This window comes from Amycolatopsis sp. NPDC058340 (genome assembly GCF_042723975.1).
In the GTDB taxonomy this organism is placed as follows: domain Bacteria; phylum Actinomycetota; class Actinomycetes; order Mycobacteriales; family Pseudonocardiaceae; genus Amycolatopsis.
The window spans coordinates 1-54,020 of sequence record NZ_JBHXIB010000051.1 but is presented as its reverse complement, the minus strand read 5'-3'; the positions used below and the strand labels follow the sequence as shown (position 1 = coordinate 54,020).

Below are 54,020 nucleotides of genomic sequence, written 5' to 3'. Positions count from 1 at the left end.
GTTGCGAAAGCCACTTTCCCAACCTTCAACGTTGCGAAAGTGGCTTTCGCAACACGCCGGCCGCCTTCGCCCGACATCGCGAACGCCGCTCACGTCACCGCTCACGTCACCGCGCAGGTGGTCGCGTTCAGCACGAAGGTGCTCGGCGACGGATTACCGCCCGTCCAAGAGCCGGTGAAACCGATCGTGACCGAGCCGCCCGCCGGGATGCGTGCGTTGTACGAAGCGTTGGCCGCGACGACGTCCGCACCCGTCTGCGACGGCACCGCGTGCCACATGTTCGTGACCCGTTGTCCCGCCGGGAAGGTCCACCGGACCCGCCAGCCGTCGATCGCGGTGGCCTGGCGGTTGGTCACCGTCATCTCGGCCTGGAAGCCGTCCTGCCACTGGCCGATCACGCGGTAGCCGACGGTGCACGCGCCGGGATCGGTGCCGCCGTACACGGTCGCCTCGCGGGACGTCGCCTTGATTCCGTCGGCGCCGTTGAAGATCCGTTCGCCCCAGCCGGTGAGCTGCGCCGGGTCGAAACCGGTGACCATGTCCAGGTACTCGACGCCACCGCCGTTTCCGCTCCAGCTCCAGCCAAGGTAGCCGATGCCTTGGGCTCGTGTGGTCGCCAGGATGGTGTCCTCGTCGGGGTTTCCGTCGGAGTGGTCGTGCCCGAACTCGCCCACCACGATCGGGAGTCCCGCGGCGCGGAAACGGCCGAGGTAGTCGTCGATCTCGGCGGCCGTGTCGAAGACGCCGTACATGTGGATGGAGAACACCGTGTTGCGGTCCGGGTCCGACTCGAACACCGCGGCGGCGTTGTCGCGCATGGTGAACGTCCAGTCCTGGCCCCAGTTCGGCGCGTCCACCATGAGCGTGTGGCCGAAGCCCGCCGCGCGCAGCCGCTGGACGGCGGCGGAGGTGTCCGGCGCCCAGGTCTGGTAGCCGCTGTTGCCGTACGGTTCGTTGCCGATGTTGACGATCACGTACTTCTCTTGCCCGGCAAGCGCGCTCTGCACCGAAAGCCAATAGTCCACGGCCTGCGCGAGGGTCGCCGCGCCGGATTGTTCGCCGTGACCGGTGGTGTCGTGTACTTCCAGGACGCAGATCAGCCGGTTCTGTTTGCACGACGACACCACGGCGGCGACGTCCGCGGTGTCGTTCTTCGCCCACCGTTGGCCGGACGCGAGCACCACCCGCACCGTGTTGGCGCCCAGGGCCTTGATATCCGCCAAAGAGCTGGTCCTTTGTGGATACCAGGTGTGGGCGTGGTTGACGCCGCGCATCACGAACTCGGCGCCGTTCGACTCGTACAGTTTTCCGCCCGACACGTGGAACCCGGCCGGTGCGGCGGACGCGGACACCGGTGGGCATACAACGGCCAGCAGGGCGGCCACGACGGCCAGCGTTCTCCTCATCGCCATCCTCGTGTGTGGGAGGCCAGGCCCCGCCGGCGGCGGCCGGCGGGGCCTGGGGCTCAGCCGAACAGTTGCACGTGCAGGGAGAACGCGGTCGCGATCTCCGCCTGCGCCCAGAACCGGTGGTAGGTGAACGTCGGCGCCGCCCCACCGTCCAGATAGGACTGGACCTTCGGCCACTGTGGATCATCCCGGTAGAACGACCGGATGGACAGGAAGTCCGCGCCCGCGGCGATGGGATCACCGTTGGGCATGGTCCCGGTCCAGCCCGGCGGCACGTACACACCTTCGCCGGTGGACGAGTCGTATTCGTCGTCGAACCGGTTGTAGTCCGTACGTGTTTCCGGGACCGCGATGCCGATCGAGTCGGTGTGCGCGAGCATCGCGTCGAGGAGACCTTCGCCGACCGTCCGCGCCTGCGCGTTCCCGGACCGGGCGGCGTAGTTCAGCAGGATCTTCGAGTACGACGCCGCGACGCCGACGTCCTGGCTGTGGTTCAGCACCCGGACCCGCAGATTCGCGTTGCTCCCCGGCGCGGCCGGGTTCCACGTGTCGGGTTTGCCGGTCCATTCCAGGTCGGACGGGATCCGGAAGTCCCCGCCGGAGCCGACCGTCGTGTTCGCGATGGCCCACGGCACCCACTTGTCGAGGATGCGTTTCGCCCGCTCGTCCCCGGTCAGCTGGTACAGCGCGGCGACCCGCTCCAGGCCCCACGCCTGGAACCCGAACCACCGGTTGGACGGCGGGTCGTGCCACACGGGCTGATGGTCGTAGTACATCCCGTAGAACGTCGGCGAACCGGCGGGCGGAGTGGCGTACTGGCCGTCCCAGCTGTTCGTCGCGCCGCCCGCGATGCCGCCGTCGGCGGACTGCAGCCACTGCAGGAATTCCAGCTGCCGGTCCAGGCTTTCCGCCCAGTCCGTCGCGCCGGTCGCCGAGAGCGGCTTGAGCGCCGGGTCGTTGGCGAGCGCGTGCGCGGCGAGCGGGTTCTGGTAGCCCTGGTGCGCCGCGCCGTCACCGATACGCCACGCCCAGCCCGCCGACGTGTCGGTGGCGCCACCCCACGCGTAGTACCACGACATGAGGTAGTGCGAGCTGTTCTTGCCGCTGCCCGCCGGGCACGTGCTGGGGCCGACGCAGTCACCGATCTTCTTGAAGTACTTGTCGAACATGGCGTACCGCAGATAGTCGCCCATCTTCGACGCCTTCTTCACCACGTCGGCCACCTGGGCGCCCTTGCCCTGCGCGGTCGCCCACTGGCTGGCGAGGTACGCCACCTGGACGGCACGCGCGTCGGCGTCGGGCGCGTTGGTGTACTTCCATTGCTTGGCGTAGCTCGCGTCCTTGGTGAACAGGTCGAGGTACCCGTTCGGCCCGCCGTGCGCGAACGTGTCGCAGGAAGGCTGCGGGATGGTCTCCCACACCGATTCGCTGGACCCGCGCTGGTAGGTGTTGAGGTACGCGGGCGCGGTGGTGCCGTCGCCGCACCGGCCGAATCCGTACGTGTTGTCGACGTCCAGCAGCCAGTGCATGCCGTAGACGTCCGAGGTGCCGTAGGCCTGGCGCAATTCGCCGGCGATCGGGTCGGACCCGACGGGGACGCCGCCGTCCAGGACCGCCGGATACCGGTCCATCCTCGGATGCTCCGGCGCGTAGGTCGCCGGGTCGGCGGCGTTGTACTTGTCGTTGGTCGGCTGGTCGGCGTGCGCGGGGATGATGAACTTCTCCATCGACGCCCACGCCTGGTTGAACGGCGTCCAGTCACCCTCCAGCTGTCCGTACGCGGCTTCCAGCCACAGGTAGTAGCTGAACGCCTCGGACGTGGTCTGGTGCCCGTGGTCCGGCGCCTCGACCAGCAGCGTCTCCACCGAGTGGTACGGCACGAGCAGGCCGCCGAAGTTCCGGAAGTAACCGCTGTCCGCGTCCTTGATCTTGTGGTACTGCTCCAGGAAAGCGGCCCGGTAGTCCGAGGCGGAGGCGTCGATCTCCGCCACGTCGAGGGTGGCCGCGGTGAGGCCGGGCCCGGTGATCGAGAAGGCGGCGGTGGCGAGCGCGCCGCCGTTCGCCGCGGAAGCGATCGTCACGGTTTTCGCCGTGTTCCAGGTGTTCTGGTCGAACGTGAGCGTCGCGGGCGCCGCCGTGAGGTCGGTGCTGCCAGCCGTGCGTGCCACGTTCAGCGTGACCGGACCCGTCGGCCGGGTCGCGAGTTTCACATCCGCTCTCGCCGATCCGCCCTGTTTGACGCGGACCGTCGACGGGGTGGCGACGACCGACGGCGCGGCCAGCACTCGCACCGCGACCGGTGCGGAAACCGTTGCCGCGCCGAGGTCGTCGATCGCCCGCGCGGTGACCGAATACTCGCCTGCCGTCGCGCCGGTCCAGGTGTACTCGAACGGGGCGGTGGTATCGGAGCCGAGCCGCGTGGTGCCCGCGTAGAACTCCACCGCCGACACCGAACCGTCGCTGTCCGCGGCGGACGCCGCCAGTTCGATCGGTGACGACACGGCGAACGCCGCGTTGTTCTCCGGCTTCGTGAGCCGCACCGCCGGTGCCGCGTTCGGACCGGCGCAGCTGACGCCGTTGACCTTGAAGTCGGTCGGCACCCGGTTCACGGCACCGGACTTCGCCGCGTTGAAGCCGAATTGGACGGACGCGCCGGGGCCGATGCCGCGCTGCCAGTCCGCGCCGCGGACGCTCACCGCGCCACCGGACTGCGTGTACGTACCGTTCCACAGCTGGGTGATCCGCTGTCCGTCCGCGAAGCTCCAGGTCAGGTTCCAGTCGGGGATGGCGTCGCCGCCTTCGTTTCGGATCGAAACCGTCGCACCGAAACCGTTGTCCCATTCGCTGCTGATCTTGTACGTCGTCGTGCAGGACACCGCGGCCGCCGTGGCCGCCGGCGCGACACCGGCGGTGGCCGCCGCCGCGAGGGCGACGGTGGCGGCCAGCGCCGTGACGGGACGTGCTCTCGTCGAGCGCGCCAGTGGTCGTGATCTCACAGGACCTCCTCGTCCGAGCGGATTACCGGCAACCTCAAAGAGGTGGAACCGGCCCAGGGCCACGTGGGCAGGCAATGGCCCTGGGCCGGAGTAGCGGGAGCGGGTGAGTCTGAGAGCGCTCTCATGAGCGTAGCGGCGGACCGTCCGATTTGTAAGGGCGTGTTCGGGAAGATGTTGTGATCCGGCGATTTTCGGAGTAGAGCAGAAAGGCATGAGGCGACTCGTCACCACATTGTTGATCTCCGCCGGAATACTCGCCGGCTGTTCCGCGCCCGCGCCGACGGCCACCGCCGGCGCCGAGGCACTCGGCACCCGACTGACCACAATGGACGATCTGATCGATTGGATCGACGACACGGCGGGGAATTGCGCGGAGGTCTCCCGCCGGGAGATCGGCGAGCTGCGCACGTTCGCCGGGCCGGACATCGCCGCGCGCTTTCAGCCGCATGTGGCCGAATGGGCCACCTGCCGGGTGTCCCCGGAATTCCCGGTCGTCGGCCTTCTCCTCTTCGCGGGCGACGAGCAGCGAAGATTTCAGGAATCCTGGCACAAGGCGATGACGGCGGGCGAGGTCGCCGACGGACCGGCCTTCGCCTTCGGGAACGGGTTCGCGGTCTCCGCGGGATTTCTGGGGGTGAGCAAGCTGGGGCTGTACTACTTCCGGTGTGGCACACCCGATCCTCGGGTGCGTCAGGTGCCTTCGGACGTGCCGGGATGCGTGTTCGCCAACCCGGAGCACGGACATGGGCACCACTGAAGCCGCCGTCGGGTGCTCGCGGGCGGCGGGGGCTGAAGGACGCTTTCCCCGCATGCGATGCGGGGAAAGCGTCCTTCGCCGCGTGAGACGGGGGGAAGGTCCCCCTTCGGCCACCGGTGCTACGGGCTCGAGCAGGTGAGCTCCGGCGCGGCGACGCTCCCCGTCGCGTTGGCGCTCAACCCGAACGAGCGGGTGGTGCCCGCCGGTAGTGATCCGTTCCAGCCCGCGTTGCCCACGGTGGCCCGCGCGCCGTCCAGGGTGAGGGTGCCGTTCCAGACGCTGTTGATCGTCTGCCCCGCCGGAACGGTCCAGCCGACCCGCCAGCCGGACAGCGTCGCCGTGCCCGGGTTCGTGACGGTCACTTCCGCTTGGTACCCGCCGTTCCAGTTACCGGTCGTCGTCCATTTCGCCGTGCACGCGCCGTTGGGCGGCTCGCCGGGATCGGGGGGATCGTCGACGACGCCGATACCGGTGACCTCGCCGTTGCCGCCGTCGAACACGACGTCGGAGCAGCCGTAGAACGTCTCGGCGCTGTCGGATCGCTTCCAGACCGAGTAGACGACATGCTTGCCCGACTTGGCCGACGGGAAGTTGCCGGTCCACTTGTACTGGCCGTCCACACTGCCGACGTTGCCGCTCACCTGCGGGTGATCGACGGTGAGGAAGGGCTGTTCCTCGAGGTCGTCCCAGCGCAGTGCCCGGCTCGGGTCGTAGCCGTCCTTGGTCACGTACAGGTAGAACCAGCCGGGATGGGCGGCCCACGCGTTGTAGGAGAAACCGAACGACGCGCCCGCCGTCAAATGGGTCACCGGCCAGTTCCCCGTGCGGTCGTAACCCGCGAAGTTCGGATTCCCGCCCGAGCAGAGCTGCCCGTCCGGGATGAATCCCTCGGTGCGGCCCGCGCCGTCCGAGCGGAGCACGGAGAACCAGTTGTAGAGCGAGTTCTCCCCGCTTTGCGCGACGGCCGCCTTGCACGCCGAGTTCTTCGGGACGATGTTTCCCTGTGGTGTCAGTCCGTCCTGCCAGCAGAAGAAGGTTCTGCTGCCGGGTTTCATCAGCGCGCCGTGTGCCGACGCCGATGGAGCGTTCAGTGTCGCGGTCACGAGGCAGGCCGCCATCGTGGTGACGGCGGCCAGTATCGCGGTCATTGCCTTTCTGCGTCTCATAGCGCCTTCTTTCCGGCAAGGGACTGGGAGCGCTCCCAGTGTCGGCACCTTAGCGTGGGCGCGGCGTCGGGGGAACAGGGCCGAACGAGTGAGAATAGTCCGGTATCGGCGAATTCGCGTAACGGTCTTCCCTGCCGGGCGGCGCCGGGTTAACTTGTGGGAGCGCTCCCAAGAATTCGGCCTTCCGAAAGGATCACGACGTGGTGATCGACAATTGGCGTGTGCTGCTCCCCGCTGTTCTCATCGCGGCCGTCACCGTCGCTCCGGGGGCATCATCCTCGGCGGCGGAGTACGAGCGGATTGTGAACGGCGACTTCTCGGCAGGTATCGCCGACCCTTGGTGGACCGGGGCGAACACCCGTGGCTCCGTGACGGATGGCGAATATTGCGTCGATGTCACCGGTGGCACGGCCAACGGATACGACGCCTTGTCCGGACAGAACGGCGTGCCGTACGAGGCGGGCCGGTCCTACACGCTGAAATTCGACGCGCGGGCGACCGTGGCGCAACCGCTTTCCGCGGTCGCGGGAGAGGCCGTCGATCCGTACCGGCAGATCGCGCGGACCGACGTGACCGTCACACCCGTCAAACAGACCTTCACACTGACCTTCGTGTCCACATTGGACTTCCCGGCGGCGGGCAACGGCCAGTTCGCGTTCTGGTTCGGCGGCCAATCGTTCGGCAACACCGTCTGTGTCGACAACGTTTCGCTCGTCGGTGGCGTGCTGCCGCCACCGGGCGTGGAACCCGCCGGGCCGCTGCGGGTGAACCAGGTCGGTTACGTGCCGGGCCTGCCCAAACAGGCGAGCCTCGCGACCGGCTCGGCCACCCCGTTGACCTGGACGCTGCGGGACGGCGCGGGTGCGTCCGTCGCCACCGGCCAGACCATTCCGAAGGGCCACGACGCGGCGTCGGACGAGAACGTCCACACCATCGACTTCTCGTCCTACGACCGGCAGGGCAGCGGCTACACGCTGAGCGTCGGCGAAGACGTGAGCCGCCCGTTCGACATCTCCCCGACGGTCATGAACCGGCTGCGGTACGACTCGCTCGCGTTCTTCTACCACCAGCGCAGCGGCACACCGATCGAAGCGCGGTACGTGGGGGAGGAATACGCGCGGCCCGCCGGACATGTGAACGTGGCGCCGAACCGGGGGGACGACGACGTACCTTGCCGGGCGGACCTGGATTGCGGGTACACCCTCGACGTACGCGGCGGCTGGTACGACGCCGGCGACCACGGCAAGTACGTGGTGAACGGCGGCATCGCCGCGTGGCAGCTGCAGAACGCCTACGAGCGGGCGGCTCTGTTCGGCGACAAAGCTGCGCTCGGTGACGGCACCCTCGCCGTTCCCGAGCGGTCGAACGGCGTGCCGGACGTGCTCGACGAGGCGCGGTGGGAACTCGAATTCCTGCTGAGCATGCAGGTTCCCGACGGACGGCCGTTGTCCGGGATGGCCCACCACAAGATCCACGACGAGCAGTGGACCGGCCTGCCGACGTTGCCGCATCAGGACGCCCAGCCGCGCAGGCTGTCCGCGCCGAGTACCGCGGCGACCCTGAACCTCGCGGCGGTGGCGGCACAGGCGTCGCGACTGTGGGCTCCCTACGACGCCGAGTTCGCGGTCCGCGCGCTGTCCGCCGCCGAAAAGGCCTACGCGGCGGCGAAGGCGCACCCCGGCATGATCGCCGACCCGGACGACGGCGTCGGCGGCGGCTCCTACAGCGATCCCACGGTGACCGACGAGTTCTACTGGGCCGCGGCCGAACTGTACGTGACCACCGGGCGGTACCGCGCCGATGTGACGGATTCCCCGCTGTTCGGCGGAAAGAGCTTCAACGCGCGCGGCTTCGACTGGGGCGCGACGGGCGCGCTCGGCGACATTTCCCTCGTGCTGGCACCGCGCGGGGTGTCCACCGAGAACATCCGGTCCGCGATCGTCACGACCGCGGACGCGCACCTCGCGGACATGGCGTCCGCCGGACATCCGGCGCCGTACCGGACCGGCGACGGCGGATACGAGTGGGGATCGAACGGTTTGGTCGCCAACAACGGCATGCTGCTGGGCCTCGCCCACGACCTGACCCACGCGGTGAAATACCGGAACGGCGCCTTCGTCGCGATGGACTATCTGCTGGGCCGCAACCCGGTCGACTTCTCCTACGTCTCCGGCTGGGGTGACCGGCCGGTGCGCAACGTGCACCACCGGCACTGGGCGAACCAGAAGGACGCGTCGCTGCCGATCGCGCCGCCCGGTGTGCTGTCCGGCGGGCCCAACAGCGCGTTGCAGGACCCGGTCGCGCAGCGGCTGCTGCCCGGCTGCGCGCCGCAGCGGTGCTGGGTCGACCACATCGAGGCGTACTCGCTCAACGAGGTGACGGTCAACTGGAACTCGGCGTTCGCGTGGCTGTCGAACTGGGTGGCGGAACACTCCGCCACGGCGCCGGCGGCGGGCTGCCAGGTGACGTACACGGCGTCGACCTGGCAGACCGGGCTGTCCGCGGCGCTCACCGTGAAGAACACCGGCACGACCGCGTGGGACGGCTGGGCGCTGACTTTCGCCTTCGGCGGTGAGGAGCGGCTCACGCACGGCTGGAGCGCCGCGTGGAGCCAGACGGGCGCCGCCGTCCGTGCGGGCAACGCGTCGTGGAACGCCGTGGTCGCGCCTGGCGCGTCGGTGTCGATCGGCTTCAACGCGAACAACACCGGCACCCACCGGTCGCCGACGGAGTTCAGCGTCGACGGCGACCGGTGTGCTCCCGCCTGAGTTTCCCGACGATCCTCCGGAGGTAGTGATGACACTCAAGACAGTCACCGCGGTGATCGCCGCGCTCGCGGTGGTCCCCTTGACCGCGGGGACCGCGCAGGCCGCGCCGTCCGGGTTCTACGTCGACCCGCAGACCAGCGCCGCCCGGTGGGTCGCCGCGAACCCGAACGACGGCCGGGCCGCGGTCATCCGCGACCGGATCGCGAACGTGGCACAGGCGCGCTGGTTCACCACGACGAACACCGGCACGGTGCGCGCGCAGGTCGACGCCTTCGTCGGCGCCGCCGCGGCCGCGAACCAGATCCCGATCATGGTGGTCTACAACATCCCGAACCGCGACTGCGGTGGCGCCAGCTCCGGCGGCGCGCCGTCGCACGCCGCCTACCGCGCCTGGGTGGACGAAGTGGCGGCCGGTCTCGCCGGGCGGCCGGCGTCCATCGTGCTCGAACCGGACGTCCTGCCCTTGATGACAAATTGCCAGAACGCCGGGCAGCAGGCCGAGACCAGTGCGTCCATGGCGTACGCGGGCAAACGGCTCAAGGCCGGGTCGGCGGCGGCGAAGGTGTACTTCGACATCGGGCATTCCGCTTGGCTGTCGCCGGGTGAAGCCGCCGCGCGGCTGCGGGCGGCCCAGATCTCCGCCGCCGCGGATGGCATCTCCACCAACGTTTCCAACTACCGGAGGACCGCCGACGAGGTGGCCTTCGCGGGAGCGGTGCTCGCCGGGATCGGCGACGGCAGGCTGCGCGCGGTCGTGGACACCAGCCGCAACGGCAACGGACCCGCGGGTTCGGAGTGGTGTGATCCGCCGGGCCGCCGGATCGGGACGGCCAGCACCACGAACACCGGGGACTGGCGGATCGACGCTTTCCTGTGGGTGAAGCCGCCCGGCGAGGCCGACGGCTGTATCGCGGCGGCGGGCCAGTTCGTCCCGCAACGCGCCTACGAACTCGCGACTTCCTGACTCAGGCGCGCCTCCCAGGGCGGGGCCGGGTGGTGGGGTGAAGGCTCCCTTCGCCGCGTCTAATGCGGTGAAGGGAGCCTTCGGCACTGGCGGCTCAGGGCGGATCAGGCCTCCGAGACGGCCGCCTCGGCCGCTTCCCGCGCCGGGCGGATCCGGCTCAGCTGCACGAGGCTGAAGCCGAACAGCAGGACACCGAGCGGGACGTGGACCGCCGTCACGTGCGCGATCCCGAGGAACACCTGCAGCAGCGTGAGGCCGAGGAACACGGCCGCGGGCAGGATCGGCTTGGCGGAGCCGCCGCCCGGCCGCCAAACGAGGACCGCCGTCAGCACGTGCAGCATCGAGACGACGAACAGCGTGTAGGCCGTGGCGCTGTGCAGGGTGTGGCCACTCGGCATGGTCAGCAGGAGACCGGCGGAGATCGGGGTGAGGAAGACGGCCAGGGTCTGCACGGCGATCGCGACGCGCAACGGGGTCGGCATGTGAACTCCTTCGAGTGGACGTGTCACCACCTGGACGAGGGAGCCACCGGAAACGTGACAAGGGCGTTCGCGGGCCCCCATGCCCACGGCTCGTGAGTGGTAAGGACGGTTCTAACCGTCCTTGCCACTCACGAGGTTGTCGTGGGCTTGACATGCAGCCGCACGGCTGCCTAACCTGAAAAGGCAGCCAAGAGGCTGCATATCAGGGAGAGCGGCATGGACGAGGTCTTCAAGGCGCTGGCCGACGCGAGCAGGCGGCGGTTGCTCGACGACCTGAACGCCCGCAACGGGCAGACCCTGCGAGAGCTGTGCGCGGGGCTGGACATGGCGCGGCAGTCGGTCAGCAAGCATCTGGCCGTGCTGGAAGCGGCCAATCTGGTGACCACGGTGCGCCGTGGCCGCGAGAAGTTGCACTACGTGAACGCGGAGCCGATCAACGCGATCGCCGAGCGCTGGATCGACCGCTACCACCAGGGCCGCGTCGACGCGCTCGCCGACCTCAAGAAGGCATTGGAGCAGGAACCCATGAGCACCGACGAATTCGTGTACACCAGCTACATCAGGACGACACCGGAGCGGCTTTGGCAGGCGCTCACCGATCCCGTCTTCACCAAGCGGTACTGGGGATGTGAGTTCACTTCGGACTGGAAACCCGGCTCCACGATGGCCTGGGAGCAGCTCGGCGTGAAGCTGGAGGACCCCGAACAGGTCATCCTCGAAGCCGACCCGTACCGGCGGCTCTCCTACACCTGGCACACCTTCACGCCGGAGTTCGCCAAGTCCGTCGGCCTCGACGACGACGTTTCGGCGAAACTCCAGGCGGAATCGCGGTCGAAGGTCACCTTCGACCTCGAACCCGTCGGCGACACGGTGAAACTGACCGTGGTGCACGACGGTTTCGACCAGGGCAGCACCGCGCTGGAGATGGTCAAGGGCGGCTGGCCGTCGATCCTGTCGAGCCTCAAGACGCTGCTCGAGACCGGTGAGCCGCTGCCCGAACCCGCGTAACCCGGTCGACGCCGCCGGGGTGATCGGGCACGATGCGGGGCGTGCCCCTGGAGATCGCCTGCGACGAGTCCGGGTCCGAGGGCGGGAAACTGATCGGCGGGGAGACCGACGTGTTCGCGCACGCGGGGGTCCGGCTGAGTCTCGAAGAGGCCGCCGCCTGCCTGGTCGAACTGCGGCGAAGGATCCGTTCGCCCGCCGTCGAGTACAAGGCGAACCATCTGCTCCGCACGAAGCACCGGCGGGTCCTCGAATGGTTCCTCGGGCCGATCGGCCCGGTCCACGGGCGAGCGCACGTGTACCTCGTGGACAAGAAACGGCTGCTGGCGAACGAACTCCGCGCGCTCGCCGGTGCGGAGATCCGGCCGGACGACGAACTCCTCGCCGCGTTCAACGACGTGCTGCGGACCAGGAACCGCCGGGATCCGGCGGCGGGATCGTTCTTCGCGATGGCCGGGGACACCGCGGAATTGAGGGCGAAGGTCGCGGAGGCACGTGACGGCAAAGTCCTCGATCCGCTGGTGCCCGCGATCCTCCGCGCCATCGAGTACTGGAGTGCGGGAGGAGAGCCGGTCTTCCTCGTCCACGACGAACAACCGTCGCTGAAAGGCGACCGGCTCGCCCGTATCGAGTCGAGCCCCGGACTGGCCGGGGTGAAGTTCGTGGATTCGCGGACGGATCCGCGGGTGCAGGTCGCCGATTTCCTGGTCGGTGCCGCCCGCCGGATAGCCGAGGACGCCTTGAACGGGAACGGTGACGGGATATTGACCGGATTGCTCGCGCCGTATGTCGATCCGGCGTCCCTCTGGGACTGATTCACTCCATGGCACGCCGAATCGCTCGGCTGGACGGTTGCCCGGCGCGGCGGCGGGCTGGAAACGTCGGAACGGATCCGACACCGGCCCGGGAGGCAGTCGCAGATGCAGGCTTTCACCTTGCCCGAGTTCTACGTGCCGCATCCGGCCAGGATGAATCCGCATCTCGAAGCGGCGCGGGCGCACAGTATGGCCTGGGCGAGGGAAATGGGGATGCTCGATTCTCCGTCGCCGTCCGGTGATGTCGTCTGGACCGAGCAGGCGCTGGCGAAAATGGATTACGCGCTGCTCTGCGCGCACACCCATCCGGACTGTGACGGGCCGTCCCTCGATCTGGTCACGGACTGGTACGTGTGGGTGTTCTTCTTCGATGACGATTTCCTCGCGCAATTCAAGTACACCCGGGACACCGAAGGCGCGAAGGCGTATTTGAACCGCTTGGAACTGTTCATGACCGGGCCCGGGGAAAGGCCGCCGGAACCGGGGAATCCCGCCGAAGCCGGGCTTGAGAACCTTTGGGCGCGCACCATTCCTTCGATGTCCGAGGCCTGGCGGCGGCGGTTCGTCACCAGTACGCACAACCTGATGGTCGAATCGCTCTGGGAACTGGACAACATCGACCGCGGCCGGATCGCGAACCCGATCGAATACGTCCAGATGCGCCGCCGGGTCGGCGGGGCACCGTGGTCGGCGAACCTCATCGAGTACGCCGTCGGCGCCGAGGTGCCGGACAGGATCGCGGCGACCAGGCCGATGGAGGTGCTGCGCGACACGTTCGCCGACGCCGTCCACCTTCGCAACGATCTCTTTTCCTACCAGCGCGAAGTGCGTGAGGAGGGGGAGAACTCGAACGCGGTCCTCGTCTTCGAGAAGTTCCTCGATCGCCCGACGCAGGAGGCCGCCGATCTCACCAACGACCTGCTGACCTCGCGGCTGCAGCAGTTCGAGAACACCGCGCTCGTCGAGGTGCCCGCGCTGCTGGCCGAACGAGACGTCTCGCTGTCCGAGCAGATCGCGGTCGGCCTTTACGTCAAGGGCCTGCAGGACTGGCAGTCCGGCGGACACGAATGGCACGTGCGGTCGAGCCGGTACATGAACGAGGGCGCGGCCTCCGGCGCCCAAGGGACCGGCCTCGTCCAGCGGGTTCGGCAGCAGGCGCCGCCGCCGTTCACGAAGGTCGGGCGGCTGCCCCTGCCGGAATTCCGCATGCCGTATCCCGTGCGCACCAGCCCCCACCTCGCCGCCGCCCGCGAATACGCGCCCGGCTGGGCGCGCGAGATGGGGATGTTCGGCGAAGGGGTCTGGGACGAGCGCCGGTATCGCGGCATCGACCTCGCGCATTGCGCCGCGATGATCGACGCGGACGCGGACTTCGAACGAGTGAAGCTGTCGACCGACTGGCTCACCTGGGGTACCTACGGTGACGACTACTTCCCGCTGCTCTTCGGCGCGAAACGGGACCCGATCGCCGCGAAACTCTGCAGTGACCGGCTTTCCCTGTTCATGCCGCTCGACGGCGAGCCGGCGCCGAAACCGGCGGACCCGCTCGAGCGAGGCCTCGCGGACCTCTGGAACCGCACCGCCGGACCGCTGACCCCGCACGCGCGGGCGGGCTTCCGGCGGGCGGTCGAGGTCATGACCGCGAGCTGGGTGTGGGAGGTGGGGAACCAGGCGCAGAACCGTGTCCCCGACCCGGTCGACTACGTGGAGATGCGGCGGCGGACGTTCGGATCCGACCTGACGAAGAGCCTCGCGCTCCTCGAACTCGGCGACGTGGTGCCGCCGGAGCTCTTCCAGAACCGCGCGCTGTCCGAACTCGACACCGCGGCGCAGGACTACGCGGCGTTCGCCAACGACCTGTTCTCGTACCAGAAGGAGATCGAGTACGAGGGCGAGGTGCACAACCTCGTGTACGTCGTCGAACGGTTCCTGGACGTGGACCGGATCGAGGCCCGCGACATCGCCGCCCGGCTGATGAACGCGCGGATGGCCCAGTTCGAGCAGCTCGACGGCGAGGGCCTGCCGCGGATGTGCGACGACCTCGGCCTCGGCGACGACGTCCGCGCGGCGGTGACCGGGTACGCGGACCACCTCAAGGACTGGATGGCCGGGATCCTGGAATGGCACCGGAAGTGCGTGCGGTACACACCGGAGGAGCTGAACCGCGTCCACGCTCCCGAGCCGCCGTCGTTCTCGCTCGTGCCGAGCGGGATCGGCATGTCGGCCTGGCGGATCGGGAGCGGGGCGCGGTAGCGCGACCGGGGTGGGTTGTCCGGTGGCTGACTTGGGGAGCGTGTCGCGAAAGCCACTTTCGCAACCTTCAGCGTTGCGAAAGTGGCTTTCGCAACGTCTGGTGTCCTGAGTGGCCCGTGAGATCCGATGCGACGAAACTCGCCGCGGCACGGTCGAGTGTGGAGGATCGAGGACGTTGAGCGTCCCAAAACCTCCACACTCGAATCACCCGGCCACTGAGGATCACGGCCGAGCGCCGCCTAAAACGCGGTCAGGATGATCCGGGCGGTCCGCGGGTCCCCGTCGTGCACCAGCGACTCGAAGTGCCCGACGTCGTCGAAGGCGAATCCGTACGCCTTCCCGTCGACCATCTGCTCGTGCACGATCCGCGAGTAGTGGTCGGTCACGGACTGCTTGTAGAACTGGCCCGCGTCATACGTCGGCTGCGTGTGCAGTGAGCCGAGCGTCGAGCGGTGCAGCGCCGCGCACAGCGTCCGCGCGATCGGGCCGACGACCTGGTCGTTCGGCGCGTGCAGCCGTCCGTCGCAGTTGAAGACGTCGCGGGTGCTCGGCTTGCTGAACGACGCGACCTCGGCGCCCGAAGTGTCGGTGAAGCGCATGACGTCGTCCCCGCCGGTCCGGCCGGTGAACTTCTTGCCGGGTTCGGCCTCGAACGGGACCACGGTGAGCGGGGTCGACTTGTAGGTGTTCCAGGCGCTCGTGACGTAGCCGTCGAGGTAGTTCCCGCTGAACTTGCCGGTGTCGAGCCCCTTGCCCGGCGCGAGGACCCGCAGCCGGTTGTACACCAGGTTCGAGAATCCGGACTGCCCCTGGACGGCGTTGAAGATGTCCTCGCGGCCGCCGGGCTTCAAGCGCCCGGCCTCCTTGTTCGCGCCCGCGCCGTTGGTCAGCCCGACGGCGTGCGGCACGCTGAACATGTCGACCTGCGAGCTGTTGATGAACAGCCCGCCGTTGTCGTAGGTGAATTCGCTCCAGTCGAACAGGATGTCGCGGTTCGGGTCGCCGTCGGCCCACGGCGCGGGCTGTACCAGGCCGTCCGGGGTGAGGAAGAACTTGATCTTCTGCCCGAACGACATGTAGACCCGGCCCGAGAGCATGCGCGGGATCCGCAGCGTGGTCGAGCCGCCGTTGCCGGGGCCCGCGATCGAGACGTCCGGCGCCGGGCTCGGCGGGTTCGAGCCCGCCGGCCACGGGGTGAAGGCCCCGGAGGCGTTGACATAGCCGAGTTTCCCGGTGTTGAGGTTCGTGCCGAGCACGTAGAGGTGGACCGCGTCGGAGCGGTTCGAATTGTTCGTCACGGTCAGCGGCAGCGGATCGGGCCCCGCGGCTGCCGCGGTGGACGCCGAAAGCGCCGAAACACCGCTGACCAGGGGGAGGGCGACCGCCAACGCGGTCAAAACGCGCCGGATTTTCTTGCGGATGCGCACAGTTCACTCCTCGGCGGAATCCCGCCGCGGAACGTGGACGCGCCGCGGCGGTGCTTGCGGATGTCGGCCGGGGGCGCGTTCCCGGCCTGGGCGTGACCTTGGCGAGGGGTCTCAGCACGGGAAGTTACGTCGCGGGACGCCGACTTGTCCAGACCACTGGTGGGAATCTGTCCGGTTTTCCGCCGGGACGGACAATTCGTGGCGGACCTTCGCCGATTGAGGTGGCCGGGTTCCTCGACTACCGTTGTCCGGGTTCCGTCCTGGACCCCGGCGGCCGGGTTTCACATCCGTGGGGAGCGGGACATGAGCGACGAATTTCCGATGCGAAGAACCGGCGGCGAGACGTGGATTTCCGCCGCGGGCTGGGACGCCCTCGCCAAGGCCGCGGCGGACGGCGAGCCGCACGGCATGGACGATCTCATGTGCGCGGTCGCGGCGTGGGCCCGGCAATACTCCGACGCCCGCCTCGGAGGGCACGAACTGACCTATCTCGAACCGGCCGACGTCGCACAGGAGATCTGCCTCGCGGTACTGGTCGCCGTCCCCGGGTACGGCCTGCGCGGCGGTTCGTTCCTGTTCCTCCTGCGCGCCATCGCGGCGAACAAGGTCGCCGACGTCTTCCGGAAGGCGGCGCGGAGCAGGCAGGTGCTGACCGGCGAACTCCCCGAACGCCCGGCCGGGGCCGCCGACGAACCGGAGCAGCGCGCGCTGCGGACCGACCTCGGGGTCCGGCTCGGCAGGCTGATGCGGACGCTGCCCGTCTCCCATCGTGAGGTGCTGGGGATGCGGGTGATCGGCGAGCTGACGTCGAACGAGACCGCGGCCGCGCTCGGTACGACGTCGTCACGGGTGCGGGTGACCAAACATCGCGCGATCAGCAGGCTGCGGGCCTGCGCTCAGCGCCAGGACGCCTTGAGCTGAATCCGGATCAACAGCCGGACCAACGGATTCTCCCGTTTGGCGCGGGTTTCGAGAATGCGAACGCACATGGCCCCTCCAGAGCTCGCCGTCGAGCACCGTTGCCGAGGGCCGGGACAAGCGGTCTCGGCTTCCACCCTAGGCGCGGGCCGGTGGGCCGGAACCGGCTGAACGGACCATTGGTGGCCACGCGCGGCGTCCATTCGGCTCTTCGGGCTACTGCATTGGTGCCGAGAAGTCGTTGAAAGCGCGGCAAAGAGACGAAACCGTGCGAGGATGGTGGTGGCGCGCGAGCGCGCCGTTCGCTCCGGCCCCCGGTGGTCTCGTCCGAAACCGGACACGCCCGGAGGCATGCCATGATGTTCCAACGGCATGATCGCGCCGCCCTGCTCTGGTCGAAGATGCGTTTTCTCGCTTCGGAAACCGATTCGGTGGTGACGGTGGAGCACGCCTGCGTCGTCTGCGGGGAAGTGCTCGAGGCGGCGGGTGTCGGGCTCACGCTCGCCACCGGAACGGGTTTGCCGGAGCCGGTATTCGCCACCGATGCACGCAGCCGCGGATTGGAAGAGCTGCAGTTCACCTTGGGCGAAGGACCGGCATTGGACGTTTCGCGCGGCGGTATGCTCGTCGCCGTAACCGATGTGACCAGTTCGGAGGCGACACTCCGATGGCCGGTGTTCGCGCCCGAGGCGATCGACGGCGGCGTGAAATCGATCATCGCGGTGCCGATCCAGGTCGGTGCGATCACTTTGGGTGCTGTCGACTGCTATCGCGAATTCGCCGGGTTCCCTTCGCGGGAGAGCCTGGCGAAGGCGTTCGTCTGCGCGGAGGCGGTCATCACCCTCGCACTGGCCGAGACCGGTGGGCCGGTTCTCGGCGAATTGATCGATCGTGAATTCACCGAACACCGCGCCCGGGTGCATCAGGCCGCGGGTGTGGTGTCGGCCCAGCTCGAAATCGGGCTTCCGGACGCGCTCGCCCGCCTGCGCGCCTACGCCTACGCCAACGACCGGAAGCTCGACGAGGTCGCCGAGGACGTGGTGCGGCGCCGCGTCACGTTCCGGCACGAGCCATGACGGATGTGTGCGATAAGGAGATACCGGAAAGATGACCGACCTGGCGGCCGACTTGAGGGAAACCTTCGTGCAGCTGGCCGACACCCTGGTGGACGACTTCGATCTCGTCGAATTCCTCGACGTGCTCGCGTTCAGATGTGTCGAACTGCTCGGTGTCCGCAGCGCCGGGCTGGTGCTGGCCGATCCGCGCGGCTCACTCACCTTGGTCGCCGCGTCCGATGAACAGACCCGGTTGCTCGAACTGTTCCAGCTGCGGAACTCCGAGGGGCCGTGCCTGGACTGCTACCAGGACGCCGAACCGATGGCCTGCCCGGATCTGACGGATGTGCGGGGAAGATGGCCGAAGTTCGCACAGGAGGCGGAAAACGCCGGATTCCGTTCCGTGTACGCGTTGCCGATGCGGTTACGGGAGGAAGTGATCGGCGCGCTGGGCCTGTTCGGCGCCGGCCCCGCCTCGCTCGACGACGAGGGATTGCGGCAGGGACAGGCACTCGCGGACGTCGCCACGATCGGCATCCTGCACCACCGTCTGCTGCGACGGCAGGAGATGATCACCGCGCAATTGCAGACGGCGTTGAACAGCCGGGTGATCATCGAACAGGCGAAAGGCGTTCTCGCCGAACGGCTCCGCGTTTCGGTCGGCGACGCGTTCGGCGTATTGCGCGCGTACGCGCGGAGCAACAACCGCAAGATCCTCGCCGTGGCGAAGGGGATCATCGACCGAACCGTGGAAATCCCGCGCTGAACGATACCGTTTCGGCGCTTGTCCGGCTCTTGCCCATTCCTAGACTGGATGGGTGTTCTCCCTGGAACAGCTGGTGAGTTTCGTCGCGGTGGCCGAGGAATTGCACTACGGCCGGGCGGCGGAGCGGCTCTCGATGACCCAGCCGCCGTTGAGCAGGCGGATCCAGCTGCTGGAGCGCGAACTGGGGGCCGAGCTCTTCGACCGTACGCACCGCGCGGTCCGGCTGACCCCGGCCGGCCGGGTTTTCCTCGCCGAGGCAAGGAAGATCCTGCGTTCGTCGCACGAGGCGACGCTGTACGTCCGCCGCGTGAAGAAGGGCGAGGTCGGTGTCGTCACGCTCGGGTTCACCGCCACGGCGGCGTATTCGTATCTCGAACGGGTCATCGCCGCGGCGAACGCCGAAGTGCCGGGTGTCGATCTCGTGCTCCGGGAGATGGTGACGGCGGCGCAGGTGGAGGAGTTGCTGGCGGGCGGGATCGACCTCGGGATGATCAGGCCGCCGGTCGGCGGCGCCGACATCGTGACCATGCCGCTGTGGCGGGAACCGCTGCTCGCCGCGCTGCCGTCGGCGCATCCTTTGGCCCGGCGAAAGAAGAATCCCGACGTCCGCGACTTCGACGGCGAACCGTTCATCATGTATTCGCCGTCGGAAGGACGGTATTTCCACGATCTGCTCGTGGCGGTGTTCCGCGCCGCCAGGGTGTCGCCGGAGTACACGCAGTACCCCTGCCAGGTGCATACGGTGCTCGCGCTGGTGAAGGCGGAACTCGGGGTCGCGCTGGTGCCTGCCGCTGCGGGCGCGCTGCGCTTCGACGGTGTCGTGCTCCGTCCGGTGGACGGGGTCGAGGGCCGCCCGGTGGAACTCGACCTGATGTGGCGGCGCGGCAACGGCAATCCGGCGCTCGGCGCGTTGCTCACCGCTGTGGGCAACCTGACGCGGCGCGGGCGTCAGTCCACTGTGGACTGATTCGGCCAGGCGTCGCCCCATTCGGTGTCGCGGGCCGCGCGATAGGCCGGGCCGTGCCGTTTGGTGACGATCTTCTCGGTGAGCCCGGACTCGGCGCACAGGGACAGGCTGACCATGCCCTTGCGTTTGGCCGGATGCCGCAGGACCCGGGCGCCGGCACGTTCCGGCGCCGTGCGGGAGGCGACGACGTAGGAGAACTTCTCGTCCTCGAAGCCGAGCGTCCCCGATTTGAGCTGCCGGTGCAGGCCCGTGCGCGGGAGGCGTGCGGAGAAATGGCACCAGTCCTTGCCGCGCGGGATCGGGCACGCGCCCTCGTGCGGACAGGGTGCGACCAGGGAGAGCCCGAGTCCGACGAGCTGATCCCGCGCCGCGACGATCCGCTCGTAACCCGCGGGGGTCCCGGGTTCGATCAGCACCACCATCGAGGACTTCGCCGAAAGCCAGCGGACGGTGTCGCCCCGGCGAGCCTCGGGCAGCTCGCCGAGGACATAGGAGAGGGTCACCAGATCGGCCTCGGGCGCGGGCGCAGCCGGGTCGATGAGGCCGCGTCGCCACGTCGAGCCTCGGACGGCCTTGTCACCCGCGTTCTCCGCGAGCCTCCGCCCCAGCGCGATCGCACCGGGGACCTGCTCGACGACGGTGCTCTCCTCCAGCGACGGCCACACGTCGGCCGCCGCCCAGATCGCGGCGCCGGTCCCGCCGCCGATGTCGATCTGTGTCCGCGGAGCGAACCCGGGAGCGCGAAGGGCGGCTTCGGTGAGAACGGCGTGTACGGCCGCGTATGTGGCCGGCATCCGGTAGCCCGCGTACGCCGCGATGTCCGCTTCGGACGAGAGGATGGGCGCGCTCGCGGGGGCGTTCTCGCGGTAGCGCGTGCTGAGCCGCTCGACGGACTGCGTCAGCCTGTTCTGCGGGTACTTGCCCAGCTCCTCGTCGAGGGCGGAGCGGAGGGTTTCGGGGAGTGCGGACACGGTGGCAGATTAGATCGAGTCGCGCGAAGCGTGTCCTTCGAGGGTGGGTGGCGGGGATGAGGCGGCAGCATGGGTGGTTGACCTGCGGTTTTCCGGCTGCTCGAATACTCGCGGAAAAAAGTTCGGGGACCGTGTCGAAACCCGGGGTGCCCGATCGACGCGTAGATGTGGCAGGGACGAGCCCCGCCGGGAACGGAGACTTCGGATGCGGTTCATGGTGATTGTCAAGAGCGACGAGAAGACCGACGTGGCCGGTGCTCAGCCGAGTGCCGAGGAGCTGCAGGAGATGGGGAAGTTCAACGAGGAACTGGTGAAGGCCGGCGTCATGCTCGCGGGTGAAGGCCTGCTCCCCAGCGCCGAGGGTTTCCGCATCCAGTACTCCGGCACCACCGAGGCGCGCGTCGTCGACGGGCCGTTCGCCGAGAGCAAGGAACTCATCGCCGGTTTCTGGATCCTGCAGGTCAAGGACCGGGCCGAGGTTATCGAATGGATGAAGCGCGCGCCGTTCCGCGAGGGCGAGATCGAGATCCGCCGGATCGCGGAGATGGAGGACTTCGACAACGCGACCCCGGAGATCGTCGAGCACGAGCAGAACCTGCGGAAGCAGGCCGAGCAGAACTAGGTGCCCAGGGTTGCGGTCGTCGCGCCGACGCTGTTGATTGGTCGGCGTGACGGCTACGACAGACTCCCGTTCGGCGATCGACGCGGTGTGGCGGATCGAATCGGCCCGCCTCATCGCCGGACTCGCGCGGATGACGCGCGACGTCGGCCTCGCGGAGGAGCTGGCGCAGGACGCGCTGGTCGCCGCGCTCGAACAGTGGCCTGAGTCGGGCGTCCCGAGGAATCCGGGCGCCTGGCTCATGACCACGGCGAAACGCCGGGCCGTCGACACCTTCCGCCGCAACGAGCGGTACGAGAAGAAGCTCGGCGAGATCGGCCGCGAGCAGGAGTACGAGGAGGAACCCGACTTCACCGCGGGCCTCGACGATCACATCGAGGACGATCTGCTGCGGCTGGTGTTCACCGCCTGCCACCCGGTGCTTTCGACCGAGGCCAGGGTGGCGCTGACGCTGAAGATGATCGGCGGGCTGCAGACGCACGAGATCGCGCGGGCGTTCCTGGCCAAGGAGACCGCCATCGCGCAGCGGATCGTGCGGGCGAAGAAGACGCTCGGCGACGCCAAGGTCCCGTTCGAGGTGCCCGAGGGGGCGGACAGGGTCGCGCGCCTTTCTTCGGTGCTCGAAGTCATCTACCTGATCTTCAACGAGGGGTACTCGGCGACGGCGGGCGAGGACTGGATGCGGCCCGCGCTGTGCGAGGAGGCGCTGCGGCTCGGGCGGATCCTGGCCGGGCTGATGCCGAAGGAACCCGAGGTGCACGGGCTCGTCGCGCTGATGGAGATCCAGGCTTCGCGATCCGCCGCCCGCGTCGGGCCGAACGGCGAACCCGTGTTGCTGATGGACCAGGACCGGACGAAGTGGAACCGGATCCTGATCGGCCGCGGCCTCGCCGCGCTGGAACTCTCCGAGTCGCTCACGGGCGGCGCTTTCGGCGTCTACGCGGCGCAGGCCGCCATCGCCGCCTGCCACGCGCGGGCGCGGACGGGCGAGGAGACCGACTGGGCGCGTATCGCCGTCCTGTACGAAGGGCTCGGGAAGCTGAACCCGTCGCCGGTGATCGAACTGAACCGTGCGGTGGCGTTGTCGATGGCCGTCGGCCCCGAGGCGGGGCTGGAGATCGTCGACAAGCTGACGTCGGAGCCCGCGCTCAAGTCGTACCACCTGCTGCCGAGCGTGCGCGGAGACTTCCTGTCGAAGCTCGGCCGCCTCGACGAGGCCCGCGCCGAGTTCGAACGCGCGGCGGAGATGACCGGGAACGACCGGGAGCGCACCCTGCTGCTGAACCGGGCCGCCGAGTGCACCCCTCGCGATTAGTCCTCTGAATGCGGTGGTTCGCGCCACGAACTACCGCATCCAGAGGACGAAACGCGTCAGGCGGGGGCCGGGCGAAGCGCGGTCAGAGCGCGGTGCTGGCCCAGCCGGACCGCCTGGACGGAGCAGCCGAGCGCGAGCGCGGTGTCGTCGGCGGAAAGCCCGACGAGCGACCGCAGCACCATGATCTCGCGCTGCTGGCCCGGCAGCCCCGAAAGCGGGTTCGGCAGTTCGGCGGCGGTCCGGTGGAAGTCTTCGACCAGGCCGTGCGCGACGTCGTAGGCGAACGCGAGCAGTGCGCGCGCACCGGGGGCCCTGGCGAAGATCTCGCGGCAGCTGTCCCTGGCGACCGCGTCGGCGATGTCATAGGTACCCGAACGACGGCCGATCCGCGCCCGGCAGTAACGCACGACCAGGACGCGGACGGCGTCGACGAGGTTCGAAGTCGTCTCCATCCGCCCGTCGGCCTCCTCCGACCGCCGCGAACCGTGTCCTTCCATCGGCTCCCTCTCCCACCTTTCAGATGAGCACGGCCGGAGGGGAGGGAGGTACGGTCTTTTTGCCCACACGGGTGGGTCATGCCTCGATGAAGACGATCCGCTCCGGCTCGATCGTCAGGTTCACGGTCTGCCGTTTCACGTTCACCAAGGTCTCGAATTCCGTCGCGTGCCCGTCCGGGACGGTGAAGAGGCGGTCGTTGCGGGAATCGAGGAAGTCGGAGAAGCCGCTCAGCGAGACCCCGCCGCTCTCGTCGAGCGCGAGGTAGTCGACGAGTCTGCGGAACAGTTTCGGCAGGATCACCAGTTCGTCGGCGAGTTGCCGCCGCGACGCGAGCTTGAACCCGGAGTTCGTGACGTCCTGCGGCCACAGCCCGAGCCCGTTCTGACGGGCCTTGACCGCGGCTTCGGCCAAGGCGTCGCGGAGATCGGGATAAAGCAGCGAATAGAACGTCGGGTAGACGAGGCCGTCCGCGACCTGCCGGTAGTTCGCGGAGTTCTTCAGCGTTTTGACGTCGAGATGGACCTTGGAAAGGTCCGCCGACCGGCCCGGCCGTTGCCCGGGAAAGGCGAACGCCACGGCTCGTCCGTATTTGTCGGCGAATCGCGTCAGTATGTGACCCGGTACCTTGATCGGGGCCGACGAAGTGACCGTTCCCCGCTCGTCGCGTTCGACCGTTTTGAAGCCGAGGCACTTCAGCAGGTTCGCCGCGGCGGCGTCGGCGAATTCCGCGGGCTGGTGCCACATCCCGCCGGTTCCCCTGGCCTGGTAATGCGTTTCGAGCGCGTCGATCGCGTCGAGCCGCAGCTGCATCCCGCCCCGCGAATTGAGCCGGACCTTCAGTCCCGCCTTCTTGGTCGCCTGCGGGTCTTCGGGATAGAACCGCACCGAATCGCCGTCCGGTGAGGCTCCGACAAGCTGGAACGTACCTTTGATCAGCGTCATGGGCATGAGGACAACGGTAGTTCGCATTCCGGTGGGTGAACCACGCGTTCATCCATCCAGCCCAATGGCCGGTTAAGATCGGGTGACCATTGTGGACATTCTCGAATTCACGTTCACGACGGGATCATGAACCTCAGCACGGTCGCCTGAAGCAACGAGATCACCCCGACCACGGCGGTCAGCGCCACGGACCACAGGAAGGTCTGCCGCAGTAGCGCGCCCTCCTTGCCGGACTGGCCGATCGCGGTGGCGCCGATGGACAGGTTCTGCGGCGAGATCATCTTGCCCATCACGCCGCCGGAGGTGTTGGTCGCGCCGGCGAGGATCGGGTCGACGTGCAGTTGCTGCGCCGAAATCACCTGCATCGGCCCGAAGAGACTGTTCGTCGACGCGTCCGAGCCGGTGAGGAAGACGCCAAGCCAGCCGATGTAGGCGGAGAACAGCGGGAACAGCACCCCGGTGGTCGCGAGTGCGAGCCCGAGGGTCTGCGTCGCACCCGAGTAGTTCATGACGAAGGCGATCGCGAGGATCATGAAGATCGTCGCCAGCGCCCACCGCATCTGGTGCAGTGTCCGGCGGTAGGTCGCGAGCAGCAGCCGCGGTTTCGCGCCCATCGCGAACCCCGCCACGATCGCCGCGATCAAGGCCACCGTTCCCGGTGAATAAAGGAAGTCGACGGTCAGCGTCGCCGCGTACGGCGTGTCCTTGGGCGTGATCGGCGCGTGCTGGACGACCTCCTTGTGCAGCCCCGGCCACGCGAACACCCAGTCGGCTTTGTGCAGCAGCTTCGTCAGGTCCAGCCACTCGGGCAGGTTCTTGAAGATCGTGCCGATCCGGGAAAGGAAGATCGCCGCGATCAGCACGATGTACGGCGCCCACGCGTACAGCGCGCCGCGTCCGGCCTTCGCCGCGCCGAGACTCGACCCGGCCTTCACCGGCTCTTCGCCGTCGAAACGCCAAACCGCCGACGGCTGCCAGAACCGGGTCAGTATCCACAGCGAGGCCATCGCGGCGAGCGCGGCGACGACGTCGACGAGGCTCGGGCTGATGAAGTTCGAGGTGACGAACTGCATGACCGCGAACGACAGCCCGGCCGTCAGCACCGCGGGCCAGACCTCGATCATCCGCTTCCAGCCCGCGAGGACCACGATCAGGAAACCGGGGACGATCAACGCCAGCAACGGGAGCTGGCGCCCGACCATCGACGAGAACAGTTCCGTCGCCTGCTCCTGTTTCATGCCGAGGATCGGCGCGGTCAGCCTGCCCAGCACGATCAGCGGGTTGCCGAGGCCGCCGAACGCGACCGGCGCGGTGTTCGCCAGCAACGCGAGCACGACCGCCTTCACCGGCGGGAAACCGAGCGCGGCCATCATCGCCGCGGTGATCGCGATCGGCGAGCCGCCACCCGCGATGCCTTCCAGCAGCGCGCCGAAGCCGAACGCGATCAGCAGCGCCTGGAGGCGGCGGTCCTCGCTGAACCCGGCGAGGACCGCTTTGATGTCGTCGAACCGTCCGGTCGCGACGGTGACGTTGTGGAAGTACACGGCGTGGAACGCGATCCAGGCGACCGACCACACCCCGAACACGAGCCCCATGGCCGCGGAATCGAGGGCGAGCCCGGCGGGCATGCGGTACAGCAGTACCGCGACCAGCAGCGCGGTGATCAGCGCCAGCCCGGCCGAGAGCTGCGCCGAACGGCGCAGGACTCCCAGCGTCACCAGCAGCACGATGATCGGCAGCGCCGCCAGCGCGGCGGACAGCCACAGCCCGCCCGCGGGCTGGTAATCCTGGAGCCAGCCCACTTCAGGCCCTTTGCGCCCGGACGTAACCCAGGCGGAGTGACAGCGCGGCGGCGGTGCCTGCCACCGTCGCGCCGAGTTCGTCGGTGCGGCGGAGCACGCGGCCGGCGGGGCCCGCGACGCTGATCGCGGCGATCGGCCGTCCGGTGTGGTCGCGGACGGCGGCGGCCACGCAGCCCACGTCCGGTTCGTTCTCGACGTCGTCCACGGCCCAGCCGCGACGGCTCGTCCTGGCCAGGTCGTCGAGCAGCCGGACGGGGTCGTTGATCGTCTTGAGCGTGAGGCTGTCGAGTTTCATCCGGCGGATGCGTTCGACACGGTCCTGTTCGGGCAGCGCCGCCAGCCAGGCCTTCCCCAGCGATGTCGCGTGCTGCGGACGGCGGGTGCCGAGGCGGCAGGCGAGGGTGACGGCGTTGGCACTGCGTTCGGTGGCGACGTAGACCATCGTGTCGTTGTCCGGCACCGCGAGATACGTCGTCTCACCGCTCCGCTCGGCGAGCGACGCGAGGTAACGCGGCGCGCAGCGGTGGAGGTCGGTCGCCGCCATCGCGCGGGCGCCGAGTTCGACCAGCCGGGTGCCGAGCCGTACGCGGCCGGTGGCGCGATCGGCTTCGAGGTATTCGAGGTTCTTGAGGGTGCCGACGATGCGGTAGGCGGCGCTCCGGGAGAGACCCAGTTGCCTGGCGATCGCGTTGGTGGAAATCTCCTGGTTCTGGCCGACGTGCTCGAGAACCGCGAGACCGCGCTCGAGTGTGCCGCTGGAATCCAGCCCGCGTGGTGTGCCCACTTCGCCCTCCGTAGGACCGGGGTGCCGATCATCGGCACCTGTTTCCGCTAAGCGGATTCGGACGTTAACAGCTGGGCCCACCCTTGGGAAGGTTTCTTAACAAACTGACGACCGGACAAGTTTTCCCAGCTCGCGGGCTTCCCGTCAAGATCACCGGTTTGGACCAATCCGTTCGGCGGGTCCGATTCGGCGTATGACTTCAGAGGTCATTTTTCTGTTCACGGACATGAAAGAACCCTCGCCGGAAAATCGCGGCGAGGGTTCGGGGCGGAGTCCGTTTCTAACGCACCGAGAGATTCGCGACCGCTCGGACGACGGCCGTGCACCGGTCTTCGACGTAGTCCAAACCGGCTTCTTCGGCGATCCGGCGGGACTCGGCGGAGACGATGCCCTGCTGCAGCCAAAGCGCCTTCGCGCCGATCGCGACGGCCTGTTCGGCGATCGGCGGGGTGTCGGCGGACGGGCGGAAGACGTCGACCAGGTCGACGGGCTCCGGGATGTCGGTGAGCGAGCGGTAGACCTTCTCGCCAAGCAGTTCGTCGGCCGACGGATGGACGGGGATGATCCGGAACCCGTGTGCCTGCAGCACGGCGGCGACCCCGTGCGAGGCCTTGGCCGGATCGCGGCTAAGCCCCACGACGGCGATCGTCTTCGATCCGGCGAGGATCTCGGTGGCGCGATCGGTCATATCCGGTACAACCACGGCGGGTGGCCGCGAATTCCTAAAGAGGGCGGGGAGGCGTTCCGGCACCGGCGGTTTCGCCGGCTTCCGCCGCGAGCCGTCCGGCTGAACACGGGTGTCGTCCATCCCGGCACGTGTGTCGTCCGCCTGATCACGCGAAACCGCCGCCTAAAGCTTCCAGAGCCGCAGGCCGCGCACCCGGTACACCGGCCAGACGACGTGCCAGGCGCGGCGCCGCAGGAAGACCGCGGAACAGGTGAGGACACTGCGCGCGGACGTCGTCGCGACGTCGTGGCGGTCCGGCCAGATCTCGCCGTGCCGCCCGGCGGCGATCCGGAAGACGTTGACCAGGCCGCGGCCCTGCAGGTCGAATTTCGCGCCGGTGTCACCCGAATCCGGCTTCAGGGAAGCGATCTCCGGGCCGAACGCGGCGGCGGGCGCCGGTCCCGCGTCGGCGGGAAGGTCACCGACGGTCGCCGAGACGGCCTTGCCGTAGAGACGCCGGGTGTAGCGCTGGAGCAGCAGCCGCTCCCACAACGGCAGGACCCGGCGATGTTTGAGCAGCGCCGAACACTCCGCGTGGCCGATGGCGAAGATGTCGGTCAGCTCGTCGTAGGCGTTGTGCGCGGTGGGCTCGTTGAGGTGCACCCGCACCTCGTAACGGATACGCGCGGTGAGCTCGTCGAGCTCCTCGCGGCGGTCGATCCTGGTCTTCGCCCGGGAGAGCGTCCAATCGGACATGGGTGCAGGCTAGGTGATGATCGGGGTCGTGCGAGGCCCTTTCGGCCTAATCAGTGTCCCCGGAGGCGAGGTCTACAGATCTTTTCGGCCGGAGGCCTCGGATTTGCGGAGGCGGGCCGCTGACGCGGCAGGGTGAGCGGCAAGGCTGTGCCGCGGCCCGGCTACGGGAATCCGAAAGCGCGCCTTCAAGAACTCGGCCTGATCTGTCGCGTACCGGCCAGTGGAACGGCCGTCTTGTGCGGCCCCCGGAGAGGAGGCAGAGTCCGACTGGTCGGAAGGAGCCCATGGACGCCAGCACGCTGCAGGAGGCCGCGGCCGCGCTGCTCAGCGCGTACGAGACCGGCAAGCCGATCGCGCCCCTCATCGAGACCTATCCCGCCGCGACGCTGGAGGACGCGTACCGCGTCCAGCAGCGGCTCGTCCGGCACTGGGCCGAACGCGGCGACGGCGTACGCGGGCACAAGGTCGGCCTCGCCTCCGCCGCCATGCAGCGGCAGATGGGTGTCGACCAGCCCGACTACGGCCATCTGACCGCTTCGATGTTCCACCTCGAACACCAGCCGATCCCGATCGGCGGGTTCCTGCAGCCGAAGATCGAACCGGAGATCGCGTTCGTGCTCGGTTCGCGGCTGCGCGGCCCCGGCGTCACGGTGGCGGACGCGCTGCGGGCGGTGGACTTCGTCGTCCCGGCGCTGGAGATCGTCGACTCCCGGATCCGGGACTGGAAGATCAGCATCGTCGACACCATCGCGGACAACGCGTCTTCGGGCGGTGTCGTACTCGGCAGCAGGCCGACCGCGATCGGCGACGTCGATCTGCGGCTGGCGGGCTGCGTCCTGCACCAGAACGGCGAGATCGCGGCGACCGGCGCCGGTGGCGCGGTGCTCGGCTCGCCGGTGAACGCGCTGGTATGGCTCGCGAACACGGTCGGCCCGCTCGGTGTCGCGCTCGAACCGGGGCATGTCGTGCTGCCGGGTTCGATGACGCGGGCGATCCCGGTGAAACCGGGCGACACCGTCGTCGCGACGATGGCGGGGCTCGGCAGTGTCACCGCGAAGTTCTCCGGGGAGGAACGGCCGTGAGCCTCGATGTGCGGGAGGCGGCGGAAGCGCTGCTGTCCGGGGAAGAACGCGAACCGCTGACCGACGCGTGGCCGGATCTGGACGTCGGCACCGCGTACGCGATCCAGGACGAGGCGCTCCGGCTCAGACTGGAGCGCGGCGAGACGCTGATCGGCGTGAAGCTCGGCCTGACCTCGCGAGCGAAGCAGCAACGCATGGGCATCGACTCGCCGTTGCTCGCCTGGCTCACCGACGCGATGGTGCTCCCCGCCGGGGTGCCCGTGCCGTCCCTGATCCACCCTCGGGCCGAGCCGGAGCTGGTTTTCGTTCTGGGACAACGCCTTTCGGGCCCAGGCGTGACCGCGGCGACCGCGATGGCGGCGGTGGACCGCGTCTATGGCGGCGTCGAGGTCATCGACAGCCGTTACCGCGACTATCGCTTCGCGCTGCCGGACGTCGTGGCGGACAACGGTTCTTCCGCGTACGTCACGCTCGGGCCGGTGGGCGCGGAGCCGTCTTCGCTGGATCTCTCGCTGGAGGCGGCCCTGCTGGAGGTCGACGGCGCGATCGTCGACACCGCCACCGGGGCGGCGGTGCTGGGGCATCCGGCGGAAGCGCTGGCGCTGGCGGCCAACGCCCTCGGTGCGCGCGGGCGCGCGATGGAGCCGGGCTGGCTCGTGTTCACCGGCGGGATGACCGACGCGGTCGACGTGCGGCCGGGTGCACGGGTGGCGGCGCATTTCTCGCATCTGGGCTCGATCACGCTCGCCGGGGCTTGACGCGGGAGCCTCAACTGTCTTCGCGAAGTGGCTTTCGCAACGTCAGCGGCCTGCCCGCCCCGCCAGCCACGTTGCCTCACCCCGCGATGACGTCGGCGCGGTCGGCAGTCCGGACCAGGCCGCGCGTCAGCCGGGGCCAGATCGCGCGCGGCAGGTCGTGCCCCATCCCCGGCACGATGTCCACTTCGGACTCCCGGAGCGCGCGGGCCGTCGCCAGGCCGCCGGAAACGTGCACGAGCGGATCCTTCGAACCGTGCACGACGAGCGCGGGCATCTTGAGTTTCCGCAACGCGCGGAAGCGATCCCGGCTCGAAACGATCGCCGCCAGCTGCCGCGCCGTCCCGCCGGGGTCGACGCCGCGCTCGAACGACCGCTCCGCGCGCTCACGCATCCGGGCCTCGTCGAAGGGGTAACCGGGCGAGCCGATCACGCGGAACGTGCGCACCAGCTGCTCGACGTACTCCTCGCGGCCGCGAGGGGGCGCCGACAGCAGCATCGCCATCGCCTTGGCGCTGGGCCGCCCGACGAACCGGCTGCCGGTGGTCGACATGATCGACGTCAGCGACCGCACCCGCGACGGGTACTCGATGGCCAGCGTCTGCGCGACCATCCCGCCCATCGACGCGCCCACGACATGCGCGCTCGCGACGCCGAGCTCGGTGAGCAGCCCGGCGGCGTCGCCCGCCATGTCCGCCAAGGATTACGGCGCCGTGCGGAGCGTGTACGCGAGCGGCAGGTTCACCCGGCCGGTCATCCGGCTGGAGCGGCCGGCGTCGCGGTTGTCGTAGCGGATGACGAAGAACCCCTCGGCCGCGAGGTTCTCGCAGAGCTCGTCGTCCCACCAGATCATTTGGGAGGCCAGGCCCATGATCATCAGCAACGGCCTGCCGTCCGGCGAGCCGAACGTCTCGTGACACAGCTGGACGCCGTTCACTTCGGCGATCTTCTCCGGCATCACGCCAGTGTGACTACTCCCCGCGAGACGCGCGAGCCTGGATTTCGTAAAGCTCGTGGTAGAGCCCTCCTTCCTCGCTGAGTTCGGCGTGCGTGAGGACTCGGTACCAGCGACCTTCACCTCCCAGCCGCCATGGGCTACTCTCTCGCTAGAGCGATCTATCAAATCGCAAGGGGGCGAACATGGAAGCTCTTCGCGGCCAAGGACTCACCGCACTACGCCTGATCCTGGCCTTCACGCTGCTGACCACCACGTTGCACTACGCGCACAACGTGCTCAGGGCGGCGGACTACCCGCAGGTCGAGGGGATTTCGGTGGGCATGGCCGCCACCTTGGTCGTCGTCGCGTACGTCGTCTTCACCGCGTTCGGCGCCGCCGGCTACCGCGACTACCTGCGCGGACGCTATTGGCGGGCGCTCGCGTTCTTGATGGTCTATTCGCTGTCCGGTCTCGCGAGCCTCGGCCACTTCCTGGTCGCCGTGCCGCGGATCCCGGCCTTCTGGTTCGCCACGATCTACACCGACCTGGCCGCGGCGCTGCTGCTGTGGGCCTTCGTGACCTGGGCGGCGACGAAGCTCAACCGTGTCCCCGCGGCGGTCGGTCCCCGTACGTGATGCGGTGGGGCGCGGCGACCCGGTTGATCTTCGCCGGGTCGATCGCGCCATCGGTGAACACGGCGGGCCCCGCCTCGAACAGGTCTTCCAGGTAGTGCTCCCAGCCGCCGGGTGACGAGATCTGCAGAACCCGGGGCGGCTCGGAGATCCGGCGCAAGGCATGCGGGACGCCGCGCGGCAGCAGGACAAAAGTGCCCTTCGTCGCGATGTGGCTCTCGTCGTCGAAGTCGATGCCGAGTTCGCCTTCGAGGACGTAGATGCACTCGTCGGCCTCGTGGTGCACGTGTCGTGGGATGTCCACGGCGAGGGTGACTTCGAGCAGCGAGAACCTCGTCTCGGTGTCTTCGGTCATCGCCTTGACGCTGAACGCGGGCGGCAGCGGGACGCGGCCGGGCCGCGACTTACCGGGTTCGAGCAGGAGAAAACGATCCTTCGACATGGTATTCTGCCTCCCAATCGGAAACGGACTCCGTTTCCACTTAAACGCGAGGGAGGCGGGTTGTCAACCAAGCCGCGAGCGGACGCGGAGCGCAACCGGGCACGGGTGATCGACGCCGCGCGCGCGTTGTTCGCCGAACGCGGGGACGACGTGCAGATGCCGGAGATCGCCCGCGCGGCCGGTGTCGGCGTGGGGACCGTGTACCGGCACTTCCCGGATCGGCATGCGCTGGTCGAGGCGGCGGCGGAGCACCGGTTCGCGGAGATCGAGCAGTACGCCAGGACGCACTGTTTCGGTGAGGATTCCGGTCTGGAGCGCTATTTCCGGTACGTCGGCGAGGTGCTGGCCGTCGATCGCGGCCTCACGGCCGCCATCGACTCGGCCCGCGGGCGGCCCGGGAGCGAGCCGCGCGGTTCGGCGCGCGAGCGCCTCGAAACGGTGGTCGCCGAGATCATCGCCCACGATCAGGCCGCCGGTCGTCTCCGATCGGATTGCACGGTCGCGGACGTCTATCTGCTGGTCGGAGCCCTGTCGTCGGTCATTCGCAAGGGTGCCGACTGGGTCCGTTTCCTCGATCTGCTCCGTGACCAACTTTCTACATAACATTGACGCTGATCAGTGCTATGTAGACAATCGGAAGGGTGACGCGGACCACATCGGTGACGTTCGAACGTCATCCCAGCGGCTACCGGCACTGGAAACTGACCACCGACGGCGACGTCGCGTGGCTCGAACTCGACGTCGACGCGGACGCCGGCCTCGTACCGGGTTACGAGCTCAAACTCAACTCGTACGACCTCGGCGTGGACATCGAGTTGTACGACGCCACGCAGCGGCTGCGGTTCGAACATCCCGAGGTCCGCGTGGTCATCGTGACCAGCGCGAAGGACAACGTCTTCTGCGCCGGCGCGAACATCCGCATGCTGGCGTCGTCGTCGCACGAGTGGAAGGTGAACTTCTGCAAATTCACCAATGAGACCCGCAACGCCATGGAGGACGCCACCGCGTACTCGGGTCAGCTCTACGTCGCGGCGGTCAACGGCACCTGCGCCGGCGGCGGCTACGAGATCGCGCTCGCCTGCGAAAAGATCCTGCTGGTCGACGACAACTCCTCGACCGTCGCGCTGCCGGAGGTGCCGCTCCTCGGCGTCCTGCCCGGCACCGGCGGGCTCACCCGGGTGGTCGACAAACGCGGCGTGCGGCGGGATCTCGCCGACGTCTTCGCCACTCGCCCCGACGGGGTGAAAGGCCGGACCGCCGTCGACTGGCGGCTCGTCGACGAACTCGTGCCGCGACAAGGTTTCCGCGAAGCCGTGCTGGCCAGGGCGAAGGAATTCGCGCGGTCGAGCGAGCGGCTCGACGGCGAAGGTGTCGAACTGAAGCCGCTCGAACATCGTTATGTCGACATCGCCCGCGGCAAGTCCGAAGCGACGATCACCGTCAAGGGCCCTGAGGACGACGACGGCTGGCTGCTGGACGTCACGCGCGAACTGGACGACGCGATCCTCCGCCTGCGCACCAACGAACCCGAACTCGGGACGTGGGTGCTCCGCACGGAAGGCGATCCGGCGAAGGTCCTCGAACACGAACGCGCCGTGTTCGACGCGAAAGACTGTCTGAGCAACGAAATCGTCCATTACTTCAAGCGGACGCTGAAGCGGCTGGACGTCACCAGTCGCAGCCTCATCGCCCTCATCGAGCCGGGAAGCTGCTACGCCGGGCTCCTGCTGGAACTCGCGCTCGCCGCCGACCGGCAGTACATCTTGGACGGTCCTCCGATCGACGACGAAGACAGTGAAGAACGTGCGTCGATCACATTGTCCGAAGCCAACTTCGGCCGCTTCCCGATGGGCAATGGCTTGACCCGTCTCGAATCCCGCTTCTTCGGGGATCCGGAGCACGTCACGAGGCTCGCGGAGGTGTGCGGCAAAGCGTTGAGCCCGGCGGAGGTCGACGAACTCGGCCTGGTCACCGACGCCCCGGACGACCTCGACTGGGAGGACGAGATCCGGATCGCGCTGGAGGGCCGGGCTTCGCTCAGCCCGGACGCCTTGACCGGAATGGAGGCGAATCACCGGTTCGTCGGCCCCGAAACACTGGAAAGCAAGATCTTCGGCAGGCTCGCCGCCTGGCAGAACTGGATCTTCACTCGTCCGAACGCATCCGGTCCAGAGGGTGCGCTGCGTCGCTACGGTACCGGTCAGAAGGCCGTCTTCGACAGGAAGCGGGTTTGAACAGCGCATGCCCACCAAGATCGATTACGACGCCCGGATCCCCAACAACGTCGACCTCTCCGGTGATCGCCGCCTTCAGCGGGCGCTGGAGGGCTGGCAGCCGAAGTTCCTGGACTGGTGGGGAGAAATGGGTCCCACGCTGCGGACGCAGGGGGTCTACCTGCGCACGGCGGTGAGCGTCGGACGGGACGGCTGGGCGCATTTCGACCATGTCAACGTGCCCGACTACCGGTGGGGGATCTTCCTCGCGGAGCCCGACCCCGACCGCGTCATCGGTTTCGGCGAGCACAAGGGCGAGCCCGCTTGGCAGCAGGTTCCCGGCGAATACCGCGCCGACCTGCAGCGCCTCATCGTGATCCAGGGCGACACCGAACCCGCTTCGGTCGAACAGCAGAAACTGCTGGGCCTCACCGCGCCGAGCCTCTACGACCTGCGGAACCTTTTCCAGGTCAATGTCGAAGAAGGCCGTCATCTGTGGGCGATGGTGTACCTGCTGCACGCCTACTTCGGGCGCGAAGGTCGCGACGAGGCGGAAGGATTGCTGCTCCGTAATTCCGGAAGTCCGGACGCCCCGCGGATCCTCGGCGCCTTCAACGAGGAGACCGCGGATTGGCTCGCGTTCTACATGTTCACCTATTTCACCGATCGTGATGGCAAATATCAGCTCGGCACCCTCAAGGAAAGCGGTTTCGACCCGCTTTCCCGCACTTGTGAATTCATGCTCAAGGAAGAGGCGCACCACATGTTCGTCGGCACCACGGGGGTCGACAGGGTGGTCACCCGCAGCGCCGAGCTGATCCGCGAGCACGACACCTTCGACATCGGCGGGCACGGCGGCATCCCGCTCGACGTGATCCAGCGTTACCTCAACTTCCACTACACGGTCTCGCTCGACCTGTTCGGCGGGGAGACGTCGACCAACGCGGCGAACTACTACACCGCCGGGCTGAAAGGCCGCTGGCAGGAGCCGCGCCGCAAGGACGACCACAAGCTCACCGACGCCGCCGGATCGCTGTCCCGGCCCAGAGCCGACGGCACCTGGGAGACCGAGGAACACGCGGCCATCCTGCTGCTGAACCTCGACTTGCGCGAGGAGTACCGCGCCGACTGTCAGACCGGCGTCAACCGCTGGAACAAGATCCTCGACGAAGCGGGCGTCGACTTCCGATTCGTCCTCCCGCACCCTGGATTCAATCGCGAAGTCGGCATAAACTCCGGCCACCATGTGACGCCCGACGGCACCGTTGTCGACGAGCGGACCTGGCTGGCCGGCAAACGCAAGTGGCTGCCCACTCCCGAAGACCTGACCTTCGTCCGATCGCTGATGCACCCGGTGTACGAGCGAGGAAAGATCGCGAGCTGGGTGGCGCCGCCACGCCAGGGCATCAATGGGAAACCGTTCGACTACGAATACGTTTACCTGAGCTGAGCGATAGAGGTGCGCCCGTGACCGCTGCTGCTACCGGGTTCAACGCGGCGAGCTACCTGCTCGACCGGCATCTGGCGGAAGGACGGGGCGCGAAGGACGCGGTCGTTTCCCCGAGGCGAAGCCTCACGTACGCGGGGCTGGCGGCCGAAACCCGCCGGGTCGCGGCGGGGCTGAAGGCGATCGGCGTCCGCCCGGAGGAACGGGTCCTGTTCTGCATGGCCGACGACGTCGAGCTGCTCACCGGGATCCTCGGCGCGATGCTGGCCGGAGCGGTCGCGGTGCCGGTGTCCACCATGGTCACCGGACTGGATCTCGGCAAGATGCTCGCCGACTCGCGGGCCAGGGTCCTGTGCGTTTCCGGCGAGTTCGCCTCGCAGGCCACGGTGGCGCTGGGGCTGGCGCCGGAGGTCACCGACGTCGTGCTGGACAGGGCGAAGGCCGCCGACCTGCCGTCCGGCATCCGCACGCATCAGTGGGGTGATCTGTCCACAGTGGACGACATCGGTTTCGAACCGGCGCCGACCTGGGAGGACTCGCCCGCGCTCTGGCTGTACACCTCGGGGACGACGGGTAAGCCGAAGGGCGCGATGCACCGGCACGCGGGCATCCGAGCGGTGTGCGAGACGTATGCGCGCGGCGTGCTGGACATCGGGCCGAACGACCGGTTCCTCTCCGTCCCGAAGCTGTTCTTCGCCTACGGCTTGGGGAATTCGGCGTTCTTCCCGCTCGCGGCAGGCGGCACGACACTGCTCGAACCGGCGAGGCCGACCCCGGGACTGATCGCCGCCAGGGCCCGCGCGGAGCGGCCGACGTTGTTCTTCGCCGTCCCGACGTTCTACGCGGCGCTGCTCGCCAGCGACATCCCCGACGACACGTTCGCCTCGGTACGCCAGGCGGTTTCGGCGGGCGAACCGCTGCCCGCCGTGCTGTACGAACGGTTCCGCGAGCGGTTCGGCGTCGAGATCCTCGACGGGATCGGCTCGACCGAGGCGTTGCACATCTTCCTGTCCAACCGGCCGCGCCAGGTCCGTCCCGGCAGTACCGGGACGCCGGTGCCGGGCTACGAGATCGCGCTGCGCGACGAACACGGCGACCCGGTGCCGGACGGGCAGCCCGGTGAACTGTTCGTCGCCGGTCCGTCGATCGCGACCGGGTACTGGGCCCGGTACGAGACGACGAAACAGGTCTTCCAGGGCGAATGGCTGCGGACGGGCGACAGTTTCGTGCGTGACGCCGATGGCAGCTACACCTGTCTGGGGCGTTTCAACGACATGCTGAAACCGGGCGGGATCTGGGTTTCGCCCGCCGAGGTCGAAGACCGGCTGCTGCAACATCCCGCGGTCGCCGAGGTCGCGGTGGTGGCCGCGTTCGACGCCGACGGCATCGAGAAACCGGTCGCGTGCGTGGTCGGCGTGCCGGGGCAACGGCTCGACCCGGACGAGCTGATCGAGTTCTGCCGGGCGGGGCTGGCGTCGTTCAAACGGCCGCGGGGCGTCGTCGAGCTGGGCGAACTGCCGAAGACGGCGACCGGGAAGATCCGGCGCAACGTCATCCGGGAACTGGTGCGGGACATGTACGAGGTCCGGTCCTATCAGCCCGACCCCACCTCACCCCTGCCCGGCTGACGTCCGCCTGATCACGCGTGTTCGCTCTTCAATCACGCGAGTGCGCCGTCTGATCACGCGAGTGCGCCGATGCGGCACGCCGAGCCGATGTGACCGGATGGACGACACGCGTGATTGAACGGCGAACTCGCGTGATTGAGCGGCGAACTCGCGTGATTGAAGGCGGAACTCAGCCGCCGTTGACGGTACGCAGCGTCCGCATGGCTTCGGCGAGCGCGTGCGCGTCGTCACCGAGCGGGGTCAGAACGATGCGCCGCAGGATCTCCGCGCACGCCTCCCGCGCCTTTTCCGCGACGTCGAGGCCGTGCTCGGTGAGCGCCGCGAAGGTGACGCGGCGGTCGTCCGGGCTGGGCACCCGGCAGATCAGGTCGGCGGCGACGAGCCGGTCCGCGACCTTGGTGAACCCGCCGCTGGACAACGCCGCCTCGACGGCCAGCCGCGTCATCGGCATCCGGTGCTCGGGTGAGCGCACGAGCCGCAGCAGGATGTCGAACGACGCCGGCGCCAGGCCGAACCGTTCGGCGATCTCGCCCATCAGCTTGTTCTGCGTGGCCAGGTAGCCCTCGATCACCAGACCCCACCACGTGACCACTTCGTCGTCTTGCGGTTCCTCGGCTGTCACGCGGGCGAGAGTACACCAAGAACTCTTCCAGGAATATATCTTGCGCGCGAGAGGTTATCGGGCTAGCTTGAGTCCACCGGCTCCAGAGGAGGGGCACCATGTCGATCAAGACTTCGGGCCTGCACCACGTCACCGCCATCGGTGGCGACCCCCAGCGCAACGCGGACTTCTACACCCGGTCGCTCGGCCTGCGGCTGGTGAAGACCACCGTGAACTTCGACGATCCCGGCACCTATCACCTCTACTACGGCGACGGGTCCGGCAAACCCGGCTCGCTGATGACGTTCTTCGCGTGGCGGGACGCGCCGAAGGGCCGTCACGGCACCGGCCAGGCGACCACGACGTCGTTCTCCGTGCCGGAGACCTCGCTCGGCTGGTGGAAGCAGCACCTCGCCGCGAGCGGCGTCGAGACGAGCCGGATCCGGAATTCTGACGGCGAGGAGACGCTCACCTTCGCCGACCCGGACGGCCTGAAGCTCGCTCTCGTCGCGCATCCGCAGGGCGACCCGCGCGACCCGTGGGACACGAAGCTCGTCCCCGCCGAACACGCGATCCGCGGCCTGCACTCCGTCACGCTGTCGGTGTCCAAAGAGGACGCGACGGCCGGGATGCTGACCGACGGCCTCGGCCTTTCCTTCGAGCACCAGGAGGACAACCGACTCCGGTTCTCCGCCGGTGACGGCGGCCCCGGCGCGCTCGTCGACGTCCTCGTGACACCCGACGCCCCGCGCGGGCTGGTGGCGGCGGGCACCGTGCACCACGTCGCCTGGCGCGCGCCGGACGAGGAGACCCAGGCCGCCTGGCGCGACGAGCTCATCGACGACGGCGTGAACGTGACGTCCATTTTGGACCGTCAGTACTTCCGCTCGATCTACTTCCGTGAGCCGGGCGGCACCCTGCTCGAGGTCGCGACCGACGAACCCGGCTTCGCGATCGACGAGCCGCTGCTCGAACTCGGCCGCGCGCTGAAACTCCCGCCGTGGCTGGAGCCCAAACGCGAGGACATCGAGGCCATGCTGCCGAAGCTGGACCTCCCGAGCGAGAACAACCCGCGATGACCGCGCCGGAATCGCTGGAGCACAAGTACGTCGAAGGAGCGCCCGACGAGCCGGTGCTGCTGCTCCTGCACGGCACCGGCGGCGGGCCGGACGACCTCGTGCCACTGGCCCGGCAGCTGAGCCCGGCGTCGGCGCTGCTCGCGCCGTCCGGGCCGGTGTCGGAACACGGTGCGGCTCGCTGGTTCCGCCGGCTGGCCGAGGGCGTCTTCGACCACGAGGACGTCGTCTTCCGCGCGAACCAGCTGGCCGATTTCGTGCTCGCCTCGCGCGAGGAGTACGGCCTCGGTGACCGGCGGCTCGTCGCCATCGGGTTCTCCAACGGTGCCAACATCGCCGCCGCGGTGACCCTGCTCCGTCCGGACGCCGTCCGGGAATCCGCGCTGTTCGCGGCGATGTCACCGCTTCCGGAGCCGCCACGCGAAGACCTGTCCGGCACCAGGGTCTTCCTGTCGAACGGCGAGCACGATCCGATGGCGCCGCTGGATTCGGCCGAGACACTGGCCCGTGACCTGCGCGAACGCGGCGCGGACGTCGTCGCCCACCGGCACCCCGGCGGGCACCAGGTCACCGGCAACGGTTTGGTCGCGGCGGCGGGGTGGCTCAACGGGCAGTGAGGAGAGCAAAGCACGCGAACGTAAAATCGTCCGATGACTAACGGGGACCTCGTCCGCGCCCAGGCCCTGCTCGACAGGGTCCTCCTCGCGGACGGGCACAACGATCTGCCATGGGAGCTGCGGGTGACGACCGGGCCGGATCCGGTCGAGGCCGTGGCAGGCACGGATCTCACGGTCCGGCAGCCGCACCTCCACACCGACTTCCCGAAGCTCGCCGAGGGCAGACTCGGCATGCAGTTCTGGTCCGTCTACGTGCCTTGCCAGTTCGAGGGGCACAGCGCGGTGACGGCGGTCCTCGAACAGATCGAGATCGTGCACCAGATGGCCGAGCGATACCCCGATCGTCTCGCCCTCGTGGACACCGCCGACCAGGCCGAAGCCGCGTTCCGCGACGGCAAGATCGCGTCGCTGCTTGGTGCCGAGGGTGGCCACAGCATCGCCGAATCCCTTGGTGTGCTGAGGATCCTGCGTCGTCTCGGCGTCCGCTACATGACGCTGACGCACAACTACAACACCACCTGGGCCGACTCCGGCACCGACGAACCCGAACACGGCGGGCTCACCGATTTCGGCCGCGACGTCGTCCGCGAGATGAACAAGATCGGCATGCTCGTCGACCTCTCGCACGTCGCGCCGAGCACCATGCGCGCCGCGCTTGAGGTCAGCTCCGCGCCGGTGATCTTCAGCCACTCGTCCTGCACCGCGGTCAACGACCACCCCCGCAACATCCCCGACGACGTCTTGGCGACCCTGGCCGCCAAGGACGGCGTCGCGATGGTGACGTTCGTGCCGGGCTTCATCTCGCCGAAGGTCGCCGAATGGGGCGAGCAGCTGCGCCTGGACATGGAAGCCGCGGGCAAGGACTACCGGAACATCGACCAGCGCACGAAGTTCACCGAGGAGCGAGGCGGCCCGGAGAAGCCGAAGGCGGGCATCGACGACGTCGTCGCGCACATCGAGCACGCGCGGGAAGTGGCCGGTATCGACCACATCGGACTCGGCGGCGACTACGACGGAGTCGCGACGCTGCCCGAAGGCCTCGAAGACGTTTCGAAGTACCCGGTGCTCTTCGCCGCCCTGCTGGAACGCGGCTGGAGCGAAGAGGACTGCGCGAAACTGGCCGGGAAGAACACCTTGCGCGTGCTGCGCGCGGCGGACGAGGTCACCCGTTCGGACGCTTGAGAGCGCGATCAAGCCCGCTTCGGCGGACACTGTCCTGCATGACGCAGCCGGAGGAGGGCGCCGCCGAGGTTCCCGTCAAGCCGCCCGAGACCGCGGGCGGCGCACGCCACAGCGGTAAATTCGAGGCGGGCCCGAAACTCAAACGGACCCGGGTGAGCGGTACCTGGATCGCCGTCATCGTGGCGCTGATCGTGCTGGTGTTCCTGCTGGTGTTCATCCTGCAGAACCAGGACACGGCCACCGTCCACTTCCTCGGCATGTCCGGCAGCATGCCGCTGGCGGTCGCGATGCTGTTCTCGGTGATCGCCGGCGGCGTGCTGGTCGCGCTCGTCGGCGGCGCCCGGATCCTGCAGTTGCGCAAGCAGGCCAAGAAGTCGCGGCATCAGCTGCGCTGAAGGACCTGCCGCCGGAACTCGCTGGGGTTGACGCCGCGCACGCGTTTGAACGCCGCGCTGAACCCGAACGCGTCGGAGTAGCCGACGCTGCGGGCGATATCCGAGACGGTCGCGGATTCCTCGCCGGTCAGCAGATCCGCCGCGAGCGTCATCCGCCAGCGGGTGAGGTAGGTCAGTGGCGGTTCGCCGACCAGATCGGCGAACCGTTTCGCCAGTGTCGACCGTGAAACCCCGGCCCGCGCGGCCAGCGAGCCGACCGTCCACGGCGCCGCCGGTTCCGCGTGCAGCAGGCGCAGCGCGCCGCCAACCACCGGATCGCGCTGCGCGGCCCACCACGCCGGCGGCTCACCGCCCGGCCGGTCGAACCACTCGCGCAGGGAACACACCAGCATCCAGTCGAGCAGCCGGTCGAGGACCACCTGCTGACCGGGCGCGTCGACGGCGGCTTCGGCGGCGAGATGTTCCAGGACGGGGTCGCCCGCGCCGCCGGCGTCCACCCGCAGCACGACGGGCAGCGCGTCCAGCAGCGGGCGGGCGATCTCGCCGCGCACCGGGTACGCGCCGACGATCAAACTCGTCTCGCCGCCGGGGTCGCCGACCCAGCCGAGCCGGTGCCGGGTCCCGCCCTGGCCGGGTGTCGCGCAGTGCTCGCCGCACGCGATCGGTTCGGCGGGCGTGCCGACCTCGTCGACGAAGGTGAACGTCGAAGGGCCGCGCACGATGACCGACTCGCCCGCGCGCAGCGGTTCGGGCGGAGCGTCTTCCGGCACGATCCAGCCCGCGCCCGTGAGGACGGCGCACAAGGTCAGCGGCGCGCCGTCCACGAAGTGCAGCGCCCAGGGCGGGGACAGCGTCGTACTGCCGAACAACGAACCGTGGGACCGCACCCCGCGGATCAGGTCACTGAACACGTCCACGTGGGCGAGGTTAGAGGAGCTGAAGGGGACTTTCCCCGCATGCGATGCAGGGAAAGGGCCCCTCGCCGCGTGAGACGCGGGGAAAGTCCCCTTCAGCCGCGCTGGACGAATGGACAGGCGATCCGGCCTTTCGCCTATGGGCACGTCCGATCCCGCCGGGTTGAATCGAGCGCATGCTCACTCCCGACGACCTCGAATTCCTCCGCCGCCCCCTGCACGGCTTCCTGACCGTGGCCGACGGCCCGGTCCGGCCGGTGTGGTTCGAGGCCACCGACGACGGCACCGTCCAGCTGTTCACTCCCCGCGAGTCGCCCAAGGTGCGGCGGCTGGCGAACGATCCCCGCGCGTCGATCATCGTGGCCGCGCCGGTGGGCGAGCGAGAGCGCTGGGTCTCGGTCTCCGGCCGCGCCACGGTCGAACCCGGCGGGGCGCACGAGCTGGCCGCCCGGCTCGCCGAGCGCTACTGGGACCTCGAAGACCCCGCCCACGCCGGCGAGCTCGCCGGGATCCAGACCCTCGATCTCGTGCGGCTCGTCATCCGGCCGGAGAAGGTGAGCCGTTACTCGATGTGATGATCGACGTCATCCCGAGCACGGCGGCGCAAACGCTTTCGTCACCCTCGGCGGTGACCCGCGCGCGGTCGGCCGGGTTCCGGGTGCACAGCCGCCAGAAGGTGTCCGCGTCCGTCGTCACCGAGGCCAAAGGTGCCCGTGACGTCGGCGCGACGCGGTCGAGTTCCCAGCCGTCCGCGGTCCGCCGTGCCGTCCATTTCCCGCCGCCCTGGCCGGTGACGGTGTAGGCGACCTGCCTGCCGGAGCGGGCCTCGATGTCACGCAGAGTGTGCGGCAGTGCCCGCATGAAGGTGTCGACCACCGGCCCACGGAACTCCGCGTCGTCCAGCATCCGCGCGCCCACCGCCTCGCGGATCTGCTGCTGGTGCACCCAGAACTCGGTGTACTCCCGGGCGACGTCGAGCCATACCGGCGCGGGCTCGTCCCCGGCCCAGCTCACCGGATCGCCGACGGCGTCGAGGTCGGCGCGGCCGAACATCTCGGCGATCTGCGAGGTGCTGTCCACCAGCATCGCGAACAGCACTTCGGGGGACAGCCGACGGCACGCGACCACCCATTCGTCGTTGATCCGGTCGATGAAGTCCTCGAATCGCTCGCCCTCGCGGGGCGCCGTCGCGCGGTAGTCGTCCCGGTCGCGGGACAGCCTGCCGAGTTTGTCGCCGAGGATGTGGGCCGCGAGGTCGTGCACCGTCCAGCCCGTGCACACCGTCGGCGCGGCCCACCGGTCCGCGTCCAATCCGGTCAGCACGTCGAGCAGGGCTTGCTCCTCCCGCGCGAACAGCGGGAGGACGTCGATCGGCGGACCCCAGCGCGTGAAGCTCATGGTGACCATCCAAACACTCAGGTCCATCACATTTTCGGCCATTCGGCCTACTCGCAGGTAGCATCAGCGCGAACGTGAGGGGAGTGCCCGTGAGCAACGATCGACCCGCCGGTGAAGACCTGGCCGCTTTCGCCAAACGCGCGGGGCAGCTGGCGGGCTGGGCCGCGCGCACGGGTTTCGAGTTCACCCGCAAACTCCCCGGCGTCGAGATCGCCGAACAGATCGTCAAACAGGGCGAACGGCAGCTGCTTTCGGAGCTGCGCCGCCGTCTCGACGAGGTCGACGACCCGTACCACGCCGCGCTCACCGCCGCGTCCGCGATGAACCGGCCCGACACCAACGGCGCCAAGCCGGTCGAGGCCACCATCACGCTCGTGCACACCCGTGCCCAGCTCGAACCGCTCCGCGCGGCGATGGCCGAACTGCTCAACCACTCCATCGGCTTCGGCCGCGAGCGGGCCCGCGAGTACCTCTACGCGATCATCCTGCGGCAGCTCACGCCGGACGAGGCCCGCATCCTTTCCGCGCTCTCCGACGGCTCGCCGTTCCCCGCCGTCGACGTCGCCGAGCGGACGAGCCTCGGCGCCGCCGGACGGTTCGTGCTGCGCAACGCCTCCACCGTCGGCAAGGCGGCCGGGGTGTCGCTGCCCGACCAGGTGCCCGGCTACCTCACCAGGCTGATCGGCCTCGGCCTGGTCGAGCTGGACGAAGAGGTGCCCGCGCTGGAGACGCAGTACGAGATCCTGCTGACCGACGAGACCGTCCGCGAGGCGGAGAAATCGGTGAAGCGGGCCAAGTTCGTCAAACGCACGGTCCATATTTCCCGCCTCGGCGCCCAGTTCTGGCAGGCCTGCGACCCGAGCGCCGGCTGACCTCGGTATGGGCGCGTTCCTCGACGGCATCCTCGCCGATTTCGCCCGGCACTGGCCCATCTACGTCTCCATCCCGATCGTCGCCGCCCTGATCGGCTACACCACCAAACTCGTCGCGATCCGGATGATGTTCCAGCCGGTCGAGTTCGTCGGCATCAAACCGTTCCTCGGCTGGCAGGGCATCGTGCCCAAACGCGCCGCGCGGATGGCGAGCATCGCCTGCGACACGATGACCGAGCAGCTGATCAAACCGGCGGAGGTCGTCGCCCGGCTGGATCCGCAGAGAATCGCCAAGGAGATCGAAAAACCGCTCCAGGCGGCCGTCGAGGACATCGTGCGCGACGTCGCCGCCCACTACCAGCCGGGCCTGTGGGAATCGCTGCCGGTGGGGATGCAGCGGCTGGTGATCCAGCGCGTCCAGGCCGAGACGCCGCGGATGGTCGCGGCCGTGCTGGAACTCATCAAGTCCGATGTGGACAGTGTGTTCGACCTCAAGGGCATGGTGGTCACCGCACTGGTCAAGGACAAACGGCTGCTGAACCGGATCTTCCAGGAAGCGGGAGACAAGGAGTTCAAGTTCATCGCCCGCTCCGGCATCTTCTTCGGCGGGCTGATCGGTGTCATCCAGATGATCGCGTGGGTGCTGTTCAAGTTCCCGTTGATCATGCCGCTGTTCGGGCTCTTCACCGGCTGGTTCACCGACTGGCTGGCGCTGCGGATGATCTTCTACCCGATCGAGGAACGCCGGTATTTCGGCGTGCGCTGGCAGGGACTGTTCCTGAAGCGCCGTGGCGAGGTCGCGGAGGCGTACGGCGCGCTGATCGCGAAGGAGATCATCACCCCGCACAACGTGATCGAGGCGGTGCTGCGCGGCCCGCTGTCGGACCGGGTGCTCGGGCTCATCCAGCGTCAGCTCGACGAACAGCTCGGGCGCCGTGTCGGCGTCGGGAAACCGCTGGTGGTGTTCGCCGTCGGCAGCAGGCGGTATCAGGACATGAAGCTGAACATCGCCGAGAAGATCATGGACAAGCTGCCGGAGACCATGCGGTACATCGAGGACTACGCGACCGACGCGATGGACATCCGGAACGTGCTGGTGACGAAGATGAAGGAGCTGTCACCGCGCGAATTCGAAGGCTTGCTGCGGCCCGCCTTCCAGCAGGACGAATGGATCCTGATCGCGACCGGCGCGGTCCTGGGTTTCGCCGTCGGTGAGGCGCAGGTTCTCCTCCTGGAGCACTTCGCCGCCTGACGCCCCCGCATTTCGTCCTCTGAATGCGGTGGTTGCACGCGCAAGAACCGCATCCAGAGGACTGAACGCGGGGGTTCAGGAGGCCTTCGTGGCGTCATAGGCGCGACGCGCCTGGCCCACGATCGACCGGTGTTTGGCCGCCCACGCCGAAAGCGCGTGCAGCGGCGCGTCGAGTTCGGCGGCGTGCGCCGTGATCGCGTACTCGACGCGCGGCGGGACCTCCGCGTAGACCGTCCGGGTCACCAGGCCGTTGCGCTCCAGGTTCCGCAGTGTCAGCGCGAGCATCCGGCGGCTGATCCCCTCGATGCCGCGTTCGAGTTCGCTGAACCGGCGTGGCCCGTCGGTGAGCCGCACCAGGATCTGCATCGTCCACTTGTCACCGACCAGCCCGAGCACCTCGCGCAGCGAGCAGGGTTCCTCGGCGGAAAAATCTTCGGCGTCGCTCATCGCGTTGACCTCGTTCGTAACAGGCTTGTGCCGTCGTCACAGGAAAGTGCCGTCTTCCAGCGGATTCGATCGTGACAGACGATGTCCCCCGTTACAAGACGTAACCGACTCAAGGGGATGAGAATGAGCAAGGCAGTACGTTTCCGTGCCGAGGGCGGGCCCGAGGTGCTGGAGGTGATGGACGTCGAGATCGGCGAGCCGGGCCCCGGCGAGGTGCGGATCTCGATCGAGGCGATCGGCCTCAACCGCGCCGAAGCGATGTTCCGCGGCGGCTACTACTTCGAGCGGGCGGAGAACTTCCCGGCGAAACTCGGCTACACGTCGGCGGGTGTCGTCGACGCGGTCGGCCCGGACGTCGAGGGCTTCGAGAAGGGCGACCGGGTCACCACGATCGCGGGCTTCTCCCAGAAGGAGTACGGGGTCTACGGCGAGCAGGCGATCGTCCCGGCGAGCGCCACGCTGCACCGGCCGGAAGGGCTCGGCCCGGTCGACGCCGTCGCGATGTGGGGTTCGCTGCTCACCGGCTACGGCGCGATCATCGACGAGGGCAAGGTGCGGGCGGGCGACGCCGTGCTGATCACCGCGGCTTCGAGCGGGACGGCGCTGGCCGCGATCGAGGTCGCCAATCACATCGGCGCGACGACGATCGCGACGACCCGCACCCCCGGGAAGAAGGAACGGCTGCTCAAAGCCGGTGCGGCGCACGTGATCGTGACGACCGAGGAGGACGTCGTCGAACGCACCAAGGCCTACACCGGCGGCCGCGGCGCCGACCTGGTCTTCGACGCGATCGCCGGGGAAGGCGTGCGCGAACTGTCCGAGGCGACCGCGGAAGGCGGCGCGATCGTCGTCTATGGCGCCTTGGACGCCAAGGAAACGCCGTTCCCGCTGTGGTTCGCGCCGACCATGCGGATGTTCAACGCCTTCGGTATCACGATGAATCCCGAACGGCTCCGCCGCGCCAACGCCTTCATCCGCGCCGGGGTGCGGGCCGGGTCGTTCCAGTCCAGGGTCGACCGCACCTTCCGCCTCGACGACGTCGTCGACGCGCACCGGTATCTGGAATCGAACCGGCAGTTCGGGAAGATCGTGCTCACCGTGGACTGAGACACCGCTCGCGGCGGACCGAACCGGGGGTTTCGCGTGGCCGCGTGGACGACACGTGTGATCAGACGGACGACACACGTGACTGGCCGGCCGACACGCGCATGCGGCCGAGTCGTCCGCCTGGACACGCGTGTCGTCCATCCGATCACGCGTGTCGTCCCTGCGGAACGCGCGGTTGCCCCTACGGGCGCACCATCGGCGGTACACCGGCTGCCCCGTCCGGTCTAGAGTGCCCCCTGCACAAAGCCTTGGGGAGGGCGCACATGGCCGACGCGGGGAGCCCGTGGCCGCAGGAGATCCGGCTGGCGATGACCATGGTGGGCGGGGCGAGTCTCGCGGTCTGGATGGGCGGGGTCGCCACCGAGACCTCGCATCTGTTGCAGGCGTCGAGAGCGCCGGAATCGAAGAGCCCGTACCGGGCCTTGCTCGATCTGCTCAACGCCACCGTCTCGCTCGACGTGCTCACCGGCACGAGCGCGGGCGGCATCAACGCGGCGTGCCTCGGGCTGGCCGAGGCGTTCCGGTCGAGCCCGCAGGTGCTGCGCGACACGTGGATCAGCACGGGATCGCTCGACAACCTGATCCGCGACCCGGGCGAGAAGGAGCCGCGGTCGCTGCTCGACGGCGACAAGGTGCTGCTCGGCGATCTCAAGGACGCGTTGCACCGGATCACCGACAAGGCGACGGTGAAACCCGACTGTCCCGACATCACCGTGCTGCTCACCGGCACGATGATCGACGGCGAGACGACCCGGTTCGACGACGCGCTCGGAAACCTGGTGCGCGACACCGAACACCGCCTGCTGTTCCGCTTCGACGCTCCTTTGTGGACGGACGACGTGGTGGGCCCGCTCGCGCTCGCGGCGCGGTCCACCGCGTCGTTCCCCGGCGCGTTCGAGCTCTCCCGGATGCCGATCGGCGAGAAGACCGGCCCGCTGCATCCGGACATGACGAAGTACACCGACGTCACACGGTCGCATTGGCTCACCGACGGCGGTGTCCTGCTGAACAAACCGCTGCGGCCGGCGTTGCGGGAGATCTTCGAGCGGCAGTCGCATTCGGACGTCCGGCGGCTGCTGCTGTACGTGGTGCCGACGGCCGAACGCGAGGCCGAGCGGGTCGCGGTCGATCCCGAACGCCCGCCGCTGCTGGGCAGCGCGATGAGCAAGGTCGTCGGCACCGTGCTGAGTCAGACGATCAGCGCCGAACTGGAGGACCTGACCAGGCACAACGACGCCGTCGTCCGCACCAGGGGGACCCGCGTCTCCCTTGCCGCGATGGGGGTTCGCGGCGGCCCGGACACGCTGGTCGACCAGCGGCTGATGAACGACTACCGCGACCGCCGGGTGCAGGAGGACGCCACCGCGCTGGTCCGCGAGGCGACCCGCAGGCTCTCACTGTCCGATGTGGAGGATCAAGGCCGTCAGTGGGCGTCCGGCACGGCGGCGCAGCTGCGCGCGGCCGCGGCGGCCGGGTTGCGTGACGGCCTGCCCACCGAGCCGCCCAAGGACACCTGCGAACTCGCGGACCTGGTCGCCTTCCGCACCACCGCGCTCGACGATTCCGTCGCCACCGGCCTGCAGCTGGTGAACGCGGGTTTCCGGCTCGATCCGTCGCCGGAGCAGGCGGTGCAGCTCAACCGTTGCCGGGTGCTGCTGCACGAAGCGCGCCACAAGGCCGCGCGCGGGAACCGGCTCGCCGGCTGGGTCGCCGAACAGGGACCGCCGCCCGCCGACGTCACGCTCGCCGCCTGGATCGAAGGCCTCGCCAAAGAATGGGCCGCGCTCGGCCGCTCGGACACGCTGAAGGAGGCGTGGCCGCTCGTCGTCGCCGCGCTCCGGCAGGCGACGCCGATCCTTTTGCCGCTGGCACAGGCGAAACCCGAAACCGAAGCCGCCGACACGGTCAGCACGCTGCTGGCTTGGACAGGTCTCACGTCGGACGAGACAAGCGCAGGTGATCCCATCGTCACCTCGCGGCTCGTACGCCTCCACATCGCGACCCGCGGGCTGCTCGCGCAACCGCCGTCGGTCGACCAGCGGGTCGATCTCGTCCAGGTGAGCGCGGATTCGCGGACCCTGATGGATATGAAGCGCCGCCGGTCCTGGGACAAGCTCACCGGGATGCAGGCCGACTACTTCGGCGCGTTCTACAAGGCGTCCTGGCGCGCGAACGACTGGATGTGGGGCCGCGTCGACGGCGCGGGCTGGCTGGTGCAGTGCCTGCTCGACCCGAAACGCCTGCGGCTGCTGCGCGACGTCGTCGGGCGGGAGGCGTTCCGGGCACGGGTGCGGGACACCTTCAAGGAGATCGGCTGGCGGCAGCCGGGCACGGAAGACGGGCTGTCCCAAGAGGAAGCGGACGCCCTGCGCGCGCAATTGGCCGGGGAGCTGGCTTTCCTCGGTCTCGACGGCGAACTCGCCGACGTGGAAACCGAAGCCGCGCTGCCGGTCAGCATGCCGGTGACGGCGATGGTGCTCGCCAGGGTGCGGCAGCTGGAGATCGCCCGCGAGGAGCTGCCGTGTGTCGGCCTCCATTGCGGACACGACGCGAAAACGGCCAAGGGCAACGGGAAACCGTCGGAACGGTTCCGCCGGATCATCGAGAACGAGCCCGAAACCGACGAGCAGACCCAGCGCGCGTTCCAGGCCTGCCAGGTCTCCGGCGAACGGTTCGAACACGAACGCGGGACGATGCTCCTGACGAAGACGCTGGTCAAGGCGGGTGCGGCCGGGATCAACGCGGCCGCGGGGGCGACGCGGGTGCCGAAATCGGTCCAGCCCGCCGCGACCTTCGCCAAGGCCGCCGGGCGCAGCGCGTGGTGGATCACGCGGGGCGCGGCCACCTTGCCGTCACCGTGGAACGTGCTCGCCGCGCTCATCACCGTGCTCGCGGGCTTCGTCCTCGGTGGGCAGGGCGGCCCGGTCCTGCAATGGGTCGGCGTGCCGGTCGCCGCGGGCGCCGTCGTGTTCCTGGTGGTCAGCCTGATGACGTTGCGCAAGACGTGGCGGATGGTGCTCACGGTGCTCGGCGTGCTGGTGGTGGCCGCCCTGCTGTTCGCCGCCTTCCTGCCACCGGTGCGCGACCCGCTGTTCGGCTGGCTCGGCGACGTCGTCGCGGGCTGGCGGCGCGGCGAGGCACCGGTGTGGTGGCTGGTCGTCTGCCTGCTGCTCGTGCTGCCCGCCATCTGGACGCCGATCGGTTCACTCGCGGGTCGCAAACGGCGCCGTGAATAGCGGAATCGCGTCCTGACCGTGCGACGAAGTGGTAACGGTTGGTATCGTCACGTGCAGTGAGACCGCACCGAGGCGGCCTTACCCACACGTGCTGCGCTTCAAACGTTACCGTTACCTTTATCACGTGTGTTTCGAGGTTGTTGCAGGTAGCCGCGTTGCCGCCGCCGCGCTGATCTGACCGCGCCCGAATCCTCCGGTACGTTTCTTGGACATGTCCGGAAAGCACTTGATCGAAACTCCGACCAAGGCAGACGGTGCCGCGCTCTGGAGAATCGCCCGCGATTCGAAGAAGCTCGATCTCAACACGCCTTACGCCTATTTGCTGTGGTGCCACGATTTCGCCGACACCTCGGTGGTCGCGAAAGTCGACGGCACGCCGGTCGGCTTCGTGATCGGATACCGCAAGCAGGACACCGGCTTCGTCTGGCAGGTCGCGGTCGACGCGTCCCAGCGAGGAAAAGGCCTGGCCGGAGCCCTGCTCGACGAGCTGTTCAGCCGTCTGACCGCCCAGGGCGTGCGGTACCTCGAAACCACGATCACGCCGGACAACGAGGCTTCGATCCGGTTGTTCGCCTCGTTCGCCAAACGGTGGGATGCCACCGTGGAACGCCAGGATCTGTTCTCCGCGGCGGATTTCCCGGCCGAGGAAGGAACGCATGAGCAGGAGGACCTGTACCGAATCGGTCCGCTCAGCAGTCAATAGAACGTAAAACCGGGGATCTCAGGGAGAAAGAAAACGTGATGAGCATTTTCGAGGAACTCGAATCCGAAGTACGCAGTTACAGCCGTGGCTGGCCCGTGGTGTTCGACCGGGCACAGGGGAGCTACCTGTACGACGAAGACGGCAAGGCCTATCTCGACTTCTTCGCCGGCGCCGGCGCGCTCAACTACGGGCACAACAACCCGGCGCTCAAGCGGGCCCTGATCGACTACATCGCCCGTGACGGCGTGACGCACGCGCTCGACATGTTCACCGTGGCGAAGCGGGACTTCCTCCAGACGTTCCAGGAGAAGATCCTCCAGCCGCGCGAGCTCGACTACAAAGTCGTCTTCCCCGGCCCCGGTGGCGCGAACGCCGTCGAGGCCGCGCTGAAGCTCGCCCGCAAGGTGACCGGCAAGGAATCGGTCATCAACTTCACCAACGCCTTCCACGGGATGACGCTGGGCGCCCTGTCGGTGACCGGTAACTCGATGAAGCGCGGCGGCGCGGGTGTCCCGCTGGTGCACGCCACCCCGATGCCGTACGACAACTACTTCGACGGCTCCATCCCGGACTTCCTCTACTTCGAGAAGCTGCTCGAAGACTCCGGCAGCGGCCTGAACGAGCCCGCCGCCGTGATCGTCGAAGGCGTGCAGGGCGAGGGCGGCATCAACGCGGCGCGCGTCGAATGGCTCAAGGCGCTGGACGACCTGTGCAAGAAGCACGGCATCCTGCTGATCCTCGACGACGTCCAGATGGGCTGCGGCCGCACCGGACCGTTCTTCAGCTTCGAGGACGCGGGTATCAAACCCGACATCGTCTGCCTCTCGAAGTCCATCGGCGGCTACGGCATCCCGATGGCGCTGACGCTGATCCGCCCGGACCTCGACGTCTGGGAGCCGGGTGAGCACAACGGCACCTTCCGCGGCATCAGCCCGGCGTTCGTCACCGCGACCGAGGCGATCCGCGTCTACTGGAGCGACGACGAGCTGGAGAAGTCGACCAAGGCCAAGGGCGAGCGCATCGCCGCCGCCTTCCAGGGCATCGTCGAGGCGTACCCGGACGCGAACCTGTTCGCGAAGGGCCGCGGCCTCGCCCGGGGCATCGAGTTCGCCAACGGCGACCTCGCGGGCAAGGTCTGCGCCGCCGCGTTCGAACGCGGGCTGCTGATGGAGACCTCCGGCCCCGACGGCGAGGTCATGAAGGTCCTCCCGCCGCTCACCCTGACGGACGACGAGCTCACGAAGGGCCTCGCGATCATCGACGAGGCCGTCGCCTCCGTCCTCAACTGACCCGAACCGACCGCCCCAACCAGGAACGAGAAGGAGTTTTCCGTTGCTTGTCAGAACCCTCGACGAGGTCACCGACACCGACGCCGACATCAAGACCCCGAACTGGCGCAGCAAGCGCATCGTGCTGGCCAAGGAGGGCGTCGGCTTCTCGGTGCACGAGACCACGCTGTACGCCGGGACGGTCAACGACTTCTGGTACGCGAACCACATCGAAGCGGTGTTCATCACCTCCGGTGAGGGCGAGCTCGAAAACACCGCGACCGGCGAGGTCTTCCAGCTGAAGCCGGGCACGTTGTACCTGCTCAACGACCACGACAAGCACCAGGTCCGGCCCAAGACCGAGATCAAGTGCGTCTGCGTGTTCAACCCACCCATCACCGGCCGCGAGGTCCACGACGAAAACGGCGTGTACCCGCTCGTCACCGAACCGTAGAAATCGCTCGAGGAGGCGACTGCATTGACGCTGACCGACACCCGAGTCGACGACAGTTACCCGACCCGCATCACGGGTAAACCCGAACACCTGCCCAGGGCGCACCCCACCGTCTGGGGCACCGAGGCCGACGGTCCCTTGGACGCGGCCACGCTCGCCAACCACGAAACGCGTGGTTACACCGTCGTCGACCAGTTGTTGTCGCCTGGCGAAGTCCAGACGTACTGGCAGGAACTCGTCCGGATGTCCTCCGGGGACCACAGCGGCGACGAGCGCGTCATCACCGAGGCCAAGACCGGTGAGGTCCGCTCCATCTTCGACGTCCACGAGACCAGCGAGCTGATCGCGGAACTCGTCCGTGACCCGCGCGTGCTCGACCGGGCCCGGCAGATCCTCGGCTCCGAGGTGTACATCCACCAGAGCCGCGTGAACTACATGCCCGGTTTCAAGGGCACCGGCTTCTACTGGCACTCGGACTTCGAGACCTGGCACGCCGAGGACGGCATGCCCGTGCCGCGCGCGGTCAGCTGCTCCATCGCGCTCACCGACAACTACCCGTTCAACGGCGGGCTGATGGTGATGCCGGGCTCGCAGCGGACCTTCGTCCAGTGCGCCGGGGAGACCCCGGAGGACAACTACAAGAGTTCTCTGAAAGAGCAGCGGGTCGGCGTCCCGAGCGAGGAGGACATCACCGCGCTCGCCGCCGAATACGGAATCGACCAGTTCACCGGACAGGCCGGTTCCGCGCTCTGGTTCGACTCGAACGTGATGCACGGTTCCTCGAACAACATCACGCCGTACCCGAGGTCGAACATCTTCGTCGTGTTCAACAGCGTCGAAAACGCGCTCCAGGAGCCGTACGCCGCGATCGAACCGCGTCCGGCCTTCATCGCCGGCCGCGACTCGACCCCGCTGACGCGCTGACGAAACCGCAGGTCGCGAAGGCCATGGCGGGGCGCTTGTAGCCGTCGGTGTGCGCCCTGTTACGTTGTCGCCACGTGAGCGGGCCAGTGGGCTCGCTCACGTAGGTGTTGTCGACGACCGAACGGGTTCTTCGCTCGGGGTGAGCCCACCCGGACGGACGTGGACGCCGATGTCCGATGTGGGTCGCGCCCCCAGGCGGCCCAAGTCGGACATCCCCCGGCTCCGTGCCATCAGATCGGGACTGATGGCACGGAGCCTTTTTTCGTCTCCGCGGTCAAGGCTCGGTCCGTGAAGGCCTCCTTGAGGGACTCTGGGTCCCTCAAGGAGGCCTTCACG

51 protein-coding genes are annotated in these 54,020 nt (G+C 68.4%); 32 read left to right on the top strand and 19 right to left on the bottom strand.

Translation table 11 applies throughout. From position 1 onward, the window contains the following. Positions 1–101 precede the first annotated feature (101 nt). Positions 102–1,406 carry a cellulase family glycosylhydrolase gene (locus ACFWIW_RS34965; RefSeq protein ID WP_378372386.1) on the bottom strand — a complete coding sequence of 435 codons (1,305 nt, stop codon included), beginning with the start codon at positions 1,404–1,406 and terminating at the stop codon, positions 102–104. Between the two features lie 59 nt (positions 1,407–1,465). Next, a complete protein-coding gene (locus ACFWIW_RS34960; protein WP_378372385.1) occupies positions 1,466–4,405 on the bottom strand; it encodes a glycoside hydrolase family 48 protein in 2,940 nt (979 codons plus the stop codon). A gap of 211 nt (positions 4,406–4,616) precedes the next feature. On the opposite strand from ACFWIW_RS34960, the gene ACFWIW_RS34955 reads away from it, so the two are divergent. Further along, entirely contained in the window at positions 4,617–5,162 is a 546-nt protein-coding gene (locus tag ACFWIW_RS34955; protein ID WP_378372384.1) for a hypothetical protein, read from the top strand. A 119-nt stretch (positions 5,163–5,281) separates the two neighbouring features. Here ACFWIW_RS34955 and ACFWIW_RS34950 read toward each other — a convergent pair whose 3' ends face one another. Next, the gene (locus tag ACFWIW_RS34950; protein ID WP_378372383.1) at positions 5,282–6,310 is read right to left on the bottom strand and encodes a lytic polysaccharide monooxygenase; all 1,029 of its coding nucleotides are present in this window, start codon (positions 6,308–6,310) and stop codon (positions 5,282–5,284) included. 218 nt (positions 6,311–6,528) lie between these two features. Between ACFWIW_RS34950 and ACFWIW_RS34945 the strand changes: the two genes are divergently transcribed. Further along, positions 6,529–9,096 carry a glycoside hydrolase family 9 protein gene (locus ACFWIW_RS34945; RefSeq protein ID WP_378372382.1) on the top strand — a complete coding sequence of 856 codons (2,568 nt, stop codon included), beginning with the start codon at positions 6,529–6,531 and terminating at the stop codon, positions 9,094–9,096. Positions 9,097–9,124: 28 nt separating this feature from the next. Further along, the gene (locus ACFWIW_RS34940; protein ID WP_378372381.1) at positions 9,125–10,060 is read left to right on the top strand and encodes a glycoside hydrolase family 6 protein; all 936 of its coding nucleotides are present in this window, start codon (positions 9,125–9,127) and stop codon (positions 10,058–10,060) included. 104 nt (positions 10,061–10,164) lie between these two features. On the opposite strand, the gene ACFWIW_RS34935 is transcribed toward ACFWIW_RS34940, so the two are convergent. Next, on the bottom strand, positions 10,165–10,542 hold the full coding sequence (locus ACFWIW_RS34935) for a hypothetical protein (protein ID WP_378372380.1): 378 nt from the start codon (positions 10,540–10,542) through the stop codon (positions 10,165–10,167). 216 nt (positions 10,543–10,758) lie between these two features. On the opposite strand from ACFWIW_RS34935, the gene ACFWIW_RS34930 reads away from it, so the two are divergent. From ACFWIW_RS34930 to ACFWIW_RS34920, 3 genes are all read left to right on the top strand, one after another. Then, entirely contained in the window at positions 10,759–11,550 is a 792-nt protein-coding gene (locus ACFWIW_RS34930; RefSeq protein ID WP_378372379.1) for an ArsR/SmtB family transcription factor, read from the top strand. 32 nt (positions 11,551–11,582) lie between these two features. After that, entirely contained in the window at positions 11,583–12,362 is a 780-nt protein-coding gene (locus tag ACFWIW_RS34925) for a DUF3800 domain-containing protein (RefSeq protein WP_378372378.1), read from the top strand. 105 nt (positions 12,363–12,467) lie between these two features. Continuing rightward, on the top strand, positions 12,468–14,615 hold the full coding sequence (locus ACFWIW_RS34920) for a germacradienol/geosmin synthase (protein WP_378372377.1): 2,148 nt from the start codon (positions 12,468–12,470) through the stop codon (positions 14,613–14,615). 239 nt (positions 14,616–14,854) lie between these two features. On the opposite strand, the gene ACFWIW_RS34915 is transcribed toward ACFWIW_RS34920, so the two are convergent. Continuing rightward, positions 14,855–16,042, bottom strand: coding sequence for a glycoside hydrolase family 64 protein (locus ACFWIW_RS34915; protein WP_378372376.1), 1,188 nt, complete (start codon positions 16,040–16,042; stop codon positions 14,855–14,857). Between the two features lie 303 nt (positions 16,043–16,345). On the opposite strand from ACFWIW_RS34915, the gene ACFWIW_RS34910 reads away from it, so the two are divergent. The 4 genes from ACFWIW_RS34910 (at position 16,346) to ACFWIW_RS34895 (ending at position 19,748) form a co-directional block, all read left to right on the top strand. Beyond that, on the top strand, positions 16,346–16,963 hold the full coding sequence (locus ACFWIW_RS34910; protein ID WP_378372375.1) for a sigma-70 family RNA polymerase sigma factor: 618 nt from the start codon (positions 16,346–16,348) through the stop codon (positions 16,961–16,963). Between the two features lie 353 nt (positions 16,964–17,316). Further along, positions 17,317–18,036: an ANTAR domain-containing protein gene (locus ACFWIW_RS34905; protein ID WP_378372374.1), complete on the top strand. Its 720-nt coding sequence runs from the start codon at positions 17,317–17,319 to the stop codon at positions 18,034–18,036. Between the two features lie 31 nt (positions 18,037–18,067). Further along, positions 18,068–18,781, top strand: coding sequence for a GAF and ANTAR domain-containing protein (locus tag ACFWIW_RS34900; RefSeq protein WP_378372373.1), 714 nt, complete (start codon positions 18,068–18,070; stop codon positions 18,779–18,781). A 52-nt stretch (positions 18,782–18,833) separates the two neighbouring features. Further along, complete coding sequence (locus ACFWIW_RS34895; protein ID WP_378372372.1) at positions 18,834–19,748, top strand: LysR substrate-binding domain-containing protein; 915 nt, start codon at positions 18,834–18,836, stop codon at positions 19,746–19,748. On the opposite strand, the gene ACFWIW_RS34890 is transcribed toward ACFWIW_RS34895, so the two are convergent. Continuing rightward, positions 19,730–20,719, bottom strand: coding sequence for a small ribosomal subunit Rsm22 family protein (locus ACFWIW_RS34890; RefSeq protein ID WP_378372371.1), 990 nt, complete (start codon positions 20,717–20,719; stop codon positions 19,730–19,732). The two genes, ACFWIW_RS34895 and ACFWIW_RS34890, sit on opposite strands and share 19 nt — an antisense overlap. Before the next feature lie 205 nt (positions 20,720–20,924). On the opposite strand from ACFWIW_RS34890, the gene ACFWIW_RS34885 reads away from it, so the two are divergent. Continuing rightward, positions 20,925–21,341, top strand: a complete 417-nt coding sequence (locus ACFWIW_RS34885; protein ID WP_378372370.1) for a YciI family protein — start codon at positions 20,925–20,927, stop codon at positions 21,339–21,341. A gap of 37 nt (positions 21,342–21,378) precedes the next feature. Beyond that, positions 21,379–22,653 carry an RNA polymerase sigma factor gene (locus ACFWIW_RS34880; RefSeq protein ID WP_378372369.1) on the top strand — a complete coding sequence of 425 codons (1,275 nt, stop codon included), beginning with the start codon at positions 21,379–21,381 and terminating at the stop codon, positions 22,651–22,653. 56 nt (positions 22,654–22,709) lie between these two features. Here the strand turns inward: ACFWIW_RS34880 and ACFWIW_RS34875 are convergent, their stop codons facing one another. The 6 genes from ACFWIW_RS34875 to ACFWIW_RS34850 form a co-directional block, all read right to left on the bottom strand. Beyond that, positions 22,710–23,150 carry a sigma factor-like helix-turn-helix DNA-binding protein gene (locus tag ACFWIW_RS34875; protein WP_378372368.1) on the bottom strand — a complete coding sequence of 147 codons (441 nt, stop codon included), beginning with the start codon at positions 23,148–23,150 and terminating at the stop codon, positions 22,710–22,712. 76 nt (positions 23,151–23,226) lie between these two features. Continuing rightward, the gene (locus ACFWIW_RS34870) at positions 23,227–24,099 is read right to left on the bottom strand and encodes a nuclease (RefSeq protein WP_378372367.1); all 873 of its coding nucleotides are present in this window, start codon (positions 24,097–24,099) and stop codon (positions 23,227–23,229) included. Positions 24,100–24,206: 107 nt separating this feature from the next. Further along, complete coding sequence (locus ACFWIW_RS34865; protein WP_378372366.1) at positions 24,207–25,895, bottom strand: L-lactate permease; 1,689 nt, start codon at positions 25,893–25,895, stop codon at positions 24,207–24,209. Position 25,896: 1 nt separating this feature from the next. Further along, positions 25,897–26,679 (bottom strand): IclR family transcriptional regulator, encoded by a 783-nt coding sequence (locus ACFWIW_RS34860; RefSeq protein ID WP_037335451.1) that lies wholly within the window; start codon positions 26,677–26,679, stop codon positions 25,897–25,899. Between the two features lie 280 nt (positions 26,680–26,959). After that, positions 26,960–27,367, bottom strand: a complete 408-nt coding sequence (locus ACFWIW_RS34855; protein ID WP_240599363.1) for a CoA-binding protein — start codon at positions 27,365–27,367, stop codon at positions 26,960–26,962. A gap of 162 nt (positions 27,368–27,529) precedes the next feature. Next, entirely contained in the window at positions 27,530–28,102 is a 573-nt protein-coding gene (locus ACFWIW_RS34850) for a hypothetical protein (protein ID WP_378372365.1), read from the bottom strand. 284 nt (positions 28,103–28,386) lie between these two features. Between ACFWIW_RS34850 and ACFWIW_RS34845 the strand changes: the two genes are divergently transcribed. Together ACFWIW_RS34845 and ACFWIW_RS34840 are read left to right on the top strand one after the other, a co-directional pair. Further along, positions 28,387–29,184, top strand: a complete 798-nt coding sequence (locus tag ACFWIW_RS34845; RefSeq protein ID WP_378372364.1) for a 2-keto-4-pentenoate hydratase — start codon at positions 28,387–28,389, stop codon at positions 29,182–29,184. Further along, positions 29,181–29,942, top strand: a complete 762-nt coding sequence (locus ACFWIW_RS34840) for a 2-keto-4-pentenoate hydratase (protein ID WP_378372363.1) — start codon at positions 29,181–29,183, stop codon at positions 29,940–29,942. Before ACFWIW_RS34845 ends, ACFWIW_RS34840 begins: the two co-directional genes overlap by 4 nt. 76 nt (positions 29,943–30,018) lie before the next feature. On the opposite strand, the gene ACFWIW_RS34835 is transcribed toward ACFWIW_RS34840, so the two are convergent. After that, complete coding sequence (locus tag ACFWIW_RS34835) at positions 30,019–30,630, bottom strand: alpha/beta fold hydrolase (protein ID WP_378372362.1); 612 nt, start codon at positions 30,628–30,630, stop codon at positions 30,019–30,021. A 12-nt stretch (positions 30,631–30,642) separates the two neighbouring features. Beyond that, positions 30,643–30,897, bottom strand: coding sequence for an alpha/beta fold hydrolase (locus tag ACFWIW_RS34830; RefSeq protein WP_378372361.1), 255 nt, complete (start codon positions 30,895–30,897; stop codon positions 30,643–30,645). 182 nt (positions 30,898–31,079) lie between these two features. Between ACFWIW_RS34830 and ACFWIW_RS34825 the strand changes: the two genes are divergently transcribed. Further along, on the top strand, positions 31,080–31,511 hold the full coding sequence (locus ACFWIW_RS34825; protein ID WP_378372360.1) for a hypothetical protein: 432 nt from the start codon (positions 31,080–31,082) through the stop codon (positions 31,509–31,511). Here ACFWIW_RS34825 and ACFWIW_RS34820 read toward each other — a convergent pair. After that, on the bottom strand, positions 31,474–31,950 hold the full coding sequence (locus ACFWIW_RS34820; protein ID WP_378372359.1) for a cupin domain-containing protein: 477 nt from the start codon (positions 31,948–31,950) through the stop codon (positions 31,474–31,476). The two genes, ACFWIW_RS34825 and ACFWIW_RS34820, sit on opposite strands and share 38 nt — an antisense overlap. 60 nt (positions 31,951–32,010) lie before the next feature. On the opposite strand from ACFWIW_RS34820, the gene ACFWIW_RS34815 reads away from it, so the two are divergent. Genes ACFWIW_RS34815 through ACFWIW_RS34800 form a run of 4 tightly spaced genes read left to right on the top strand, consistent with a single transcriptional unit; the run spans position 32,011 to position 37,238 of the window. After that, positions 32,011–32,553 carry a TetR/AcrR family transcriptional regulator gene (locus ACFWIW_RS34815; protein WP_378372358.1) on the top strand — a complete coding sequence of 181 codons (543 nt, stop codon included), beginning with the start codon at positions 32,011–32,013 and terminating at the stop codon, positions 32,551–32,553. A gap of 38 nt (positions 32,554–32,591) precedes the next feature. Then, complete coding sequence (gene boxC / locus ACFWIW_RS34810; RefSeq protein ID WP_378372357.1) at positions 32,592–34,184, top strand: 2,3-epoxybenzoyl-CoA dihydrolase; 1,593 nt, start codon at positions 32,592–32,594, stop codon at positions 34,182–34,184. 7 nt (positions 34,185–34,191) lie between these two features. Then, the gene (boxB, locus tag ACFWIW_RS34805) at positions 34,192–35,613 is read left to right on the top strand and encodes a benzoyl-CoA 2,3-epoxidase subunit BoxB (RefSeq protein WP_378372356.1); all 1,422 of its coding nucleotides are present in this window, start codon (positions 34,192–34,194) and stop codon (positions 35,611–35,613) included. Between the two features lie 17 nt (positions 35,614–35,630). Further along, the gene (locus tag ACFWIW_RS34800) at positions 35,631–37,238 is read left to right on the top strand and encodes a benzoate-CoA ligase family protein (RefSeq protein WP_378372355.1); all 1,608 of its coding nucleotides are present in this window, start codon (positions 35,631–35,633) and stop codon (positions 37,236–37,238) included. Between the two features lie 169 nt (positions 37,239–37,407). Here ACFWIW_RS34800 and ACFWIW_RS34795 read toward each other — a convergent pair whose 3' ends face one another. Further along, entirely contained in the window at positions 37,408–37,860 is a 453-nt protein-coding gene (locus ACFWIW_RS34795) for a MarR family winged helix-turn-helix transcriptional regulator (RefSeq protein ID WP_378372354.1), read from the bottom strand. A 98-nt stretch (positions 37,861–37,958) separates the two neighbouring features. Between ACFWIW_RS34795 and ACFWIW_RS34790 the strand changes: the two genes are divergently transcribed. Genes ACFWIW_RS34790 through ACFWIW_RS34775 form a run of 4 tightly spaced genes read left to right on the top strand, consistent with a single transcriptional unit; the run spans position 37,959 to position 41,109 of the window. Continuing rightward, the gene (locus tag ACFWIW_RS34790) at positions 37,959–38,918 is read left to right on the top strand and encodes a ring-cleaving dioxygenase (protein WP_378372353.1); all 960 of its coding nucleotides are present in this window, start codon (positions 37,959–37,961) and stop codon (positions 38,916–38,918) included. Further along, positions 38,915–39,532 carry an alpha/beta hydrolase gene (locus ACFWIW_RS34785; protein ID WP_378372352.1) on the top strand — a complete coding sequence of 206 codons (618 nt, stop codon included), beginning with the start codon at positions 38,915–38,917 and terminating at the stop codon, positions 39,530–39,532. Before ACFWIW_RS34790 ends, ACFWIW_RS34785 begins: the two co-directional genes overlap by 4 nt. Positions 39,533–39,565: 33 nt before the next feature. Further along, positions 39,566–40,714, top strand: coding sequence for a dipeptidase (locus ACFWIW_RS34780; protein ID WP_378372351.1), 1,149 nt, complete (start codon positions 39,566–39,568; stop codon positions 40,712–40,714). A 38-nt stretch (positions 40,715–40,752) separates the two neighbouring features. Continuing rightward, positions 40,753–41,109, top strand: a complete 357-nt coding sequence (locus ACFWIW_RS34775) for a lipopolysaccharide assembly protein LapA domain-containing protein (RefSeq protein WP_378372350.1) — start codon at positions 40,753–40,755, stop codon at positions 41,107–41,109. On the opposite strand, the gene ACFWIW_RS34770 is transcribed toward ACFWIW_RS34775, so the two are convergent. Then, entirely contained in the window at positions 41,097–42,026 is a 930-nt protein-coding gene (locus ACFWIW_RS34770; RefSeq protein WP_378372349.1) for an AraC family transcriptional regulator, read from the bottom strand. The genes ACFWIW_RS34775 and ACFWIW_RS34770 overlap by 13 nt on opposite strands. Positions 42,027–42,199: 173 nt before the next feature. On the opposite strand from ACFWIW_RS34770, the gene ACFWIW_RS34765 reads away from it, so the two are divergent. Continuing rightward, complete coding sequence (locus ACFWIW_RS34765; protein ID WP_378372348.1) at positions 42,200–42,598, top strand: pyridoxamine 5'-phosphate oxidase family protein; 399 nt, start codon at positions 42,200–42,202, stop codon at positions 42,596–42,598. Here the strand turns inward: ACFWIW_RS34765 and ACFWIW_RS34760 are convergent. Continuing rightward, complete coding sequence (locus tag ACFWIW_RS34760; protein ID WP_378372387.1) at positions 42,561–43,430, bottom strand: maleylpyruvate isomerase family mycothiol-dependent enzyme; 870 nt, start codon at positions 43,428–43,430, stop codon at positions 42,561–42,563. The two genes, ACFWIW_RS34765 and ACFWIW_RS34760, sit on opposite strands and share 38 nt — an antisense overlap. A gap of 80 nt (positions 43,431–43,510) precedes the next feature. Between ACFWIW_RS34760 and ACFWIW_RS34755 the strand changes: the two genes are divergently transcribed. Beyond that, positions 43,511–44,293, top strand: coding sequence for an Abi-alpha family protein (locus ACFWIW_RS34755; RefSeq protein ID WP_240599383.1), 783 nt, complete (start codon positions 43,511–43,513; stop codon positions 44,291–44,293). 7 nt (positions 44,294–44,300) lie between these two features. Then, positions 44,301–45,545, top strand: a complete 1,245-nt coding sequence (locus ACFWIW_RS34750) for a DUF445 domain-containing protein (protein WP_378372347.1) — start codon at positions 44,301–44,303, stop codon at positions 45,543–45,545. Between the two features lie 75 nt (positions 45,546–45,620). On the opposite strand, the gene ACFWIW_RS34745 is transcribed toward ACFWIW_RS34750, so the two are convergent. Further along, positions 45,621–45,992, bottom strand: a complete 372-nt coding sequence (locus ACFWIW_RS34745) for a winged helix-turn-helix transcriptional regulator (RefSeq protein WP_378372346.1) — start codon at positions 45,990–45,992, stop codon at positions 45,621–45,623. Positions 45,993–46,115: 123 nt separating this feature from the next. Here ACFWIW_RS34745 and ACFWIW_RS34740 point away from each other — a divergent pair, with 123 nt between their 5' ends. The 6 genes from ACFWIW_RS34740 (at position 46,116) to thpD (ending at position 53,684) form a co-directional block, all read left to right on the top strand. Further along, positions 46,116–47,099 carry a zinc-dependent alcohol dehydrogenase family protein gene (locus tag ACFWIW_RS34740; protein WP_378372345.1) on the top strand — a complete coding sequence of 328 codons (984 nt, stop codon included), beginning with the start codon at positions 46,116–46,118 and terminating at the stop codon, positions 47,097–47,099. 263 nt (positions 47,100–47,362) lie between these two features. Then, complete coding sequence (locus ACFWIW_RS34735; protein ID WP_378372344.1) at positions 47,363–50,335, top strand: patatin-like protein; 2,973 nt, start codon at positions 47,363–47,365, stop codon at positions 50,333–50,335. A 211-nt stretch (positions 50,336–50,546) separates the two neighbouring features. Continuing rightward, positions 50,547–51,038, top strand: coding sequence for a diaminobutyrate acetyltransferase (gene ectA / locus ACFWIW_RS34730; RefSeq protein WP_378372343.1), 492 nt, complete (start codon positions 50,547–50,549; stop codon positions 51,036–51,038). Between the two features lie 38 nt (positions 51,039–51,076). Continuing rightward, positions 51,077–52,327: a diaminobutyrate--2-oxoglutarate transaminase gene (gene ectB, locus ACFWIW_RS34725; RefSeq protein WP_378372342.1), complete on the top strand. Its 1,251-nt coding sequence runs from the start codon at positions 51,077–51,079 to the stop codon at positions 52,325–52,327. 43 nt (positions 52,328–52,370) lie between these two features. Further along, positions 52,371–52,760 (top strand): ectoine synthase, encoded by a 390-nt coding sequence (locus ACFWIW_RS34720; RefSeq protein ID WP_007033454.1) that lies wholly within the window; start codon positions 52,371–52,373, stop codon positions 52,758–52,760. A 24-nt stretch (positions 52,761–52,784) separates the two neighbouring features. Continuing rightward, positions 52,785–53,684 (top strand): ectoine hydroxylase, encoded by a 900-nt coding sequence (gene thpD / locus ACFWIW_RS34715; RefSeq protein ID WP_378372341.1) that lies wholly within the window; start codon positions 52,785–52,787, stop codon positions 53,682–53,684. Positions 53,685–54,020: the final 336 nt, after the last annotated feature.

Bases quoted from the DNA above. Each gene is read 5' to 3' on its own strand.
- ACFWIW_RS34965 (WP_378372386.1), bottom strand. From the start codon at position 1,406: ATGAGGAGAACGCTGGCCGTCGTGGCCGCCCTGCTGGCCGTTGTATGC.
- ACFWIW_RS34955 (WP_378372384.1), top strand. From the start codon at position 4,617: ATGAGGCGACTCGTCACCACATTGTTGATCTCCGCCGGAATACTCGCC.
- ACFWIW_RS34950 (WP_378372383.1), bottom strand. From the start codon at position 6,310: ATGACCGCGATACTGGCCGCCGTCACCACGATGGCGGCCTGCCTCGTG.
- ACFWIW_RS34940 (WP_378372381.1), top strand. From the start codon at position 9,125: ATGACACTCAAGACAGTCACCGCGGTGATCGCCGCGCTCGCGGTGGTC.
- ACFWIW_RS34935 (WP_378372380.1), bottom strand. From the start codon at position 10,542: ATGCCGACCCCGTTGCGCGTCGCGATCGCCGTGCAGACCCTGGCCGTC.
- ACFWIW_RS34930 (WP_378372379.1), top strand. From the start codon at position 10,759: ATGGACGAGGTCTTCAAGGCGCTGGCCGACGCGAGCAGGCGGCGGTTG.
- ACFWIW_RS34925 (WP_378372378.1), top strand. From the start codon at position 11,583: ATGCGGGGCGTGCCCCTGGAGATCGCCTGCGACGAGTCCGGGTCCGAG.
- ACFWIW_RS34920 (WP_378372377.1), top strand. From the start codon at position 12,468: ATGCAGGCTTTCACCTTGCCCGAGTTCTACGTGCCGCATCCGGCCAGG.
- ACFWIW_RS34910 (WP_378372375.1), top strand. From the start codon at position 16,346: ATGAGCGACGAATTTCCGATGCGAAGAACCGGCGGCGAGACGTGGATT.
- ACFWIW_RS34905 (WP_378372374.1), top strand. From the start codon at position 17,317: ATGATGTTCCAACGGCATGATCGCGCCGCCCTGCTCTGGTCGAAGATG.
- ACFWIW_RS34900 (WP_378372373.1), top strand. From the start codon at position 18,068: ATGACCGACCTGGCGGCCGACTTGAGGGAAACCTTCGTGCAGCTGGCC.
- ACFWIW_RS34885 (WP_378372370.1), top strand. From the start codon at position 20,925: ATGCGGTTCATGGTGATTGTCAAGAGCGACGAGAAGACCGACGTGGCC.
- ACFWIW_RS34875 (WP_378372368.1), bottom strand. From the start codon at position 23,150: ATGGAAGGACACGGTTCGCGGCGGTCGGAGGAGGCCGACGGGCGGATG.
- ACFWIW_RS34870 (WP_378372367.1), bottom strand. From the start codon at position 24,099: ATGCCCATGACGCTGATCAAAGGTACGTTCCAGCTTGTCGGAGCCTCA.
- ACFWIW_RS34855 (WP_240599363.1), bottom strand. From the start codon at position 27,367: ATGACCGATCGCGCCACCGAGATCCTCGCCGGATCGAAGACGATCGCC.
- ACFWIW_RS34850 (WP_378372365.1), bottom strand. From the start codon at position 28,102: ATGTCCGATTGGACGCTCTCCCGGGCGAAGACCAGGATCGACCGCCGC.
- ACFWIW_RS34845 (WP_378372364.1), top strand. From the start codon at position 28,387: ATGGACGCCAGCACGCTGCAGGAGGCCGCGGCCGCGCTGCTCAGCGCG.
- ACFWIW_RS34835 (WP_378372362.1), bottom strand. From the start codon at position 30,630: ATGGCGGGCGACGCCGCCGGGCTGCTCACCGAGCTCGGCGTCGCGAGC.
- ACFWIW_RS34830 (WP_378372361.1), bottom strand. From the start codon at position 30,897: ATGCCGGAGAAGATCGCCGAAGTGAACGGCGTCCAGCTGTGTCACGAG.
- ACFWIW_RS34825 (WP_378372360.1), top strand. From the start codon at position 31,080: ATGGAAGCTCTTCGCGGCCAAGGACTCACCGCACTACGCCTGATCCTG.
- ACFWIW_RS34820 (WP_378372359.1), bottom strand. From the start codon at position 31,950: ATGTCGAAGGATCGTTTTCTCCTGCTCGAACCCGGTAAGTCGCGGCCC.
- boxB (WP_378372356.1), top strand. From the start codon at position 34,192: ATGCCCACCAAGATCGATTACGACGCCCGGATCCCCAACAACGTCGAC.
- ACFWIW_RS34790 (WP_378372353.1), top strand. From the start codon at position 37,959: ATGTCGATCAAGACTTCGGGCCTGCACCACGTCACCGCCATCGGTGGC.
- ACFWIW_RS34785 (WP_378372352.1), top strand. From the start codon at position 38,915: ATGACCGCGCCGGAATCGCTGGAGCACAAGTACGTCGAAGGAGCGCCC.
- ACFWIW_RS34780 (WP_378372351.1), top strand. From the start codon at position 39,566: ATGACTAACGGGGACCTCGTCCGCGCCCAGGCCCTGCTCGACAGGGTC.
- ACFWIW_RS34775 (WP_378372350.1), top strand. From the start codon at position 40,753: ATGACGCAGCCGGAGGAGGGCGCCGCCGAGGTTCCCGTCAAGCCGCCC.
- ACFWIW_RS34765 (WP_378372348.1), top strand. From the start codon at position 42,200: ATGCTCACTCCCGACGACCTCGAATTCCTCCGCCGCCCCCTGCACGGC.
- ACFWIW_RS34760 (WP_378372387.1), bottom strand. From the start codon at position 43,430: ATGGTCACCATGAGCTTCACGCGCTGGGGTCCGCCGATCGACGTCCTC.
- ACFWIW_RS34750 (WP_378372347.1), top strand. From the start codon at position 44,301: ATGGGCGCGTTCCTCGACGGCATCCTCGCCGATTTCGCCCGGCACTGG.
- ACFWIW_RS34745 (WP_378372346.1), bottom strand. From the start codon at position 45,992: ATGAGCGACGCCGAAGATTTTTCCGCCGAGGAACCCTGCTCGCTGCGC.
- ACFWIW_RS34740 (WP_378372345.1), top strand. From the start codon at position 46,116: ATGAGCAAGGCAGTACGTTTCCGTGCCGAGGGCGGGCCCGAGGTGCTG.
- ACFWIW_RS34735 (WP_378372344.1), top strand. From the start codon at position 47,363: ATGGCCGACGCGGGGAGCCCGTGGCCGCAGGAGATCCGGCTGGCGATG.
- ectA (WP_378372343.1), top strand. From the start codon at position 50,547: ATGTCCGGAAAGCACTTGATCGAAACTCCGACCAAGGCAGACGGTGCC.
- ectB (WP_378372342.1), top strand. From the start codon at position 51,077: ATGAGCATTTTCGAGGAACTCGAATCCGAAGTACGCAGTTACAGCCGT.